The sequence below is a fragment of the Streptomyces sp. NPDC007901 genome, assembly GCF_042959465.1.
GTDB lineage: Bacteria > Actinomycetota > Actinomycetes > Streptomycetales > Streptomycetaceae > Streptomyces.
Map to the genome: position 1 here is coordinate 1,025,023 of NZ_JBIBKW010000001.1, position 46,055 is coordinate 1,071,077.

The 46,055-nt window shown below is 71.6% G+C and carries 44 protein-coding genes and 1 pseudogene (1 of these 45 running past the window's edge); 21 read left to right on the plus strand and 24 right to left on the minus strand.

Annotated elements, in window-relative coordinates:
- Together ACFZDK_RS04875 and ACFZDK_RS04880 are read right to left on the minus strand one after the other, a co-directional pair.
- Positions 1-203, minus strand: partial view of a pyridoxal-phosphate dependent enzyme gene (locus tag ACFZDK_RS04875; protein ID WP_390969753.1) — the 5' end (the start) only. Its footprint begins 706 nt before the window's first position; 203 of the gene's 909 nt are visible here — the first part of the coding sequence; the start codon lies at positions 201-203; its stop codon lies beyond the left edge, outside the window.
- 23 nt (positions 204-226) lie between these two features.
- Positions 227-817 (minus strand): N-acetylmuramoyl-L-alanine amidase, encoded by a 591-nt coding sequence (locus ACFZDK_RS04880; RefSeq protein ID WP_390969755.1) that lies wholly within the window; start codon positions 815-817, stop codon positions 227-229.
- Positions 818-1,094: 277 nt separating this feature from the next.
- On the opposite strand from ACFZDK_RS04880, the gene ACFZDK_RS04885 reads away from it, so the two are divergent.
- The 4 genes from ACFZDK_RS04885 (at position 1,095) to ACFZDK_RS04900 (ending at position 4,554) form a co-directional block, all read left to right on the plus strand.
- Positions 1,095-2,501: a family 2B encapsulin nanocompartment shell protein gene (locus ACFZDK_RS04885; RefSeq protein ID WP_390969757.1), complete on the plus strand. Its 1,407-nt coding sequence runs from the start codon at positions 1,095-1,097 to the stop codon at positions 2,499-2,501.
- Between the two features lie 113 nt (positions 2,502-2,614).
- A complete protein-coding gene (locus ACFZDK_RS04890) occupies positions 2,615-3,742 on the plus strand; it encodes a family 2 encapsulin nanocompartment cargo protein polyprenyl transferase (RefSeq protein WP_390969759.1) in 1,128 nt (375 codons plus the stop codon).
- A 176-nt stretch (positions 3,743-3,918) separates the two neighbouring features.
- Positions 3,919-4,146 carry a hypothetical protein gene (locus tag ACFZDK_RS04895; RefSeq protein WP_390969761.1) on the plus strand — a complete coding sequence of 76 codons (228 nt, stop codon included), beginning with the start codon at positions 3,919-3,921 and terminating at the stop codon, positions 4,144-4,146.
- Between the two features lie 75 nt (positions 4,147-4,221).
- Positions 4,222-4,554: a DUF952 domain-containing protein gene (locus ACFZDK_RS04900; RefSeq protein ID WP_390969763.1), complete on the plus strand. Its 333-nt coding sequence runs from the start codon at positions 4,222-4,224 to the stop codon at positions 4,552-4,554.
- Here ACFZDK_RS04900 and ACFZDK_RS04905 read toward each other — a convergent pair.
- From ACFZDK_RS04905 to ACFZDK_RS04930, 6 genes are all read right to left on the minus strand, one after another.
- On the minus strand, positions 4,520-5,287 hold the full coding sequence (locus ACFZDK_RS04905; protein ID WP_390969765.1) for a VOC family protein: 768 nt from the start codon (positions 5,285-5,287) through the stop codon (positions 4,520-4,522). The two genes, ACFZDK_RS04900 and ACFZDK_RS04905, sit on opposite strands and share 35 nt — an antisense overlap.
- Before the next feature lie 48 nt (positions 5,288-5,335).
- On the minus strand, positions 5,336-5,746 hold the full coding sequence (locus tag ACFZDK_RS04910; protein WP_355718569.1) for a VOC family protein: 411 nt from the start codon (positions 5,744-5,746) through the stop codon (positions 5,336-5,338).
- A 37-nt stretch (positions 5,747-5,783) separates the two neighbouring features.
- Complete coding sequence (locus tag ACFZDK_RS04915; protein ID WP_390969767.1) at positions 5,784-6,320, minus strand: Clp protease N-terminal domain-containing protein; 537 nt, start codon at positions 6,318-6,320, stop codon at positions 5,784-5,786.
- Positions 6,301-7,623, minus strand: a complete 1,323-nt coding sequence (locus tag ACFZDK_RS04920; protein WP_390969769.1) for a tetratricopeptide repeat protein — start codon at positions 7,621-7,623, stop codon at positions 6,301-6,303. Before ACFZDK_RS04920 ends, ACFZDK_RS04915 begins: the two co-directional genes overlap by 20 nt.
- A 1-nt stretch (position 7,624) precedes the next feature.
- The gene (locus tag ACFZDK_RS04925) at positions 7,625-7,990 is read right to left on the minus strand and encodes a hypothetical protein (RefSeq protein ID WP_390969771.1); all 366 of its coding nucleotides are present in this window, start codon (positions 7,988-7,990) and stop codon (positions 7,625-7,627) included.
- A gap of 125 nt (positions 7,991-8,115) precedes the next feature.
- Positions 8,116-8,514, minus strand: coding sequence for a helix-turn-helix transcriptional regulator (locus ACFZDK_RS04930; protein WP_355718558.1), 399 nt, complete (start codon positions 8,512-8,514; stop codon positions 8,116-8,118).
- A 106-nt stretch (positions 8,515-8,620) separates the two neighbouring features.
- Here ACFZDK_RS04930 and ACFZDK_RS04935 point away from each other — a divergent pair, with 106 nt between their 5' ends.
- The 4 genes from ACFZDK_RS04935 to ACFZDK_RS04950 all read left to right on the plus strand — a co-directional run bounded on the left by ACFZDK_RS04935 (position 8,621) and on the right by ACFZDK_RS04950 (position 11,604).
- Entirely contained in the window at positions 8,621-9,775 is a 1,155-nt protein-coding gene (locus ACFZDK_RS04935; protein ID WP_359220860.1) for an inorganic phosphate transporter, read from the plus strand.
- 14 nt (positions 9,776-9,789) lie between these two features.
- Positions 9,790-10,020 (plus strand): hypothetical protein, encoded by a 231-nt coding sequence (locus ACFZDK_RS04940; protein WP_390969774.1) that lies wholly within the window; start codon positions 9,790-9,792, stop codon positions 10,018-10,020.
- 27 nt (positions 10,021-10,047) lie between these two features.
- Positions 10,048-10,953, plus strand: coding sequence for a polyphosphate kinase 2 (gene ppk2 / locus ACFZDK_RS04945; RefSeq protein ID WP_390969776.1), 906 nt, complete (start codon positions 10,048-10,050; stop codon positions 10,951-10,953).
- A 96-nt stretch (positions 10,954-11,049) separates the two neighbouring features.
- Complete coding sequence (locus tag ACFZDK_RS04950) at positions 11,050-11,604, plus strand: GNAT family N-acetyltransferase (RefSeq protein WP_390969778.1); 555 nt, start codon at positions 11,050-11,052, stop codon at positions 11,602-11,604.
- A gap of 27 nt (positions 11,605-11,631) precedes the next feature.
- On the opposite strand, the gene sodN is transcribed toward ACFZDK_RS04950, so the two are convergent.
- A complete protein-coding gene (gene sodN, locus ACFZDK_RS04955) occupies positions 11,632-12,027 on the minus strand; it encodes a superoxide dismutase, Ni (RefSeq protein WP_355718546.1) in 396 nt (131 codons plus the stop codon).
- Between the two features lie 145 nt (positions 12,028-12,172).
- Between sodN and sodX the strand changes: the two genes are divergently transcribed.
- Positions 12,173-12,607 (plus strand): nickel-type superoxide dismutase maturation protease, encoded by a 435-nt coding sequence (gene sodX / locus ACFZDK_RS04960; RefSeq protein ID WP_390970112.1) that lies wholly within the window; start codon positions 12,173-12,175, stop codon positions 12,605-12,607.
- On the opposite strand, the gene ACFZDK_RS04965 is transcribed toward sodX, so the two are convergent.
- The gene (locus ACFZDK_RS04965) at positions 12,511-13,140 is read right to left on the minus strand and encodes a CGNR zinc finger domain-containing protein (RefSeq protein WP_390969780.1); all 630 of its coding nucleotides are present in this window, start codon (positions 13,138-13,140) and stop codon (positions 12,511-12,513) included. The genes sodX and ACFZDK_RS04965 overlap by 97 nt on opposite strands.
- 99 nt (positions 13,141-13,239) lie before the next feature.
- Between ACFZDK_RS04965 and ACFZDK_RS04970 the strand changes: the two genes are divergently transcribed.
- Entirely contained in the window at positions 13,240-14,010 is a 771-nt protein-coding gene (locus ACFZDK_RS04970; RefSeq protein ID WP_390969782.1) for a methyltransferase domain-containing protein, read from the plus strand.
- Positions 14,011-14,075: 65 nt separating this feature from the next.
- Here ACFZDK_RS04970 and ACFZDK_RS04975 read toward each other — a convergent pair whose 3' ends face one another.
- Genes ACFZDK_RS04975 through ACFZDK_RS04985 form a run of 3 tightly spaced genes read right to left on the minus strand, consistent with a single transcriptional unit; the run spans position 14,076 to position 16,797 of the window.
- Entirely contained in the window at positions 14,076-14,876 is an 801-nt protein-coding gene (locus ACFZDK_RS04975; protein ID WP_390969784.1) for an ATP-binding cassette domain-containing protein, read from the minus strand.
- Entirely contained in the window at positions 14,873-15,802 is a 930-nt protein-coding gene (locus tag ACFZDK_RS04980; RefSeq protein ID WP_390969786.1) for an ABC transporter permease subunit, read from the minus strand. Before ACFZDK_RS04980 ends, ACFZDK_RS04975 begins: the two co-directional genes overlap by 4 nt.
- Positions 15,803-15,834: 32 nt before the next feature.
- Positions 15,835-16,797 carry a transporter substrate-binding domain-containing protein gene (locus ACFZDK_RS04985; protein WP_390969788.1) on the minus strand — a complete coding sequence of 321 codons (963 nt, stop codon included), beginning with the start codon at positions 16,795-16,797 and terminating at the stop codon, positions 15,835-15,837.
- Between the two features lie 583 nt (positions 16,798-17,380).
- On the opposite strand from ACFZDK_RS04985, the gene ACFZDK_RS04990 reads away from it, so the two are divergent.
- Together ACFZDK_RS04990 and ACFZDK_RS04995 are read left to right on the plus strand one after the other, a co-directional pair.
- Complete coding sequence (locus ACFZDK_RS04990; RefSeq protein ID WP_390969789.1) at positions 17,381-18,613, plus strand: malic enzyme-like NAD(P)-binding protein; 1,233 nt, start codon at positions 17,381-17,383, stop codon at positions 18,611-18,613.
- Between the two features lie 252 nt (positions 18,614-18,865).
- A complete protein-coding gene (locus ACFZDK_RS04995) occupies positions 18,866-19,831 on the plus strand; it encodes a zinc-binding dehydrogenase (RefSeq protein ID WP_390969791.1) in 966 nt (321 codons plus the stop codon).
- An 86-nt stretch (positions 19,832-19,917) separates the two neighbouring features.
- Here the strand turns inward: ACFZDK_RS04995 and ACFZDK_RS05000 are convergent, their stop codons facing one another.
- Both ACFZDK_RS05000 and ACFZDK_RS05005 read right to left on the minus strand, forming a co-directional pair.
- The gene (locus ACFZDK_RS05000; protein WP_390969793.1) at positions 19,918-21,003 is read right to left on the minus strand and encodes a helix-turn-helix transcriptional regulator; all 1,086 of its coding nucleotides are present in this window, start codon (positions 21,001-21,003) and stop codon (positions 19,918-19,920) included.
- Between the two features lies 1 nt (position 21,004).
- Positions 21,005-22,126, minus strand: coding sequence for a DUF4097 domain-containing protein (locus tag ACFZDK_RS05005; RefSeq protein ID WP_390969795.1), 1,122 nt, complete (start codon positions 22,124-22,126; stop codon positions 21,005-21,007).
- A 214-nt stretch (positions 22,127-22,340) separates the two neighbouring features.
- On the opposite strand from ACFZDK_RS05005, the gene ACFZDK_RS05010 reads away from it, so the two are divergent.
- A complete protein-coding gene (locus tag ACFZDK_RS05010) occupies positions 22,341-23,102 on the plus strand; it encodes a hypothetical protein (protein WP_390969797.1) in 762 nt (253 codons plus the stop codon).
- Positions 23,103-23,243: 141 nt separating this feature from the next.
- Here ACFZDK_RS05010 and ACFZDK_RS05015 read toward each other — a convergent pair whose 3' ends face one another.
- Entirely contained in the window at positions 23,244-23,426 is a 183-nt protein-coding gene (locus tag ACFZDK_RS05015) for a DUF6104 family protein (RefSeq protein WP_005312030.1), read from the minus strand.
- A 271-nt stretch (positions 23,427-23,697) separates the two neighbouring features.
- Here ACFZDK_RS05015 and fxsA point away from each other — a divergent pair, with 271 nt between their 5' ends.
- The 4 genes and pseudogenes from fxsA to ACFZDK_RS05035 all read left to right on the plus strand — a co-directional run.
- A complete protein-coding gene (gene fxsA / locus ACFZDK_RS05020; protein ID WP_390969799.1) occupies positions 23,698-23,928 on the plus strand; it encodes an FxSxx-COOH cyclophane-containing RiPP peptide in 231 nt (76 codons plus the stop codon).
- A gap of 157 nt (positions 23,929-24,085) precedes the next feature.
- On the plus strand, positions 24,086-25,240 hold the full coding sequence (locus ACFZDK_RS05025; RefSeq protein WP_390969801.1) for an FxsB family cyclophane-forming radical SAM/SPASM peptide maturase: 1,155 nt from the start codon (positions 24,086-24,088) through the stop codon (positions 25,238-25,240).
- Positions 25,240-26,622 (plus strand): aKG-HExxH-type peptide beta-hydroxylase, encoded by a 1,383-nt coding sequence (locus ACFZDK_RS05030; protein WP_390970114.1) that lies wholly within the window; start codon positions 25,240-25,242, stop codon positions 26,620-26,622. The genes ACFZDK_RS05025 and ACFZDK_RS05030 overlap by 1 nt, the downstream gene beginning before the upstream one ends.
- A 363-nt stretch (positions 26,623-26,985) precedes the next feature.
- A pseudogene (locus ACFZDK_RS05035) lies at positions 26,986-27,234 on the plus strand (hypothetical protein); the annotation flags it as partial.
- A 66-nt stretch (positions 27,235-27,300) separates the two neighbouring features.
- Here the strand turns inward: ACFZDK_RS05035 and ACFZDK_RS05040 are convergent.
- The 4 genes from ACFZDK_RS05040 to ACFZDK_RS05055 all read right to left on the minus strand — a co-directional run bounded on the left by ACFZDK_RS05040 (position 27,301) and on the right by ACFZDK_RS05055 (position 34,116).
- Positions 27,301-31,107: a multifunctional oxoglutarate decarboxylase/oxoglutarate dehydrogenase thiamine pyrophosphate-binding subunit/dihydrolipoyllysine-residue succinyltransferase subunit gene (locus ACFZDK_RS05040; RefSeq protein ID WP_390969803.1), complete on the minus strand. Its 3,807-nt coding sequence runs from the start codon at positions 31,105-31,107 to the stop codon at positions 27,301-27,303.
- 326 nt (positions 31,108-31,433) lie between these two features.
- The gene (locus ACFZDK_RS05045; RefSeq protein ID WP_390969805.1) at positions 31,434-32,567 is read right to left on the minus strand and encodes an ATP-binding protein; all 1,134 of its coding nucleotides are present in this window, start codon (positions 32,565-32,567) and stop codon (positions 31,434-31,436) included.
- Positions 32,564-33,304, minus strand: a complete 741-nt coding sequence (locus tag ACFZDK_RS05050; protein WP_355718510.1) for a response regulator transcription factor — start codon at positions 33,302-33,304, stop codon at positions 32,564-32,566. Before ACFZDK_RS05050 ends, ACFZDK_RS05045 begins: the two co-directional genes overlap by 4 nt.
- 110 nt (positions 33,305-33,414) lie before the next feature.
- On the minus strand, positions 33,415-34,116 hold the full coding sequence (locus ACFZDK_RS05055) for a spermidine synthase (RefSeq protein WP_390969807.1): 702 nt from the start codon (positions 34,114-34,116) through the stop codon (positions 33,415-33,417).
- Between the two features lie 254 nt (positions 34,117-34,370).
- Between ACFZDK_RS05055 and ACFZDK_RS05060 the strand changes: the two genes are divergently transcribed.
- Entirely contained in the window at positions 34,371-35,219 is an 849-nt protein-coding gene (locus tag ACFZDK_RS05060; RefSeq protein ID WP_390969809.1) for a rhomboid-like protein, read from the plus strand.
- A gap of 9 nt (positions 35,220-35,228) precedes the next feature.
- Here the strand turns inward: ACFZDK_RS05060 and ACFZDK_RS05065 are convergent, their stop codons facing one another.
- Both ACFZDK_RS05065 and ACFZDK_RS05070 read right to left on the minus strand, forming a co-directional pair.
- The gene (locus ACFZDK_RS05065; protein WP_390969811.1) at positions 35,229-36,719 is read right to left on the minus strand and encodes a sulfatase-like hydrolase/transferase; all 1,491 of its coding nucleotides are present in this window, start codon (positions 36,717-36,719) and stop codon (positions 35,229-35,231) included.
- A gap of 269 nt (positions 36,720-36,988) precedes the next feature.
- Positions 36,989-37,792 (minus strand): GNAT family N-acetyltransferase, encoded by an 804-nt coding sequence (locus ACFZDK_RS05070; RefSeq protein WP_390969813.1) that lies wholly within the window; start codon positions 37,790-37,792, stop codon positions 36,989-36,991.
- A gap of 172 nt (positions 37,793-37,964) precedes the next feature.
- Here ACFZDK_RS05070 and lon point away from each other — a divergent pair, with 172 nt between their 5' ends.
- Positions 37,965-40,394, plus strand: coding sequence for an endopeptidase La (gene lon / locus ACFZDK_RS05075; protein WP_390969814.1), 2,430 nt, complete (start codon positions 37,965-37,967; stop codon positions 40,392-40,394).
- Positions 40,395-40,463: 69 nt separating this feature from the next.
- On the opposite strand, the gene ACFZDK_RS05080 is transcribed toward lon, so the two are convergent.
- Positions 40,464-41,270, minus strand: coding sequence for a GH25 family lysozyme (locus tag ACFZDK_RS05080; RefSeq protein ID WP_390969816.1), 807 nt, complete (start codon positions 41,268-41,270; stop codon positions 40,464-40,466).
- 287 nt (positions 41,271-41,557) lie between these two features.
- Here ACFZDK_RS05080 and ACFZDK_RS05085 point away from each other — a divergent pair, with 287 nt between their 5' ends.
- Positions 41,558-42,049, plus strand: a complete 492-nt coding sequence (locus ACFZDK_RS05085) for a MarR family transcriptional regulator (protein WP_390969818.1) — start codon at positions 41,558-41,560, stop codon at positions 42,047-42,049.
- A 19-nt stretch (positions 42,050-42,068) separates the two neighbouring features.
- Here the strand turns inward: ACFZDK_RS05085 and ACFZDK_RS05090 are convergent, their stop codons facing one another.
- Positions 42,069-42,857: a protein phosphatase 2C domain-containing protein gene (locus tag ACFZDK_RS05090; protein WP_390969820.1), complete on the minus strand. Its 789-nt coding sequence runs from the start codon at positions 42,855-42,857 to the stop codon at positions 42,069-42,071.
- 407 nt (positions 42,858-43,264) lie between these two features.
- Between ACFZDK_RS05090 and ACFZDK_RS05095 the strand changes: the two genes are divergently transcribed.
- The coding region (locus tag ACFZDK_RS05095; protein WP_390970115.1) for a nitrate- and nitrite sensing domain-containing protein at positions 43,265-46,055 on the plus strand (2,791 nt) is incomplete at its 3' end.

Sequence of the window (46,055 nt, forward strand, 5' to 3'; positions counted from 1 at the left end):
CCGGCCGCCGCCTCGATGTTCGGGACCAGTTTGCGCCACTTGTTGCCGACCAGATCCGGGTGGATCAGGTCGTCCCGCTTGAGCAGCAGCCGGACGCCGTGCCGGGCGAAACGGTCGTCGGCCACCTCCTGGAGCGGGGAGGGGAGCCGGGGCTTGAGTATGTCGGCGCTGGTCACGCCGTCATTGTCGCCCGGAGCGGGCATCGCGGGTCACTTCGGGCGGCCGGTCACTTCAGGCGGTCCCGGACGCGCTCGCGCAGCCAGGCCATCGTGAAGCCGCGCGGGTCGACCTTCCCCGGCTGCCACTCCGAGTGGCCGATCACCGACCGCTCGGACCAGCCGTGCCGCCGGCACACCGCCGCGGCCACCTTCTCGATCGCCTCCAGCTGGGCCTCGGGCCAGGGGTCCTCGCCGTCGCCCAGGTTCTCGCACTCGAAGCCGTAGAAGTGCCGGTTGCCGTCGGTGTTCGCCTCGTTGTCCGGGGGGAGGGCCTTCTCGGCGATCACGGCGCGCAGGACGTCGTCGTCGCCCGCGCCCGCGTGGTTGGCGCGGCCGTAGCCGACGAGGTGGACCGTGCCGTCCTTGGTGATGACGCCGTGGCAGAGCGGGCCGGGGAGTCCGGCGTAGCCGTCGTGGCAGAGCCGGACCGTGTGGTCGGCGCCGCTGGTCACCGTGTGGTGGATCATCACGCCGTGGACCGGGCCCCAGGGGCCCTTGTGGTTCCGGTTGTGCTCCCGCCAGTCGCCGACCTCGACGACCCTGACGCCCTCGTTCCGCAGTGCGTCGAGGAAAGCGCTCGCGGACATGGGTGGGGCCATGACCGCCTCCTTCACTTTCGTGGTGGCTTGTGCCGGAACTTCTACAGAAGCCCGGATCCGCTGACCACCCCGTTCGAATCGCGTGCGAGTCGATCCGGACAAGTCGGCATATCGCAGGGCGGTGGATCGTGTGATCGATCGGCGTGCCCAGTAGTCCGATGATCTATTCCCGCTCTTTCGGGTAATGGCACCGGCACGCTCCGTGATGACAGGGTGGCCCGTGAGACCGATGCGCGGACAGTTCGGCGTCCACGCAGGTATGGGAGGGCATTTCCTTATGTCGGTAGGCGAAGAGGTCCGCACGGATCAGGGCAAGCCGCAGCAGTCTCTGGACACGGCGGCAGCGCGGAACCTGGCCACCACGACCAAGTCCGCGCCACAGATGCAGGAGATCAGTTCCCGCTGGCTGCTGCGGACACTGCCCTGGACCGACGTCCAGGGTGGTACGTACCGGGTGAACCGACGGCTCACCTACACGGTCGGCGACGGCCGCATCACCTTCCTGAAGACCGGCGACCGCGTCGAGGTCATCCCCGCGGAGCTGGGCGAACTGCCGGTCCTGCGGTCCTACGAGGATCAGGAGGTGCTGGGCGAACTGGCCTCGCGCTGCCGGCAGCGGGACTTCGCCCCCGGCGAGATCATCGCCTCCTTCGGCAACCAGGCGGACGAGGTCTATCTGCTCGCCCACGGCCGCGTGGAGAAGATCGGCACCGGCCCGTACGGCGACGACGCGGTCCTCGGCGTCCTCGCCGACGGCGCGCACTTCGGCGAAACGGGCTTGATCGACCCGGACGCCATCTGGGAGTACACCGCCCGCGCGGACACCGCCTGCACCGTGCTCACCCTGTCCCGGCAGGACTTCGAGCAGGTGGCCGAGCGCGCCGACTCGCTGCGCGAGCACCTCCAGCAGCTGCGCGCGATCCCCGAGCAGCGCACCAACAAGTACGGCGAGAAGGAGGTCGACCTCGCGGCCGGTCACAGCGGCGAGCCCGACATCCCGCACACCTTCGTCGACTACGAGGCCCGGCCGCGCGAGTACGAGCTGAGCATCGCCCAGACCGTGCTGCGCATCCACACCCGCGTCGCCGACCTCTACAACCAGCCCATGAACCAGACCGAGCAGCAGCTGCGGCTCACCGTCGAGGCGTTGAAGGAGCGCCAGGAGCACGAACTCGTCAACAACCCGGAGTTCGGCCTGCTCAGCAACTGCCAGTACGACCAGCGGCTGCAGCCGCACGACGGCGCGCCCAGCCCGGACGACATGGACGAGCTGCTCAGCCGCCGGCGTGGCACCAAGCTCTTCCTCGCCCACCCGCGCGCGATCGCCGCCTTCGGCCGCGAGCTCAACAAGCGCGGACTGGTCCCGGAGAGCGTCGAGATCGGCGGCAACCGCATCCCGACCTGGCGCGGGGTCCCGATCTACCCGTGCAACAAGATCCCGGTCACCGAGGCCCGGACCACCTCGATCATCGCCATGCGTACCGGCGAGGCCGACCAGGGCGTCATCGGGCTGCGGCAGTCCGGGATCCCCGACGAGATCGAGCCGAGCCTCTCGGTCCGCTTCATGGGCATCAACGAGCAGGCGATCATCAGTTACCTGGTTACGGCCTACTACTCGGCGGCCGTTCTGGTCCCGGACGCGCTCGGCGTGCTGGAGAACGTCGAGATCGGCCGCTGGAGGTGACGTTTCCGCACTTGGCGGCCGTGTTCCCGCCCTCCGGGGCGGGTACACCCTCGGGGTACGTGCCGAGCCGGGGCGGGGACGCCGCGGTACGCGCACTCCGCGAGGGGGAGGCCATGGCCGAGTTCGTGACGCAGCGGCAGCACAGTCCGACGGAGGCGACGCCGCGGGACTCGGCGTTGACCGGGACACCCGGGTGGGCCGAACCGCTCGACGGAGCCGAGGCGACGGGCCTGCTGGACCGCGCCCGGGCCTTCGTCGACCCCGAACTGCGCACGGCCGTCGAGTCGTTGCCCGACTCGATGCGGCGGATCGCCCGCTACCACCTCGGCTGGGAGGACGCGGACGGCACCCCGGCCACGGGCAACGCGGGCAAGGCCATCCGCCCGGCGCTGGTCCTCGCCGCCGCCGACGCGCTCGGCGGAGCGGGGGCCCGCGCGGCCGCCGTACGGGCCGCGGCCGCCGTGGAACTGGTGCACAACTTCACCCTGCTGCACGACGACGTCATGGACCGGGACACCTCCCGCAGGCACCGGCCCACCGCCTGGACCGTGTTCGGCGACGCCGACGCGATCCTCGCCGGGGACGCCCTCCAGGCGCTGGCCCTCAGGCTGCTCGCCGAGGACCCGCACCCGGCGTCCGGAGCGGCCGCCGCCCGGCTCGCCGACTGCGTCCTCGAACTCTGCGCCGGGCAGCACGCGGACACCGCCATGGAACACCGGGCGCCCGAGGAGGTCACCCTCGACGAGGCGCTCGCCATGGCCGAGGCCAAGACCGGCGCGCTGCTCGGCTGCGCCTGCGCCCTGGGCGCGCTGTACGCCGGGGCGGGAGCGGCGGGCGTGGCCGCGCTCGACGGCTTCGGCCGGCAGGCCGGGCTCGCCTTCCAGCTGATCGACGACGTCATCGGGATATGGGGCGATCCACGGCGCACCGGCAAGCCGGCCGGCGCGGACCTGGCCGCCCGCAAGAAGTCCCTGCCGGTCGTCGCCGCCCTCACCTCCGGCACCCCGGCCGGCGGCGAACTCGCCGCGCTGTACGGCGAGCCGCACGTCCGGGCCGACGCCGACGAGATCGCGCGTACGGCACGGGCCGTGGAGCGGGCGGGCGGCCGGGACTGGGCACAGTCCGAGGCGGCCGACCGGATGGCCCGGGCGGTGCAGGAACTCGCCCGTGCCGTGCCCGACCCCGAATCGGCGGGCGGCCTGCTCGCGCTCGCCGAGTTCGTGACCCGGCGCAGCCGGTGAAGACCCCGGAGTCCCCGGGACCGCGCGGCTCCTGACCCCGCGCGGACCCCCGGGGGCTCCGGCCCGACGGGTCCCGCACATCCCCACGGTGTGCGGGGCCCGCCGACTCACGCCGGATCCCCGCGCATCCCGGCCGACGCCGGGCGCCGCACCCGGCTCCGGCCTACCCTGGGGACATGACCAGCCAGGACCAGGCCTGTCCGGTCTGCGGACAGCCCGTCGAGAGCGTGGTGCACCGGCACAAGACGCTGGGCGCCTGGGTTCCGGTGTGGGGGCCCGGCCCCTGCCGCAACCCCGCCTGCGCCGAGTACTCCGGACCACCGATCCCCCAGGAGCAGCCCCCGCAGCCCGCTCCGCCGCCGGGGGAGTCCCCTCCTCCGGAATCCGCCGCGAAGAGCTCCTGAGCCGGTGTCGGGAATCCCGGGGCGGCAGCGGCGTCCCCGGTGAGAGCCGCCCGGCCGACGCCGTAGCGTGAGCGCATGACCGGACTTCCGAACATCCTGCACATCACCGAGCGCTCCCTGTGGGAGGAGGCCCGCGCGCGAGGCGCCTTCGAGTGGTCCACCCGGGGCCGCACCCTCGCGGAGGAGGGCTTCATCCACTGCTCCACCCCCGACCAACTCCCGCGCGTGGCGGCCTTCCTGTACGGCTCCTACGACGGACCGGACGAGCTGGTGGTCCTGGTCGTGGACCCGGCCCGGGTCGGGGTGCCGGTGAAGTGGGAGGCGGTGAAGCCGGGCGGCGAGGAGTTCCCGCACGTGTACGGGCCGATCCCGGTCACGGCCGTGGTGGAGGTGCGTCCGTGGCCGTGACGGCCGGCAGGCCGCCCGTCTCCGGGTCCCGGCCGGTCAGGCAGTAGACGCCGCCCGCCGGGTCGCGCATCACCGCCCAGCGCCGGCCGTCGGCCACGTGCACGGCGCCGAGTTCCTCGTGCCGGGCCCGGGTCGCCGCGATGTCCGCGCAGGCCAGGTCGAGGTGGGCGGCGGCGGGCTGCTCGTCGTCCAGCCGCTGGAGCAGGATCCGCACCGGCAGCCCGGCCGGCGGCCTGAGCACCCGGAACTCCGGCAGCGCGCCGGCCAGCAGCTCCCAGCCGGTCAGTTCGGCCCAGAACGCGGTCTCCGGTTCGTAGGCGGACGGCGGGATGTCGAGGCTGAGCTGGTCGAGCCGGCTGCCCGCCACCACCGGCGGCCGGACCGACTCCCCGTGCCAGGGCACCGCGCAGAACGACTGCCCGGCGGGCGACCGCAGCACGGCCTCCCCGTCGTGCTCGGCGACCGCCTCGGCGCCCAGCTCCCGGGCCCGCTTCACCAGCCCCGGCACATCCTCGACGCAGAGATCCAGGTGGGCTCCGCCGGGGCCCGCGTCGACCCCCTGGACCTTGACGCAGGCGTCCACGCCGCTGGCCGGGAGCAGCGTCACGAACTCGTCGTTCTCACCGCGGGGCGCGGAGAGGAAGGTGCCGGTGACGGCCGTCCAGAAGGCCTGGGCGGTGGCCAGGTGCGCGAGGGGGCGGTCGGCGAAGGCGTACGTCCAGCGGATGCTCATGGACGGGATCGTAAAGGGGGCACCCGGCGGCCACCCGGCTCCGGGCGGCTACCGGCGCTCCATGAAACGCAGCAGGTTCCCCGCCGGGTCCCGGAACGCGCAGTCCCGGACGCCCCAGTGCTGGTCCGTCGGCTCCTGGAGCACCTCGCCGCCGTACTCCCGCACCCGCTCGTACAACGCGTCGCAGTCGGTGGTGGAGAAGATGACCCCGCGCAGCATGCCCTTGGCCAGCAGCTCCGCCATGGCCTGCCGGTCGGCGGGGGAGGCGTCCGGATTGGCGCCGGGCGGCTCCAGCACGATCTCCACGCCCGGCTGCAGCGGCGACCCGACGGTCACCCACCGCATCCCCTCGAACTCCACGTCGTTGTGGACCTCCAGGCCGAGGACATCACGGTAGAAGGCCAGCGCCTTGTCGTGGTCGTCGACGGCGATGAAGCACTGCGCGAGTTTTACGTCCATGGGGTCAGGCTAGGGCGATCCCGGCCGCGGTGCTTGGTCAGCTCATGGCCCAGACGTAGGGGTCGTGGTCCGGGGGCGGGGCGGCCCGGGCGACGGGGGTTTCGGCGACGGGGGGTGGGCCGGCGGCCGGGGCCCCGGTGAGGGAGTCCAGGAGCGTGCGGGTGAGCGGGCCGACGAGGGACCGGCGGGGCGGCGAGGGGTCGGTCCGGTTCGCGGTGAGGACGTCCGCGACCACCGGGTTCGCGGACGCCAGCAGGGCGAGCAGGATGTGGAACGGCTGCACGAGCCGATGGCCGAGCCGCTCGGCCTCCACACCGGCCGCCTCGAACACGGCGCTCGTCTCGCCGGTCAGCGGCAGGAAGTCGCCCGGTTCGGCCGTGCCCTTGCCGAGGGCGGTGACCAGTTCCGCACGCACCGCCCCGAACGGCGCGTCCGGCAGCCCTTCGAGGTGGTCCTCGCGGAGGAGGGCCAGCAGGACGTGCCCGGGCTCGACGTACCAGTGCCGGAGCGCACGCGCTTCCTCGTGGGCCCGCTCCACCACGAGGTGCGAGCGCTCACCGAACCTCTCGTACACCGCTCACCCCCGCCAGGTCCTCCCGTGCCCTGCGGGTGTGCGGATGGTCCGCCCCCAGCACCCGCTCCCGTACCGCCACCACCTCCCGCAGCAGCGCCCGTGCCTCCGCCCGGCCGCCGGTGAACGCCAGGTTCCGGGCGAGCAGATGCCGGGTCCGCAGGGTGTGCGGATGGTCCGTGCCCAGCACCCGCCCCCGGTCCGCCAGCAGCACCCGGAACATCGCCACCGCCTCCTCCCGGTGTCCCGCCTCGCCGAGGTTGACGGCGAGGAACTGGCGGGTGCGCAGGGTGTCCTCGTGGTCCGGGCCGAGCAGCCGCAGCTGGTCGGCGAGGAGCGGGCGCAGCAGGCCGGCCGCCGCCACGGGGCTGCCCGCGCCGCCCAGGCTGTGCGCGTGGGCCTGGCGGCCGCGCAGGGTGTCCGCGTGCTCGGCGCCCAGGATCCGGGTCTGCTCGTCGACGATCGTCCGGAGCCGCTCGGCCGCCCCCGCCCAGTCCCCGGCCTTGCCCTGCTCGACGGCGGCGGCCTGGCGGTCGCGCAGTTCGGGGCCCGCGGTGCCGGCGAACGCGCGGTTGATCCCGAGGGCGATCGAACCGGCCGTACCGACGCCTCGGTTGAGCGGGGCGGGCAGGCCCTCGGCGCCCATGATCGCCCGCAGCCTGCGGTAGAGGTCGTCGACCGTCAGCAACTCGGGGCCGCCGACCACCCCTTCGCGCAGCAGCCGGATCAACCGGCCGGAGAACGCGGTGTGTTCCTCCCCGGGGAGGGCGAGGGCGACCTGGTCGCGCTGGGCGGAGGTCAGGACGTAGGTGCCGGCCACCTCCAGCTGGTCGATCCGCCCGGCACCCGTACCCGCACCGAGCGAGTCGCCGACCGCGCGGCCGGAGAAGCAGCAGTCGAGGACCACCACCTTGGTCTCGGCGGGGGAGTCGAGGACGGCGTCGCGGAGCTTGTCGTACTCCAGGGAGTTGAACTCGGGCGCCTCCCAACGGCTGTCGGGCAGTGCGAGATACAGGCCGTGGCGGCGGCCGGCGACCAGGCCGTGACCGGCGTAGAAGACCAGCAGGAGGTCCTCGGCCCCGGCGACGGCGGAGCGCAGCCGGTCGCCGACCGTGCGCAGGTCGCCGTCGTCGAGCAGGACCGTGCAGTGGCCGTCCGGGACGAGCCCGTGGGACGGCTCGGTGAGCAGCCCGGCGAGGTCGGTGACGGTCTTCTCGACGGCCGGCAGGTCCGGCAGTTCCGGGTCGGCGTAGCGGCTCGCGCCGATCAGGACGACGCGGGAGCGGCGGGGGTCGGGAAGGCGCACGTCACTCCCGTACGTCCTGCTGGTCCAGGGCCTGCCGCAGCAGTTGCTCCACGTCCTCGCGGCTGACCCGGCGGGCGTCGATCTCGACGGTGGGGCCGTTCTCCCGTCCGACGGTCAGCTTCACGTCGCTGCGGCGCGGCTGGGTGATCCAGGCGCGCAGGCAGGAGGCGAGGACCGTGAGCGGGCCGCCCGCGCCCAGCAGCACGGACACGGTGTCGAGCGGGACGCCCAGCCGGCCCTCGACCGGGGCGCCCCCGGCCGGCCGGACCCTGCCGGCGAGCGCCGGCTCGCCTCTGAGCCAGTCGGTCAGGGACTCGGCGTCCGCCACCGGGGCGGCGCTCAGGACGGAGATGAATGCGGTGGTCACGGCTCCCCCGAATGCGTCCGACGACCCTGTGCACAAGCCTTGTCGGGCAACGATGTTGACGGTGACGGCCAGTGTACGGCCGGGAAGCGGTGAGTGACCTGCCCAGGGAGGGGCGGAGCGCGCGATCAGTACGGGCGACGGCGCGGGCGGGTGAAGGTCCGGGCCACGCAGGACGGGATCACCGTGCTCTCCTCGTGGTCCCGGGCGCGGTACGCGCTCGGCGTCTCCCCGACCAGCTCGGTGAACCGCGAGCTGAAGGAGCCCAGGGAGGTACAGCCGACGGCCATGCACACCTCGGTCACCGTGAGGTCGCCGCGCCGCAGCAGCGCCTTGGCCCGTTCGACCCGCCGGGTCATGAGATAGCTGTACGGCGTCTCCCCGAAGGCTTTGCGGAAGCTGCGCTGGAAGTGGCCGGGGGACATGAGCGCGGTACGCGCCAGTTCGGTCATGTCGAGCGCCTCGGCGTACTCCCGGTCCATGCGGTCGCGCGCCCGGCGCAACCGCCTCAAATCCTCCAGGGTCATAACCCCAGCATGACATGCACATCTCGTGCCTGGACCGGGCTTGTTCTTGAACCTTCGTTCGCCTCCGGTTCTCGCGCAATTGGCTCACCCTTGTTTGCATAGAAGAATGGATCACATCACGTTCCTCGTGGCGGTCGTGATCGTCACGGCACTTGCGTTCGACTTCACCAACGGGTTTCACGACACGGCGAACGCGATGGCCACGTCCATCGCGACAGGCGCGCTCAAACCGAAGACGGCCGTTCTGATCAGTGGCGTACTGAACCTGGTCGGAGCCTTCCTCTCCACGGAGGTCGCCAAGACGATCTCCGGCGGCATTGTGAACGACGCCAAGGTGACTCCGGCGATGATCTTCGCGGGGCTCGTGGGGGCCATCCTCTGGAATCTGGTGACGTGGTTGGTCGGGTTGCCCTCCAGCTCCTCGCACGCCCTGTTCGGCGGGCTGATCGGCGCGGTATGGGTCGGCGCGGGCTCCGGTGCGATCAACTTCGACAAGGTTGTGGAGAAGATCATCATTCCGGCGTTCGCCTCTCCGGTGGTGGCGGGCGTCGCCGCGCTGATCGCGACGTACTGCGCCTACAAGCTCACCCACCGAGGCCGCGCGGAGTCCGTGACCAAGGGCTTCCGGCTCGGGCAGATCGGCTCGGCCTCGCTGGTCTCGCTCGCGCACGGCACCAACGACGCCCAGAAGACCATGGGCATCATCACCCTGACCCTGATCTCCGTCGGCGCGCTCCCGGGCGACGCCGGCCCGCCGCTCTGGGTGATCTTCAGCGCCGGTCTCGCCATCGCCCTCGGCACCTACATCGGCGGCTGGCGGATCATCCGCACCATGGGCAAGGGCCTGACCGAGATCCAGTCCCCGCAGGGCTTCGCGGCGGAGACCGCCTCCACGGCCGTCATCCTGACCTCCGCCCACATGGGCTTCGCGCTGTCCACCACGCAGGTCGCCTCCGGTTCCATCCTCGGCGCGGGCGTCGGCCGGCGGCTCGCGGAGGTCCGCTGGGGCGTCGCCGGCCGCATGGTGGCCGCCTGGGTGATCACCCTGCCCTGTGCCGCCCTGGTCGGAGGCATCTCGGCGGCCGCGGTCAAACACGGCGGAAACTTCGGCACGGTCGTGGTCGCACTGGTCGGCGCCGCGCTCGCGGCGGGCATCGTCCTGCTCTCGCGCCGCAACCCGATCGACGCGAAGAACGTCAACGACGGGCACGAGGTCGCCATCCGCACCACGCCCCCGTCCAACGTCGGCACCGCCGCCTGAGTCAGGGAGTCCCCATGAGCATCGACTGGACCTCACTCGGCGAGGTCACCGCGGTGAGCATCGGAGTTACATTCGCAGTGGTGGTCGTCTTCGCCTTCGGCGTCCTCGGGTACGCCCGTCACGAGGACGCCAAGGAGCACGGCGGCACCGGCGCGGTCGGCATCGCCCAGGCAGGGCTGTGCTTCCTCGCCTGCGCGGCCGTGGTGGCGTACGGCATCTACCTGATCGTGCCGCAGTTCCACTGACCCCACTTATGCGCTGAGGAGGACTGGATGACGACGCCGGACCTGCTGTCCGAGCTGGCCGACCTGAAGGTCGACTACAGCGACCCGGACGACCCCGTACTCATCCGCCCGGACGGGTCCCCGATCGACACCTGGCGGGAGAACTACCCGTACGCGTCCCGTATGGAGCGCAAGGAGTACGAGTGGCACAAGCGGCTGCAGCAGATCGAGCTGCTGAAGCTGCAGACCTGGATCAAGGAGACGGGACGCCGGATCGTCATCGTCTTCGAGGGCCGGGACGCGGCCGGCAAGGGCGGCACGATCAAGCGCTTCACGGAGCACCTGAACCCCCGTGGCGCGCGCGTGGTGGCCCTGGAGAAGCCGACCGAGCGCGAGAGCGGTCAGTGGTACTTCCAGCGCTACGTCGAGTACCTGCCGACCGCCGGCGAGATCGTGATGTTCGACCGGTCCTGGTACAACCGGGCCGGCGTCGAGCGGGTCATGGGCTTCTGCTCGGACGACCAGTACCGGCGCTTCATGCGCCAGGCCCCGCTGTTCGAGCGGATGCTCGTCGACGACGGCGTCGACCTGGTGAAGTTCTGGTTCTCGGTCTCGCAGAGCGAGCAGCGGACCCGCTTCACGATCCGGCAGGTCGACCCGGTACGGCAGTGGAAGCTCAGCCCGATGGACCTGGCCTCGCTGGACCGCTGGGACGACTACACGGCCGCGAAGGTCGCCATGTTCCGTGAGACGGACACGGAGTACGCGCCCTGGACGGTGGTCAAGAGCAACGACAAGAAGCGGGCCCGCGTCGAGGCCATGCGCAGTGTGCTGGCCCGCTTCGACTACGCCAACAAGGACGAGGAGGTCGTCGGCAGCCCGGACCCGCGGATCGTGGGCGCGGCGGCGGGCCTCCTGGAGGCCGGCGAGGACGACCACGACGGCGGGCACTAGCACCGCCACCGAAGCTGCCGGCCGGATCCCCGGCCGGCCGCTTTGCATGCGGAACCGGATGGACACGGCTCAGCCCGGTGTCTCAGGATCTTCCGTATGATCCGCGACGCCACCGAGAACGACATTCCCGAGATCCGCGCGATGATCCGCGAACTCGCCGCGTACGAACGGTCCGTGGAGCAGGCCCGGGCCACCGGGGAGCAGCTCCGCGAGGCGCTGTTCGGCGCCCGCCCCGCCGCCTACGCCCTCATCGCCGAGGACGACACCACGGGCGAGGTCGTGGGCTACGCCCTGTGGTTCCCGCGCTTCTCGACCTGGACCGGCACCCGGGGCATGCACCTGGAGGACCTCTACGTACGGCCCCACGCCCGCGGCGGCGGCCACGGCAGGTCCCTGCTCGCCTCCCTCGCCGCGCTCTGCCTGCGCAGCGGCTACGAGCGCTTCGAGTGGTGGGTCCTGTCCTGGAACGAGCCGGCGGTCGACTTCTACCGGTCCCTCGGGGCGGACTTCCTGGACGAGTGGCGAATCTGCCGGCTGACCGACGAGCCGCTCAGGAAACTCGCCACGCACGCCCCGGACGCCACCCGGACACGGCAGGAAAAAACCGCACCCGGACCACGGGAAGACCGGGGTCCGGGTGCGGTTGGGTAAGGCTTTCGCAACTCAAACAGTCGCAGATCAGGCCTTCTTGGTCTCCCAGAAGATCTTGTCGATCTCGGCGATGAGCTCCAGGGCCTTCTCACCGGTCTTCGGGTCCGTGGACGCCTTGGCGGCGGACAGGGCCTTCAGGGTGTCGTTCACCAGGACGTGCAGCTGGGGGTACTTCTCGAAGTGCGGGGGCTTGAAGTAGTCGCTCCACAGCACCGAGACGTGGTGCTTGGCGAGCTCGGCGCGCTGCTCCTTGATGACAACGGCGCGAGCCTGGAAGTGCGGGTCGTCGTTGGCGGCCATCTTCTCCTGCACGGCCTTCACCGACTCCGCCTCGATGCGGGCCTGGGCCGGGTCGTACACGCCGCAGGGCAGGTCGCAGTGCGCGCTGACCTTGACCTTGGGGGCAAACAGGCGGGAAAGCATGGAGCATTCCTTCCTCGTGATCGTCTTCTCAGGTGGGACATTACTCCCTGGGAAGCGTGATTTCGCGAGTGCCCCCATGGGCTTAGGACAAAAGTCCAGGGTCAGACTGAGACTGGTGGAGGAACGGACCGGGGAGGTGCCGGGGATGCCGGAGCTGTCGCAGGAGACCGAGCGGGGGAGGGGCGCCGCGCCCTTCGGACTGGCCGAGGTGACCGGCCCGTCCATGGTGCCCACGCTGTACCAGGGGGATCAGCTCCTGGTGCGGTACGGCGCCCGGGTGAGGGCCGGTGACGTCGTCGTCCTGCGCCATCCGTTCCAGCAGGACCTGCTGGTCGTCAAACGCGCCGTGGAGCCGCGCGAGGGCGGCTGGTGGGTGCTGGGGGACAACGCGTACGCGGGCGGGGACAGCACGGACTACGGGACCGTGCCCGAGGAGCTGATCCTCGGCCGGGCCCTGGTGCGGTGGCGGCCGCTGGGGGCCGGTCAGCGCTCGCCGTTGGCGCTGGTGCGCTGGGCGGTCTCCGCGCTGCGGCCGGTGCTCTCCGGGCGTTCCGCCTCCAGGCGTTTGCGGGCCCGGTAGGCGGCCACGTTGGCGCGGGTCGCGCAGCGGTCCGAGCAGTAGCGCCGGGAGCGGTTGGTGGAGGTGTCGAGGTAGGCGTTGCGGCACGGCGGCGCCTCGCACAGGCCGAGCCGGTCGACGCCGTACTCGGTGAGGTGGAAGGCGAGGCCCATCGCCGCGATCGCCGTGTAGCCGGCCGTGGCGTTGGAGGGGTGGTCGGCCAGGTGCATGTGCCACAGCGGGCGGCCGTCGTCGTCCCGGAAGTCGTGGCCGGAGATCTGCGGGCTGACCGGGAACTCCAGCAGGAGTGAGTTCAGCAGGTCGACCGCGAGGGTCTCCTCGCCCTTGTCGGCGGCCTCGAAGACCGCGCGCAGCCGGGCCCGCACCGAGCGGAAGCGGGTGAGGTCGGCGTCGGTGGCGCGCCGGGCGGCCTGCTGGTTGCCGCCGAAGAGGTCGCGGACGGCCTCGACCGAGGTCAGGGAGTCCTTGCCCCGGGCCGGCTCCTCGCTGTTGACGAGACGGACGGCGTAATCCGAGTAATAGGCCAGTTCCACTTGTAGTCCTTACGAGGGCGCTCTATGGTCGGTCGTGTGGTCGGGTAACAGCCGGTCGTGCTTCCAGGGTATTACGGGACATGCGGGTGGAGAGGTGTCATGACGGACGCTACGACGACCACTGCCGGTGCCGACTGGGGTGCCTGGCAGGAGAGCTGGGACCGGCAGCAGGAGTGGTACATGCCGGACCGCGAGGAACGGTTCCGGATCATGCTCGACATGGTGGAGGCGCTCGCCGGTACCGCCCCGCGCGTCCTCGACCTGGCCTGCGGCACCGGCAGCATCACCGCCCGGCTGCTCGACCGCCTCCCGGACGCGGTGAGCGTCGGCGTCGACCTCGACCCGGCCCTGCTCGCCATCGCCGAGGGCACCTTCGCGGGCGACGACCGGGCCACGTTCGTCACCGCCGACCTCAAGGACCCGCAGTGGACCACGAGGCTGCCGTACGACTCGTACGACGCCGTCCTGACCGCCACGGCCCTGCACTGGCTGCACAGCGAACCCCTCGCGGCCCTCTACGGTCAGGTCGCGGGACTCGTCCGCGACGGCGGTGTCTTCATGAACGCGGACCACATGATCGACGAGAGCACGCCCCGGATCAACGCGGCGGAGCGGGCGCAGCGGCATCTCCGCATGGATCAGGCCAAGGCCTCGGGCGCGCTGGACTGGGCCGAGTGGTGGCAACTGGCGGCCCAGGACCCGGTGCTGGCCGGTCCGACCGCCCGCCGCTTCGAGATCTACGGCGAGCACGCGGACAGTGACATGCCGTCGGCGGCCTGGCACGCGCGCGTGCTGCGGGAGAAGGGGTTCGGGGAGGCCCGGCCCGTGTGGTGCTCGCCCTCGGACACCCTGCTGCTCGCCGTCAAGTAGTCGCCGTCACGCAGACCGAAGGGGCGGTACGAGCATGCTCGTACCGCCCCTTGTGGGTCGTACCGCTACAGCACCTTCGACAGGAACGACTTCGTCCGGTCGTGCTGGGGGTTGCCCAGGACGTCGCGCGGGTGGCCGGACTCGACCACCACGCCGTCGTCCATGAAGACCAGGCTGTCGCCGACCTCGCGGGCGAAGCCCATCTCGTGCGTGACGACGATCATCGTCATGCCGTCCTCGGCCAGGTCCCGCATCACGTCCAGGACCTCGCCGACCAGCTCCGGGTCGAGCGCGGAGGTCGGCTCGTCGAAGAGCATCAGCTTGGGCTGCATGGCGAGCGCGCGGGCGATCGCGACGCGCTGCTGCTGGCCGCCGGAGAGCTGCGCCGGGTAGTGGCCCTTGCGGTCGCCGAGACCCACCCGGTCCAGGAGCCGCTCCGCCCGCTCCCGGGCGACGGCCTTGGACTCGCGCTTGACCTGGACCGGCGCCTCCATGACGTTCTCCAGAGCCGTCATGTGCGGGAAGAGGTTGAAGCGCTGGAACACCATGCCGATGTCCCGCCGCTGCGCCGCGACCTCCTTCTCCTTCAGCTCGTAGAGCTTGTCGCCGTGCTGGCGGTAGCCGACCAGGCTGCCGTCCACGTACAGGCGGCCGGCGCTGATCTTCTCGAGGTGGTTGATGCACCGCAGGAAGGTGGACTTGCCGGAACCGGACGGGCCGATCAGGCAGAACACCTCGCGGGGCAGCACCTCCAGGTCGATGCCCTTGAGGATGTGCGACAGCCCGAACGACTTGTGCACGCCCTCGGACTTGACCATCGGGGCGCCGCTGCTCGGCGGGGTGATGTCCTTGGCGAGAGAGGTCATCGGGCCACCTCCGGGCGACGGAACGAACCCCACTGGGACAGATTCTTCCGCAGCCGCTGCAGCGGGGTGGGCGGGAGGTTGCGCGAGGAACCGCGGGCGTAACGGCGTTCGATGTAGTACTGCACGATGCTGAAGATCGTGGTCAGGAACAGGTACCAGATGCAGGCGACGAAGTACATCTCGACGACCGCCAGCGAGGTGCTGGAGATGTCCGTGGCCTTCTTGATCAGCTCGGGGAGCTGGACCGCGTAGGCCAGCGACGAGGTCTTCAGCATGTTGATGAACTCGTTGCCGGTCGGCGGGATGATCACCCGCATCGCCTGCGGCAGGATCACCCGGCGCAGCGTCTGGCCCTGGGTCATGCCCAGCGCGTGCGAGGCCTCCGTCTGCCCCTCGTCGACCGACTGGATGCCGGCGCGGACGATCTCCGACATGTACGCGGCCTCGTTGAGGCCGAGGCCCAGCAGGGCGGTGAGGACCGGGGTCATCACCTGGTTCATCTCGTCCTTGTAGAACCCCAGGTTCAGGATGGGGAAGACCAGCGCGATGTTGTACCAGAGCAGCAGCTGGACCAGGACCGGGGTGCCGCGGAAGAACCAGATGTAGAACCAGGACACCGTGCTGGTGACCGGGTTCGACGACAGTCGCATCACCGCGAGGATCACGCCGAGCGCGACGCCGAGCACCATGGCGAGGACCGAGATGTAGAGCGTGGTCCAGGCGCCGGAGACGATGCCCTTGTCGAAGAGGTAGTCGGGGATGACGTTGTAGTTGATCTTCGCGTTGGAGAAGGCGATCCCGATCATCACCACGAGGGCGAGGACCACGACGCCGGACACCCAGCGGCCGTAGTGGCGGACCGGGATGGCCTTGATCTGCTCCGGCGGCACCGACGCCGCCGGAACCTTGTCGACCGGTTCAGTCACAGTGACAGTCCTTCAGTCGTGCCCGAGGCCGTTCAGGAGCCGCCGTTGATCTTCGCCTCGGTGACCGCGCCCTGCGTCACGTTCCACTTCTCCAGGATCTTCTGGTAGTCGCCGTTCTTGATGATGGCGGCCATCGCGGCCTGGAGCGCGTCGCGCAGCTGGGTGTTCTCCTTGGCGACCGCGATGCCGTACGGGCCGGCCTCGATCTGGTCGCCGACGACCTCGAAGTCCTTGCCGCTGCCGGAGGTCTTCGCGTTGTAGGCGGCCACCGGGAAGTCGTTCAGGTCGGCGACCGAGGCACCCTGCTTCAGCCGGAGCAGCGCCTCCGGGTCGGTGTCGAAGGTCTGCAGGTCGATGGCCTTGTTGCCGTCCTTCGTACACTTCTCGCTCTGCGCCTTGGCGATGCCCTCGGACGTGGTGCCCTTCTGCAGGGCCACGACCTTGCCGCACAGGTCGTCCAGGGACTTGATGCCCTTCGGGTTGCCCTTCTGGACCAGGATCGAGGTGCCGGCGGTGAAGTAGTCGACGAAGTCGACGCCGTTTCCGGCCTTCTTGCCGGTGTCGGAGTCGATGCCGTTCTGGCGGTCCTTGGTGTCGTTCATCGCCGACATGATCACGTTGAAGCGGTTGGCCTGCAGACCCACGATGAGCTGGTCGAACTTGCCGTTCTGGAAGTCGAACCGCACGCCCAGCTGCTTGCCCAGCGCGTCCGCGATGTCCGGGTCGACACCGACGGCCTTGCCGTTCTCCATGTACTCGACCGGCGGGTAGGCGATGTCCGAGCCCACCTTGATCACGCCGGCCTTGCGGATGTCGGCCGGCAGCTTGCCCGCCAGCGGGGCCGAGGACGTCGAGGAGGAGGAGCCGCCGTCGCTGCCCTTGTCCGTCTGGTCACCGCAGCCGGTGAGGACAAGGGCGCCTGCGACCGCGATCGCACCGAACGCGGCAATCTGGGAGCGCGAGGTGGTGGTACGACGGGTGGAGCTTGCGGTCATGGTGGGTTCCTCCGGCAGTGGGTAGGACAAGCCGATATACCGATGTGTCTGATATGTCGATGTGCCGATGGGTCGACGGAAACACACACCTTCGGGTGTCGCGACCTCGTGGGTTTACGGCATCCTGCCATTGGGATTGCTCCATTCAGGCCTGTCACCATGTCAAAATCGGATAACGGGTGCCCCCCGGGACGCGCCAGGTCGACCCCTCCCCGGCCCGTCGCCCCGCACATCTGCGGGAATCCCACCTTCCGGCCGGAAGATCTTCGGTTCTTCTCCGGTTCATTCCACGGCGCGGCAGGACGGCATACGACGGCCACTTCCCCGCTCATCTGTCGGCTGTCTACGACATCCGTGATGTGACCTTGCACCTATTCGACTCGTCGTGGGCGCCGTCCGTCCGGTAAGAAGGTTCTTTACACCCCTCATCCGGGGCTCAGGGCGCGTGTGCGGCGCGCCCGTCGCGCAGGTGCTCGTACGTGCCACTCGTACGTATCAGTGATCGGGCCCTGCGCGGTGCCCGCCCACCCCCTCACCGGGAGTGGCCGACCCTCAAACCATGCATACCTAAGGGGTAAGACAAGTGGCAGCGGAGATCGTCAATCCTCGCAGCGACAGCACGTCGGGCAATACGGACCAGGACGGCGGGGCCGAGCCCCTCGATTCCTTCGATCCGGCCTTCGCGCTGCACCGCGGCGGCAAGATGGCCGTGCAGGCCACCGTGCCGCTGCGCGACAAGGACGACCTTTCCCTCGCGTACACGCCCGGCGTCGCGCGCGTGTGCACCGCGATCGCGGAACAGCCCGAGCTGGTCAACGACTACACCTGGAAGTCGTCCGTCGTCGCCGTCGTCACCGACGGCACGGCCGTGCTCGGACTCGGGGACATCGGCCCCGAGGCCTCCCTCCCCGTGATGGAGGGCAAGGCGATCCTCTTCAAGCAGTTCGGCGGCGTGGACGCGGTTCCGATCGCGCTCGCCTGCACCGGTGTCGACGAGATCGTGGAGACCGTCGTCCGGCTCGCCCCCTCCTTCGGGGGAATCAACCTGGAGGACATCTCGGCACCGCGGTGCTTCGAGATCGAGCGCAAGCTCCAGGAGCGCGTCGACATCCCGGTCTTCCACGACGACCAGCACGGTACGGCCGTGGTGACGCTGGCGGCGCTGCGGAACGCGGCACGGCTCAGCCGGCGGGAGATCGGGCAGCTCCGGGCGGTCATCTCGGGCGCCGGCGCGGCCGGGGTCGCCATCGCCAAGATGCTGGTCGAGGCCGGCATCGGGGACGTCGCCCTGACCGACCGCAAGGGCATCATCTCGGCCGACCGCGACGACCTCACCGAGGTCAAGCGCCAGGTCGCCGGCTTCACCAACAAGGCCGGGCTCAAGGGCACCCTCGAGGACGCGCTGGCCGGCGCGGACGTCTTCATCGGCGTCTCCGGCGGTACGGTCCCGGAGGAGGCGGTCGCCTCCATGGCGGACGGCGCCTTCGTCTTCGCGATGGCCAACCCGAACCCCGAGGTGCACCCCGACGTCGCCCACAAGTACGCGGCGGTCGTGGCGACCGGGCGGTCGGACTTCCCGAACCAGATCAACAACGTGCTGGCGTTCCCGGGCATCTTCGCGGGCGCGCTCCAGGTGCGGGCCTCCCGGATCACCGAGGGGATGAAGATCGCGGCGGCGGAGGCGCTGGCGGCGGTCGTCGGCGACGATCTTGCCGCCGACTATGTCATTCCGTCTCCGTTCGATGAGCGGGTTGCTCCTGCGGTGACCGCGGCGGTGGCGGCGGCGGCGCGGGCCGAAGGGGTTGCGCGGCGGTAACTCGAATGGCCCCGCTCCTTTTGGGCGGGGCCATTTCTTTGCCCACCCGCCCGCCCGATCGGGTGTTTACGAGGTGAACGTCGTGCTGGGGGCTGCCGCCCCCAGGCCCCCGCGTGGGGTTGAGCGCGCAGTTCCCCGCGCCCCTTGCGGGCGCTTCTGCGGGGCGTCTGTGCAGGGTGTTGTGCGCAAGAGGGGATGTGTCACAGCGGGGTCCGGTTTCGCGTGGGGCGCCGGGAACCTATCGTCGGGCCTATGTTCGCCGTCTACGCCGCCCGAATCGACCGCGACCAGCCGCTCTCCGGCCTTGAGTTGGGGGAGCGTCCCGCCCCCGAGGCCCGGCCAGGCTGGAGTACCGTCGACGTCCGGGCCGCCTCCCTCAACCATCACGACCTCTGGTCCCTGCGCGGTGTCGGTCTCCCGGAGGGCCGGCTTCCGATGATCCTCGGCTGTGACGCCGCCGGCGTCGACGAGGACGGCAACGAGGTCGTCCTGCACTCCGTGATCGGGCAGAGCGGTCACGGGGTCGGCCCCCACGAGCCCCGGTCCATCCTCACCGAGCGCTACCAGGGCACCTTCGCCGAACAGGTCTCCGTGCCCACCTGGAACATCCTGCCCAAGCCCAAGGAGCTCTCCTTCGCGGAGGCCGCCTGTCTGCCCACCGCCTGGCTGACGGCGTACCGGATGCTCTTCACCAACGCGGGCGTACGGCCCGGTGACTCGGTCCTCGTACAGGGCGCGGGCGGCGGTGTCGCCACGGCCGCCATCGTGCTCGGCAAGGCGGCGGGGCTGCGGGTCTTCGCCACCAGCCGCGACGAGGCGAAGCGGAAGCGGGCCGTGGAGCTGGGCGCCGTCGAGGCGGTGGAGTCGGGGGCCCGGCTGCCGCAGCGCGTGGACGCGGTCATCGAGACCGTCGGCGCCGCCACCTGGTCCCACTCGGTGAAGTCGCTGCGGCCCGGCGGCACCCTCGTCATCTCCGGCGCCACCAGCGGTGACCGGCCCTCGCACGCCGAGCTGACCCGGATCTTCTTCCTCGAACTGAAGGTCGTCGGCTCGACCATGGGGACCAAGGACGAGCTGGAGGACCTGCTCTCCTTCTGCGCCGCCACCGGCGTACGCCCCGTCATCGACGAACTCCTCCCTCTCGACCGCGCCCGCGAGGGCTTCGAACGGCTGGAGTCCGGCGACCAGTTCGGGAAGATCGTGCTGACCCACTCCTGAGCGAGGGGCCGGGGGCGGGTCCGCCGTGTGTGTCCGGGCCCGCCTTCGCCCGTCTCGCTCGTCTCGTCCGCCTTGCTCGTCGGCTCTCAGTGCTTCGCTTCGCGCAGCAGTGCTCCGATGTGGGCCGCCGCCGTGGACAGGTGGCGGCGGGCGTCGCGGAGCTGGTCCGCGGTGACTCCGTGGTCGCGGGCCGCGTCACGGATGTCGTCGCGGAAGCGGTCCAGCAGCCGGTCGAGGTCACGGACCGGGTCGCCGGTGCCGGTCTCGTCGCCGTGCGCCCACGACGGGACGTACTGCGCGGGGAAGTCCTCCGGGGTCTCCCCGTACTCCGGTGCGGGTGCCGGTGCGGCGGTCGCCGTGGTCTTCGACGGTGGCTTGCGGAGGTCCGGGCCGGTACCGGGCTCCGGCTCGGACCGGCCGCCGAAGCCGAAGTCCCTGCCGTAGTCCTTCCCGAAGTCGCCGAACTCCTTGGCGAGTTCGGTGAGGCCCTCGCGGACCCCCGTGGGCCAGTCGCCGCGCGCGAAGTGGTCCTGGACGTGGTCCTGCACCCGGCGCGCGATGCGCTGCATTTCCTCCTGGGCCTGGGCCCGCGCCCGGGCCTGGGCCTCCTGGGCCTGCCGACGGGCCCGCTGGGCCTCGTCCCGGGCCCGGCGGCTCTCGTCCTTGGCGCGGCGGGCCTGCTCCTTCCACTCCTGCTTGACGCGCCGCATCTCCTCCTTGGCGGCCCGCCACGACTCCTTGTCACCCGGGTCGCCGAACTCCCCGGCCCCCGTCCCGGCGCCGCGCCGGGCCTCGGAGGCGGCCGCCCGCACCTCGCGGCGCAGATCGCCGGCCGCACCGCGCACATCGGCCCTTATCTCGGCGGCGAGTTCGGCGACCGACTCCCGGATCTCCAGCTCCAGGTCGGCCAGCTCGCCGCTGCGGTCGGCCAGTTCGGCCCGACCGGCGTCCGTGATGGCGTAGACCTTGCGGCCGCCCTCGGTGGTGTGGGTGACCAGGCCCTCGGCCTCCAGCTTGGCGAGGCGGGGGTAGACGGTGCCCGCCGACGGGGCGTACAGGCCCTGGAAGCGTTCTTCGAGCAGCCGGATCACCTCGTAGCCGTGGCGCGGCGCCTCGTCCAGCAGCTTGAGCAGGTAGAGGCGGAGGCGGCCGTGGGCGAAGACGGGAGGCATGTCAGAGCACCTTCTTGTCGGTCGTGCCGTCGGCCGGGGCTGCGGGCTGGGACTCGGGTCCGGACTCGGACTCGGGACCAGACCCGGTGGCGTCGGAGCCGGCGTCGGCATTGTCTCCTGGCTTGCTGTGCGGCCCTGCGCCGGTGGGGGCGGAAGGGCCCACCGGTCCCACCGGTCCGACGGGCTCCACCGGTCCGGCTGGGCCCACCGGTCCGGCGGGTCCCACCGGCCCGCCCGGCTCGCTCGGTCCCGTCGATCCCGTCGGGCCCGCGGGTGGCGCGGTCTCCCAGGCCGTCCGCTCGTCGTCGTCCTCCTTGGGCGGGCGGCGCAGCAGGGCGATGGAGCCGGAGACCGTGGTGGCCCGGAGCTTGCCGTTGCCCGCGCCGAGGCGGCCGGTGATCTTGTGGGCGCCCCACTGGCCGTGCACCCGCAGTCCGTCGAAGGCGTTGGAGATCGAGCCGCTCGCGGTATTGGCCTCGACCTCGGCGTCGGCCGGGTGGGGCAGCCGGATGGCGATCTCGCCGGAGACGCTGGTCAGCCGGACGTCGGTCGGGCCGTCCGGGTCCAGGTCGATGATCATGGAGCCGCTGACCGAGTCGGCGCGCACGGCGGAGCCCGAGCCCTCGACCACGGTGAGGTCGCCGGAGACGGAGTTGAACCGCAGGTCGCCCGTGACGGCCTGGGCCTCCAGGTTCCCGGAGACGGTGTCCGCGCGGACCTCGCCGGAGAGGCCGACCAGCGTGGTGTCGCCAGTGACGCCCTTCACCACCGAGGCGCCGCTGATCCCGGAGACGACCGCGGCGGCGCCGACCACGCCCACCTCCACGCGGGTGTCCGCCGGGACGGCGAGCGAGACCACCGCGCTGCGCCGCCAGCCCTTGCGGTCGAGCCACTTGAGGAAGCCCTTCCAGGGCAGGTCCTCGTAGGCCACGGTGAGGGTGCCGCCCTCGTGCGTGACGATCAGGGGCGGGCCCTCGATCTCGGAGACTTCCAGGCGGGCGGAACCCTCGTCCGTGCCCACGACGTTGACTGTTCCGTTGACGATGCGGACATGCAGATCGCTCACGGGGGTGTCGAAATCGAGCTTGTCGGGCTTGGCGACGGACCACTCGGACTTGGACATGGTGCGGACCTCCCTCGGCCGGGTACGGCGGCTGTACCGGTACGCGCATGCACGGCTCGCGCCATATCGCGTCTTCCGTGAAACACGATATATCGTGGCTGCGGGAAGTCAAGACACCCTTTCGTGTGGGGGAGTGGGACGGCGCTTGACCTTGAGGGGGTTCGGTGGGGTGCTAAATCGGGCGGCAAGCGGATGAATTGCTTAGCGTGTGTCCATGCCGACGGACGCATCCCCAGCCCCCGGTGCCCTGCTCCTCTGCCGGGCCGCCCCCGACGCCGTCGCCCCGCTCGCCCCCCTGCTGCGGGAGCGGATGCTGCTCACCGGGGCCGGTGAGTGGAGCGTGCTCGTCCCCGAGGGCTCACCGTGGCTGCGCGCGGGCGAACCCGTGGACCGCGTCCTGACCGGCTGGGCCGCCGCACTCGCCGTGGGTTCCCCGTGGCCGGTGCTGGGGCTGTGGTGGGACGCCGACCGCGCGGGCTACACCCTCGCCTCCGGCTTCCGCCGCCCGGTCGGCTATGTGTGGCTCGCCGACGGCACGCCGGCCGGGGAGGGCGAGGCGATGCACACGTTCGCGGCGCGGCTGGGGCTCGATCCGGTGCTGGACGCGCAGCTCCTCGACGGGCTGACATCGCCGGATCCGGCCGCCGACGCCCGCGCGCGGCTGCACGGGCTGCTCGCGGTCCTCGCGCGCGCGGGGGTGGAACTGCCGGAGGGACTCGACGCCGGCGAACCGGCGCACCGCCTGCTGTGCGCGGTGGCCGACGCGAGGCATGTCGAGGGCGCCGGCCCCGACGGGGCCCGGGGAGCGGGGATGCCGAGGGCCCACTGGCTGGCGTTGGCCGAGCTGGCCGTCGGGGTGCCGGTCGCCGCGTGGGCGGTGCGGCGGCGCAGTGTGGGGTGGGCGGCGGTGGGGACGGTGCTGATGGTGCACGGGGGGCTGGAGCTGTCGTACGAGACGGTGTTCCCGCGTGATTGATCGACTGTGGCGTTCGGTGTCGTACGTCGGCTGCGGGCCCGTGGGGGTTGCTCGCGCCCACGCGGCGGAGCCGCAGAGTGTCCCGGCCCCGCGCCCCTTTCGGGGCGCTCGGTGAGGCGCCCTACTGCGCCCTACTCCTCGTCACTCCTCGTCGTCCTCGTCGTCCAGTCGTGCCAGCCACGTCGCCAGGCGCTCCACCGGGACCTCGAAGTCGGGGTTGAGGTCGACGAACGTGCGGAGTTGTTCCGCGAGCCACTCGAAGGTGACCTCTTCCTCGCCGCGCCGCTTCTCCAGTTCCTCGATGCCTCGGTCGGTGAAGTACATGGGGTGCTCTCCTGCTGCGTACCTGTGTGGGTGCCCGGTGGTGGGCTCCTACCAGCCTAGGCGGACGGCGCCGGGCGGATGACAAAGGTGTGCCGTGGGTGAAGGGTAGGGGTCGGCTTCCGGGGGAAGGACTCTTTCCCTGTGGGATGGGACCGGCGATGTCCTCCCGTGCGGGAAGGGCGGGAAACCACGAACGGTACGGCGTAGGGAGCACGCTCGGCTCGGGCGAGCCGACGGCGCACGACACGGCGGAACGGCTGGCCGCGCTGGGATGAGCGGGCAGGCGGAGGACGCGGGAGACGCGGGATTCGAGGGAGAGGACGGGGAGATGATGGACGAGGAGCACGAGGAGCCGCTGCCGGAGCTTCCGGAGCTGCTGGGCCTGGACCTGGAGGAGCTGAGGACCGTTCGGCACCCGGTGCTGAACGAGGTGCTGGAGGGGCTGCGCGAACGGGCGGAACGGCCCAGCGAGATGCTCTGGGGCTTCAACAACTCCATGTGAACGACACGGTTCGCCCGGCGGCGCCGGCGGTGACGGTCACGTTCGGTCGAACGGCCTCAGGAATGGGCGACTTCGATCGCAGCGGGTTTGCGTCCGGCCTCCGACCGGGAATGCGGCCTGATACGGGTGGAGAGGTGTACGGCATGGGGGTGCTGGAGTGTCTTCGACCGGTCACCCTTTCCGCCAGTTCATCGTGAAGGTGCACGGCCGCTGCAACCTGGCCTGCACCTACTGCTACCTCTACGAGGGCCCGGACCGCACCTGGCGCACCCGTCCCGCCACCGCCCCGCCCGCCGTCCTGGACCGCACCGCCGACCGCATCGCCGAGCACGCCCGCACCCACGCCCTGACCACGGTCTCCCTGGTCCTGCACGGCGGGGAACCCCTGCTGGCCGGCGCCGACACCCTCGTCGGCCTCACCGAGGCCGTCCGCTCCCGCGCCCCCGCCGACTGCACGGTCCGGGCGACCGTCCAGACGAACGCCACCCTCCTCACCGAGGACCGCCTGGCCGTCCTGTCCCGGCACGGCATCCAGGTCGGCATCAGCCTCGACGGCGGCCGCGCCGAGCACAACGCGCGTCGCGTCGACCACGCCGGCCGCCCCTCCTGGCCCGCCGCGGTGCGCGGGGCGCGCCTGCTCGCCGACCGCTTCCCGGCGTCGTACGCGGGCCTCCTGACCGTCGTGGACCCCACGCTGGACCCGGTCGACACCTACGAGTCGCTCCTCGAACTCCGCCCGCCCGCCCTGGACCTGCTCCTCCCGCACGGCAACTGGACGGCCACTCCGCCGCACTGGGAGGGCACCCGCTACGGCGACTGGCTCTGCGCCGTCTTCGACCGCTGGTGGTCGGCCGGGCGGCGGGAGACCCGGGTACGGCTCTTCGAGGAGTGCCTGGCGCTGCTGCTGGGGCTGCCCGCGGCCACCGAGTCCCTGGGGCTGGCTCCCTTCGACGCGCTCGTGGTGGAGACGGACGGCTCGATCGAACAGGTCGACTCACTGAAATCGGCCTACGACGGCGCCGCGCGGACGGGCCTGGACGTCTTCCGGCACAGCTTCGACGAGGCGTTACGGCACCCGGGCGTCGCCGCCCGGCAGGCGGGCCCGGCGGCCCTCGCCGACGCGTGCCGGGCCTGCCCGCTGCTGACCGTGTGCGGCGGCGGCCACTACGCCCACCGGTACCGGGCCGGGCACGGCTTCCGCAACCGCTCGGTGTACTGCGCCGACCTGGAGCGTTTCATCCGGCACGCGGCCGGTCGGGTCGCCGCGGACGCGGCCCCGGTGCCGGCCTCACAGGAAGGCGGCACCCCGTGATATTTCCGGCGGTCCCGGAGGCGGCCCTCGCCGAACTCGGGCGCACCGAGGGCGGCGCCGACACGCTCGCCCTGCTGGTCCGGGACCAGGACACCCGGCGGCTGCTCCTGCTGCGCGCGGTGCTGGACGCGGCGGAGGCGGCTGACCCGGCGCTCTGCCCGCCGGCGGCGAAGGCGAGGCTGCGCGAGGACTGGGCGCTGGTGACGGCGGCGGACCGGTCCGGTGCCGCCGGCTCCCCGGCGCGCGCCGGACTCGGCCATCCGCTGCTCGGCCCCTGGGCCCGCCGCTGCCTGACCGGCCTCGACCCGCGCAGCGCCCCCACGGACGCCCAGCGCCACGAACTCGCCCTCGACCTCGCCTACTTCAGCGCCGTGGCCGCGGTGGCGGCGGCCCGCGCCGGCATCCCCTTCAGCACCGAACTGACGGCCCGGGACGGCATTCTCGTCCTCCCGTCCCTGGGAGCCCTGCGCACGTCCGAGCCCCGAGTCCGCGTCACCTACGACCGGGCCCGCCTGACCCTCGGCCGGACGACCGTCCACCTGGAGAACGACAGCGGCGCCTGGTCCGCCTCCCGCGCATGGACCCCGGCCTGCACACTCCCGGGCCTGGTCCCCGACGCCGCCCCCCTGCCCCTCGACGATCTCGACCCCTACCGTGTCCCGCCCCGCGAACCCGGCCGGTACGCCCTGAGCGGCCCGGCCGCCCCGGACGACGCCGAACGCAAACGCTGGCTGCAGAGCTGGTCCGGCACGGCCGCCGCCCTGCGCACGGGCGGCGAGGGGAGGCTCACGGAGACGGTGGCGCTGTTGCGGTGCCTGATCCCGGTGGAGCTGCCGCCCGGCGCGGGGCGCCGGGCCGAATGCAGCGGAACCCGGCGCGACGCGTTCGGGGCCCTGCTCAGCAACGTCCCGGCCACCCCGGTCGCCTTCGCCTCGACCCTCGTCCACGAGCTGCAGCACACCAAGATGGTGGCGCTCGGCGACCTGGTGGAGCTGCACCGGGCGGACTCGGCGGCCCGCTACTTCGCGCCCTGGCGCCCGGACCCGAGGCCGTACGACGGTCTGCTCCAGGGTGCCTACTCCCATCTGGCGCTCGCGGACTTCTTCCAGCGCCGGGCGCTCACCACGGAGCCGGCGCGGAGCGAGGGCGCGTGGGCGCAGTACGCGCGCTACCACGCCCAGGTCGGGGCCGCGCTGCCCGCCCTGGTCGCCTCCCCGGACCTCACGGCGGTGGGCCGGCGGTTCGTGGACGAGATGGCCGCCACGTACGAACGGCTCGCCGCGCATCCCGCGCCCCGGGGGCACACGGCACGGGCGCAGGCCCACGTGAAGGCCGTGCGCACGCTGTGGACACAGCGCCGGCCCCGCAGTGAATCGCACTGAAACGACGACTTCTCAGGCCCCGCTGCGCAAAGATCGACGAGCCGAGGTGTCACTCGCGGCCCCCGCTTCCCCGCCGCGATGCCCGAGGTGTGGGGTGGCGTACCGCGCCGCAACACCCGCTTCACGGGCCGTGAGCTGGTGCTGAACGACGCCTACCGGTGGGTCGACGCGGAGAGCCGGGTCACCTGTCGCCGCGTGCCGGCCGAACTCGCCCCGAAACTCGACCTGTCCACGGGCGACGAGTACGGTGAGCGGCTCCGCGCGGTCCGCGACCCACTCCGCTGGGGCACCCCCTTCTCATCACCTCCCGCAACCCCGAGTGGAGGGAGCACAACGGCAAGCTGCTCGAGGTACGCGTCTACGGCCGAGCTGAGCCGGGTCACCGTCGTCCGGGCCACCGAGACCCTCGGCCGGACCCATCCGCTCACCCTGTCCGCCCGGGTCGCCTACGCGGCCGATCTGCGCGGGCTGCGCGCCCGGCAGCAGGCGGAGAAGGCCGAGCAGGAGGCGCTGTCCGACCTGGAGGCGGCCCTGGGCAAGCAGCACGTCCACACCCTCTCGGCCCGCGCCCGCAACCGCCCCTACCGGGACTTCGAGCCGCAGGCGAGCTGACGGCCCGTACGCCGAAGGGCCCGGCCCCCGTGACGGGGACCGGGCCCTTCGCGGTGCTCCTGAGGACTACGCCTCGAACACCTCACGCACCAGCTGCTCCTGCTCCGCCTGGTGGCGCTTCGCCGAGCCCACGGCCGGGGACGACGAGTGCGGGCGGGAGATGCGGCGGAGGCGTTCGCCGGCCGGGACGTCGGCGCCGACGGCCAGGTCCAGGTGGTCGATCAGGTTGAGGGCGATGAACGGCCAGGCACCCTGGTTCGCCGGCTCCTCCTGGGTCCACAGGTACTTCTCGGCGTTCGGGTACTTGTTGACCTCGGCCTGGAGCTCCGCACCCGGCAGCGGGTACAGGCGCTCGAGGCGGATGATCGCCGTGTCCGTGACGCCGCGCTTCTGCCGCTCGGCCTCCAGGTCGTAGTAGACCTTGCCGGTGCAGAAGACGACCTTGCGGACCGCGTTCGGGTCGACCGAGGAGTCGCCGATGACCGGGCGGAACTCGCCGCTCGTGAACTCCTCCGCCTTGGACGCCGCCGCCTTGAGACGCAGCATCGACTTCGGGGTGAAGACGACCAGCGGCTTGTGGTGCGGGTTGTGCACCTGCCAGCGGAGCAGGTGGAAGTAGTTCGACGGGAGCGTCGGCATGGCCACCGTCATGTTGTTCTGGGCGCAGAGCTGCAGGAAGCGCTCGATACGGGCCGAGGAGTGGTCCGGGCCCTGGCCCTCGTAGCCGTGCGGGAGGAGCAGCGTGACGCCGGAGGTCTGGCCCCACTTCTGCTCGGCCGCAGAGATGTACTCGTCGATGACCGACTGGGCGCCGTTGGTGAAGTCACCGAACTGCGCCTCCCACATCACCAGCGCGTCCGGACGGGCGAGCGAGTAGCCGTACTCGAAGCCCATCACCGCGTACTCGGAGAGCAGCGAGTTGTAGACGTTGTAGCGGGCCTGGTCCTCGGACAGGTAGAGGAGCGGCGTGTAGTCGGCGCCCGTCTCGCGGTCGATGAGGACCGCGTGGCGCTGGCCGAAGGTGCCGCGCTGGGAGTCCTGGCCGGAGAGGCGCACCGGGGTGCCCTCCATCAGCAGCGAGCCGATGGCCAGGGTCTCGCCCATGCCCCAGTCGATCGTGCCGTCCTCGATCATCGCCGCCCGGCGCTGCAGCTGCGGCAGCAGACGCGGGTGGACGGTGAAGTAGTCCGGGATGTTGACCTGGGACTCGGCGATGCGCTTCACGACCTCCGCGGAGATCGCGGTCGGCACGGCGACCGGGAAGCCGTCCTGCGGCTCGTGCGCGGGCGCGGCGGCCGGCTGCGCGGTGGCCTCGCGGACCTCCGTGAAGACCTTCTCCAGCTGGCCCTGGTAGTCCTGCAGGGCCTGCTCGGCCTCTTCCAGGGTGATGTCGCCGCGACCGATCAGGGACTCGGTGTAGAGCTTGCGCACCGAGCGCTTCTTGTCGATCAGGTCGTACATCAGCGGCTGGGTGAAGGCCGGGTTGTCCGACTCGTTGTGACCGCGGCGGCGGTAGCAGATGAGGTCGATCACCACGTCCTTGTTGAACGCCTGGCGGAACTCGAAGGCGAGGCGCGCGACGCGCACCACGGCCTCCGGGTCGTCGCCGTTCACGTGGAAGATCGGGGCCTCGATCATGCGGGCCACGTCGGTGGCGTACATGGAGGAGCGCGAGGACTCGGGCGCCGCCGTGAAGCCGACCTGGTTGTTGATGACGATGTGGACCGTGCCGCCGGTGCGGTAGCCGCGCAGCTGCGACATGTTCAGGGTCTCGGCCACCACGCCCTGGCCCGCGAAGGCCGCGTCGCCGTGCAGCGCGACCGGCAGGACCGTGAAGTCCGTGCCGCCCTTGTTGATGATGTCCTGCTTGGCGCGGGCGATGCCCTCGATGACCGGGTCGACCGTCTCCAGGTGGGACGGGTTCGCGGCCAGCGAGACCGTGATCTGCTCGCCGTCCAGGCCGGTGAAGGTGCCCTGGGCGCCCAGGTGGTACTTCACGTCGCCGGAGCCGTGCATCGACTTCGGGTCGAGGTTGCCCTCGAACTCGCGGAAGATCTGCGCGTACGACTTGCCGACGATGTTGGCGAGGACGTTCAGGCGGCCGCGGTGGGCCATGCCGATGACGACCTCGTCCAGGCGGGACTCGGCCGCGCTGTCGATCACCGCGTCGAGCAGCGGGATGACCGACTCGCCGCCCTCCAGGGAGAAGCGCTTCTGGCCGACGTACTTCGTCTGCAGGAAGGTCTCGAAGGCCTCCGCCGCGTTCAGGCGGCGCAGGATCCGCAGCTGCTCCTCGCGCTCCATCTTGGAGTGCGGCCGCTCCACGCGGTCCTGGATCCACTTGCGCTGCTTCGGGTCCTGGATGTGCATGAACTCGATGCCGGTGGTGCGGCAGTACGAGTCGCGCAGCACACCGAGGATGTCGCGCAGCTTCATCATCGACTTGCCGGCGAAACCGCCGACCGCGAAGTCGCGCTCCAGGTCCCACAGGGTGAGGCCGTGCTCGGTGATGTCCAGGTCGGGGTGCTTGCGCTGCTTGTACTCCAGCGGGTCGGTGTCGGCCATGACGTGGCCGCGGACCCGGTAGGAGTGGATCAGCTCGAAGACGCGGGCGGCCTTGGTGACGTCGTCGTCGTGGGAGGCGTCGATGTCCTTGAGCCAGCGGACCGGCTCGTAGGGGATGCGCAGCGCCTCGAAGATCTCGTCGTAGAAGCCGCTCTCGCCCAGGAGGAGGTTCGCGACCTGGCGGAGGAACTCGCCGGAGGCGGCGCCCTGGATGACCCGGTGGTCGTAGGTCGACGTGAGCGTCATGACCTTCGAGATGCCGAGCTTGTTCAGGGTGTCCTGGCTGGTGCCCTGGAACTCCGCGGGGTAGTCCATGGAGCCGACGCCCATGATGACCGACTGGCCGGGCATCAGGCGCGGGACCGAGTGGACGGTGCCGAGGCCGCCGGGGTTGGTCAGGGAGACCGTGACGCCGGTGAAGTCGTCCATCGTCAGCTTGTTGTCGCGGGCGCGACGGACGATGTCCTCGTAGGCCTGCCAGAACTCGAAGAAGTTCAGGGTCTCGGCCTTCTTGATGCCGGCCACGACGAGCTGGCGGTCGCCGTTGGGCTTCACCAGGTCGATGGCCAGGCCGAAGTTCACGTGCGGCGGCTTGACCAGGGTCGGCTTGCCGTCCTTCTCCGCGAACGAGTAGTTCATCGACGGCATGGCCTTGAGGGCCTGCACCATCGCGAAGCCGATCAGGTGCGTGAAGGAGATCTTCCCGCCCCGGGCGCGCTTGAGGTGGTTGTTGATGACGATGCGGTTGTCGAACAGCAGCTTCACCGGGACCGCGCGGACCGAGGTGGCCGTCGGCACGTCCAGCGAGGCGCTCATGTTCTTCGCGACCGCGGCGGCGGGACCACGCAGGGTGACCAGATCGGGACCGTCGGGCGCCGCGGCGGCGGGCGCGGCCTTCGCGGCGGCGGCCGGGGCCGGTGCGGCGGCGGGCTTCGCGGGCGCCGGAGCGGGCGCAGCGGCCTTCGGAGCCACCAGGGCGGCCGGAGCAGGCGCGGCGGGCGCCGGAGCGGCCTGCGCGGGCGCCGGGGCGGCCGGAGCCGCGGCCTGCGGCGTCTGCGCGGGTGTCGTGGTGGTGCCCGCGGCCCCCGCGGCCGCGGTACCCGCCGGAGCCGAGGCGGCGGGCGCTCCCGGCTTGTAGTCGGCGAAGAAGTCCCACCAGGCTCGGTCTACCGAATTCGGGTCCTGGAGGTACTGCTGATAGATCTCGTCGACGAGCCATTCGTTCGGTCCGAACGCGGCTGCGGGGTTCTTGCCCGCTTGGTCTGCGTCGGTCGAGATGCTCGAGTTACTGGGGGACTGTGGCGACACGGCGGCAACCGCCCTCTTCCGCTTCACAAGGTGATGGACAGCGGGAATAAAGGCTACGCCTCCAAGACCGCGAAGGTCAGGTCGGGCCGGTTCATCGTCGCGTAAGTCACATCGAAAACTGTGTTTCGGGGCTTGATATGGCGGGAAACAAGCGTGGTTGCGTTGCGAAAGGACTGAACCGGGCATGGCTCCGCCGCGCCGGAGATCACCTCGCTCCGGTCTCCGGCGCGACGTGCGCGGAGTCCGCACCTGATCACACGTGTCCGGCTGTGCCGACGACCGTGCGGACCACAGGTGGATCTTGAGGCTCCGGATCGAACTTTACGTCAACTTGGCACGGATGAAAGCCCCGGCAGAGTGACGATAATCCTGCAGCCGCGGTCGGATTCGGCCACACCGATCCGGCCGCCGTGCAGATCCACCGCCCACCGGGCGATCGCCAGCCCCAGCCCGGTGCCGCCGTCGCTGCCGGGTCCGTGCGGCCTTCGTACGGCACCCCGGTTGAAGCGCTCGAAGACCCGGTGCCACTCCGAGCGCGGAATGCCGGGGCCCTCGTCCAGGACCTCCAGCTCCAGCGACTCCGGCTGCGGCCCGCGCCGCGCCTTCACGGTCACCCGGCCGTGCGCCGGGCTGTGCTTGACCGCGTTGTCGATGAGGTTCGACACGACCTGGTGGATGCGCTCCGGGTCGGCGTGCGCGGTCAGCTCCGGCGGGGAGACGTCGAGGTGCAGATGGACGTCCGTACGGGTGTGGCTGCCCGAGTTGGAGGCGAGGCCGCGGGCTCCGACGACCATGTTGGCCTCCTTGAGCACGCCCGAGAGGTACGGCCACACCTCGAAGCGGCGCTGGCGCAGCGGGACGACCCCGTTGTCGAGCCGGGAGAGGTCCAGCAGGGTCTCGACGAGGCGTCCGAGGCGCTCGGTCTGCTTGAGGGCCGTACGCATCGTCTCGGTGTCCGGATCGGCGATGCCGTCGACGACGTTCTCCAGGACGGCCCGCAGGCCCGCGATGGGCGTGCGCAGCTCGTGCGAGACGTTGGCGACCAGCTCCTTGCGCTGGCGGTCCTGGGCCTCCAGCTCGTCGGCCATGACGTTGATCGTCTCGGCCAGGTCGCCCAGCTCGTCCCGGCGGTTCTCGCGCACCCGGCGCGTGTAGTCGCCCTGGGAGATCGACCGGGCCACCGTGTTCATGTCGTCCAGCGGCGCGGTGAGCGAATGGGCCACGAACTGCGTGATCAGCAGTGTGGCGATCATCGAGAAGACCGTGATGAAGCGGAGCTCCGTCTTGGTGTGCACGGCGATCATCGACAGACCGGTCGTGATCAGCACCGAGACGACGACGAGCGCGCCCAGTTTGGTCTTGATCGAGAACGGGCGCACTGCGCCCCAGGGCTCTTCCCCGGGTCCTCCGGGTCCTCCCGGCCCCCCGGGTCCTCTTGGTCCGGTCGGCCCGGCGCTCATGGCGTCGGTGTCTCCAGCGCGTAGCCCACACCGTGCACGGTGCGGATCCGCTCGGCGCCGATCTTCCGGCGCAGCGCCTTGATGTGGCTGTCGACCGTGCGGGTGCCCGAGGCGTCCGCCCAGTCCCACACCTCGGCGAGCAGCTGCTCACGGGAGAGCACCGCGCGCGGGGTGTTGGCGAGGCAGACCAGCAGGTCGAACTCGGTCGGCGTCAGGTGCACGTCCTCGCTGCGCACCCGGACCCGGCGCTGGGCGTGGTCGATCTCCAGCTCGCCCAGGCGCAGGATGCCGGAGCGGGGCGTGGAGGCCGCAATGGCCGCCCGCTCCACCCGCCGCAGCAGCACGTGCACGCGTGCCGCCAGCTCCCGCATGGAGAACGGCTTGGTCATGTAGTCGTCGGCGCCGACCCCGAGCCCGACCAGCATGTCGGTCTCGTCGTCCCGCGCGGTGAGCATCAGCACCGGCACCGGCCGGGCGGCCTGCACGCGTCGGCAGACCTCCAGACCGTCGAAGCCGGGCAGCATGATGTCGAGGATCAGCAGGTCGGGCTGCCAGGCCTCGGCGGTGTCGACGGCGGCCGGGCCGTCACCCGCGGTTTGCACGAGAAATCCCTCGGCGCGCAGGCGGGCCGCGATGGCGTCGACGATCGTCGGATCGTCCTCGACGACCAGAACCCGGCGCTGGGCGCCCGGAGTTGCCGCCGCCGCGCTGTTGTGGGAGGTGTGTGTCTGCTCCATCGCCCGCCCCTGTGTGCTTTCCGGAACCAGTGGGGTGATCCCATGACTGCGATTGACGCTTGAATGATCCGCGTCAGGGATGCACATTACGGGGACAGGAGGCGCACTCGCTATCCAGGGCGGACGGCAAGGTGAACGACGTCCGGAACGCCCCGGGCAACCGGGATCTCTTCGGTACGCACCCGTTGGAACCCGGCATTCCACAAGGTTCCCTCGAATTCCGCAGAGGGCTGCGCCGACCATACGGCCAGTACCCCGCCCGGTCTCAACACCCTTGCGCAGCTTGCGAGTCCGGCCGGTGAGTAGAGCCCCTCGTTGTCCTCGTCGACGGTCCAGCCGGGGCCGTTGTCGATGTCCAGGCACAGCGCGTCGAACGTGTCGTAAGTCTCATTGACGTAAGCCACGAGATCGCCCTCGACGATCTTCGTGCGCGGATCGGCGAACGCGCGTGCGGAGAGCGCGGACAGCGGCCCGCCGGCGCGGTGCCAGTCGACGACCGCGGCCTCCCGTTCCACGACCGTGATCCGCCCCCAGCGGGGATCCCGCGCGGCGTGCGCGAGCGAGAACCCGACGCCGAGGCCGCCGATCAGCACCGCCGGATCCGTGCGCCCGTCCAGGGCCGCCCGCGCGGCGTCCACCAGCAGCCGCTCCGAGCGCCCGTCGGAGGTGTCCATCAGGAAGCAGCCGTTGGCGATGATCTGCAGCAGGTCGCCATGCCGTCGCAGGACCACCTCGCCGTACGGCCCCGTGCGGCGGTCCAGCACCACGGGAGGGCTGTCGGACAGGTCGGACAGGGGGGCCGCGGGAGTCATGCCCGTCATCCTGCCCCAACAGAGCTTTGCGGCCACGCGAATTACGGGTGTCGGGCCGTCGCACGGGCATCACCCGTTCGAGGGGCCGCCCGGCGCTGCGGGCCCGCCGGCGGCCGGATGCGGCTCATATGGTTCCTCCTGGCCCCTCTTGATTCTTCAGAAAATCCTGTGAATCGCTCGCCGCGTGGCCCCGGTCACAGACAGCGGCTGGTGGCACGGCGAAGGGTGGGGTGAAACGGAAGGAGCGCCTCACCGTGCAACGGACCGCGAGGGCCGCATCGACGCCCGCGCCCGAGCCCGAGCCCCTTCCGGTTCCGGCCGCCGCGCACGATCCCTTCCCGGTCGGTTCGCCCGAGCCGCCGCCGGTCGCGGAGGTCGCCGTCCTGCTGGACGGCGTGCCCCGCCAGCGCGGCCCGGTCGCGCTCTCGATCCCGCTCCCGCGGACGGCGCGCCCCGCCCTCCGGCTGCGCCCCTGGCGCCTGCTGCCGAGCCCCACCGGCACCCCGGCCACCTTCGCCTACACCGTGCTCCTGGCCCTCACCTCGCTCTTCGCGAGCTGCGCCAGCCCCGCGCTGCTCCACTCGGTCTACCAGGACTCCAGCACCGATGTGGCGCACCTCCTGCGCACCCCGGTCTTCGTCCTGCTGGCCAGCGCCCTGTGGATCGCGGGCGGGCTGCTGTCCCCGTACGCCCTCGCCTTCGTCCTCGTGCTGACCGCGCTGGAACGGCGGATAGGCGGTGCGCGCGCGATCCTCGTCTTCCTGGCCGGTCATGTGCTGGCCACCCTCGCCACCGAGGTCCCGGTGGGTCTGGCGGTCCTGGTCGGCCATCTGCCCGACACCTCGCTGCACCGCCTCGACTACGGCATCAGCTTCGGGGTCGCCGCCAGCATCGGCGCCCTCTCCGGCCTCCTCGCCCCCTGGCTGCGCTGGTCCCTGCTCGCCCTGGTCGGCTACAGCCTGCTCACGGACCTGGTCGCCTTCGAGGACCCGATGACCAACTGGGGCCATCTGATCTCGCTGGGCATCGGGATAGGGCTCTGGCCGGCCGTGCGCCGCTGGTACCGGGAGCGGGGTCCGGCGGCCGGCGCCGTCACGCCCTGAGCGCCGCGCTCAGGCGCGGCGCGCCGCTGCGAGTGCCTTCGCCGACTCCGGTACTCCGAGGGCCCGTTCCTGCTCCGCCGTCGCACCGTGCAGACGGTTGGTGAGCTGGTACGGGTCGGCGGCCAGGTCGTAGAACTCCCGGAAGAGGACCTCGCCGTCGCCCTGGGCGGGGCGGCCCTGCCGGTCGAGGCGGGTGCGGTAGTACTCCGTGTACTGCGTGGACCTGCCGATATGGGTGGCCCAGGTGTGGATCGGCTCCTGGTCCTGGCGGTTCCACCACCACTCGGCGAGCAGGCGGTCGCGGTCGTTGCGGGTGTCGAGCAGCGAGTGGCCGTCGTGCGGGGTGTCCGGGGTGAGGCCGGCCGCGTCCAGGAACGTCGGGGCGATGTCGACATGGCCGGTGAGCCGGTCGTCGACGGTTCCCTTGCCCAGGCCCCGCGCCGGCCAGGACAGCCAGAACGGCACCTCCAGGCTGGGCCGGTACGGCACCGACTTGCGCAGCCAGCCGTGGTCCGCCCAGCACAGCCCGTGGTCGCTGGTGTACACCACGAGCGTGTTCTCCAGCTGGCCCAGCTCGCGCAGCTTGTCCCGGAGGTCGCGCATCGCGTCGTCCACCGACAGCAGGGTGCGCAACTGGCGGGTGCGCAGCGCCTTTCCCTGCTCGTAGGTGTGGTTCGCCTGCTGCAGGAACGGCGGCTTGTCGCTCTTGTCGCCCTCGTGGACGGACGGCCGCCCCGGCCACTCCGGCACGCGCGTGTGCGCGTACTTCCGCTCCGGGATGTTGAGTTCGTGCGCGCTGCGGGTGGCGACGTACGCGAACCAGGGCCGGGTGTCGGTGCGTGAGGCGTCGATGAAGGCGAGGGCGCGGTCCCTGATGACGGTGGTGTTGTAGCCGGGGATGTTCCGGACCGTGCCGTTGTCGTTGTAGTGGCCGTTGTAGTAGGCCACCGGTTCCTGGAGGAGCCACTCGTCGAAGTACGGCGGGTTGTCACCGGTGTGCCAGAAGTTGAGGTACTTGCCGAACAGGCCGGTGCGGTAGCCGGCTGCCTGCAACCGGCGCTGGACGGTGGTGTGCTGGTCCAGGTGGGAGGGGTGGCGGGTGTCGAGGACGCCGTGGTTGTGCGCGTACCGGCCCGACATGATCGAGGCCCGGGAGGGCGCGCAGAGCGGGGTGTTGGCGTGCGCCCGCGCGAAGGTCACGCCCTGCCCGCCCAGCCAGTCGGCGGTACGGCGGATCGCCCAGTCCGTCTCCTTCGGCTGGTCGTCGGTGAGCACGAAGAGGATGTTCGGGCGCGGGTCGGTGCGGGGGAGGGGCGAGGCCGGGGGCCGGCTCGCCACGGGGGCGGCGGAGGCGGTGCGGGCGGGGGTGGTTGTGCCGCCCCCGCCTCCGTCGTCGTCCACGGCCTGTACGACCACCGGAACCGCGGCACCGGCCGCGACCACGGCGGCACCGGTGAGCACGGCCCGTCGGCTCGGCCCGGTTGTCGGCTTCTCGTCCATGTGTCCCCCCGGGCCCCCGTTGCGCGGTGCTGTTCAGCTGCTCGCTGTGAATCAGCTGGCAGTTTCGGGGATTTTCCTGTGGATTGCGTTGCGGTGGTGTGGCGATGGCCTTGCGAAGTCATGGCAGTGGCGGCGGGGTCATTCGCCGTGGCGGGTTTCGGGCGGCTGCCGGGTGCGGGCTCGTCGTGGCTGGTCGCGCCCACGCGGCGGAGCCGCATATCGAATACAGCCCCGCGCCCCTGTCGGGGCGCTGATGCGGGCGGCGTTGGTCAGTCGGCCGGTGCCCAGACGTACGGCGTGGTCGTCGTCACCGCTGTGAAGCCGAGGCGTTTCAGGATCGGGGCGCTGTCGTCGGAGGCCTCCACGAGGAGGTAGGTCGCGCTCCGGGCCGCCGCGCGGGTCGCTCGCAGGGCCACCAGGGCGCGGTAGACGCCCTTGCCGCGCCAGGCCGCCAGCGTTGAGCCGCCCAGCAGCATGGCGAAGTCGGTGCCCGGCCGGAAGGCCACCCAGGCCGCCGAGACGAGCTCCCCGGCCGCCTCGGCGACGTAGATCTCGGTGCCGTCCGGGTCCACCGCCAGCCGGCCCCGCAGGTACTCCGCGATCCAGGCCATGTCCTCGCCCCAGACGGCGGTCTCCAGCGCGGCGATACGGTCCAGGTCCGCGTCGTCGGTGACCCGGCGCAGGGTCACCTCAGGGGGCAGCGCCGGGGTCGGTACGGCCAGGTCCGCGACCGGGGCGATCACGACCGCCTCCTGCGGCTCGGGCACGAAACCCGCCGCGCGGAGCCGGTCGGTGAGGTCCGCCGGGACGTCGTAGCCCCGTACCTTCCACTCCACCGCCTCGCCGCGCGCCGCGAAGAAGTCCCGCTGCCGGGCGATCGCCGCGTCCAGTTCGGCGCCGCGCAGCCCGCCCCAGTCGTGCGGCCCGGTCACGAAGCCGCGGTGCTGGCCGACGACCCGCAGCAGGGCTCCGTCGTGCTCGTAGGCGACCCCGGGCGCGGGGGCGGGCTGGGCGGCGCGCATCTGGGCGTCGTAGGCGGCGAGCAGCGTCGCCGTGGGGTCGGTGTCGGTCACCGGGTGACCGTACGGGGAATGCGCCCGCGCGGATCAACTGTTTTTCCGGGTGCGGGACCGTGTTCGGCCAGGTCACCACTCGATCGCTCAGAGCGAACATATGCATGGGAACATTTCTGGGCTCCCGAACATTGAGTCGGCATAACTCAAGTTGACTGCCGAAGGGGAGATCATGGCTTCGACGTCCGCATCACTCACCCTCCCTGTGCTGCCTCTCGACGGCGAGGTCGTGCTGCCCGGGATGGTGGTCCCGCTGGACCTGAAGGACCCTGATGTACGCGCCGCCGTGGAGGCCGCGCAGGCCGCCGCCCGTACCGAGCCCGGCAAGCCCAAGGTGCTGCTGGTGCCGCGGGTCGACGGGACCTACCCGGGTACCGGTGTGCTCGGCACCGTGGAACAGGTCGGCCGCCTCGCCGACGGCGACCCGGGCGCGCTGATCCGCGGCCGCTACCGGGTGCGCATCGGCGCCGGTACGACCGGCCCGGGTGCCGCCCTGTGGGTGGAGGGCACCCGCGTCGACGAGAGCGTCCCGGACCCGGTGCCCGGTCATGTCACCGAACTGGTCACGGAGTACAAGGCCCTCGCCACCGCCTGGCTGCGCAAGCGCGGCGCCTGGCAGGTGGTGGACCGGGTGCAGGCCATCGACGATGTGTCCCAGCTGGCCGACAACTCCGGTTACTCGCCGTTCCTGACCACCGAGCAGAAGATCGAACTCCTGGAGACCGTCGACGCGGTCGCCCGCCTCAAGCTGGCCACCCAGCAGCTCCGCGACCACCTCGCCGAGCAGGACGTGGCCGAGACCATCGCCAAGGACGTCCAGGAGGGCGTGGACAAGCAGCAGCGCGAGTTCCTGCTCCGCCGCCAGCTGGAGGCGGTCCGCAAGGAGCTGCGCGAGCTGAACGGCGACTCGGCCAAGGACGGCGAGGAGTCCGACGACTACCGCGCCCGCGTGGAGGCCGCCGACCTGCCCGAGAAGGTCCGCGAGGCCGCCCTCAAGGAGGTCGACAAGCTGGAGCGGTCCAGCGACCAGTCGCCCGAGGGCTCGTGGATCCGCACCTGGCTGGACACCGTCCTCGAACTGCCGTGGAACGAGCGGACCGAGGACCGGTACGACATCCAGGGCGCCAAGGCGGTCCTGGACGCCGAGCACGCCGGCCTGGAGGACGTGAAGGAGCGCATCACCGAGTACCTGGCGGTGCGCAAGCGCCGCAGCGACCGGGGGCTGGGGGTCATCGGCGGCCGCCGTGGCGGTGCCGTGCTGGCCCTCGTCGGGCCGCCCGGTGTCGGCAAGACCAGCCTGGGTGAGTCCGTCGCCCACGCGATGGGCCGCAAGTTCGTCCGCGTCGCCCTCGGCGGTGTGCGGGACGAGGCCGAGATCCGCGGTCACCGCCGTACGTACGTCGGCGCGCTGCCCGGCCGGATCGTGCGGGCGATCAAGGAGGCCGGTTCGATGAACCCGGTCGTCCTGCTCGACGAGATCGACAAGGTGGGCTCCGACTACCGCGGCGACCCCGCGGCGGCCCTCCTGGAGGTCCTGGACCCGGCGCAGAACCACACCTTCCGTGACCACTACCTGGAGGTCGAGCTCGACCTGAGCGATGTGGTCTTCCTCGCCACGGCCAACGTGCTCGAAGCCATCCCGGAGGCCCTGCTCGACCGTATGGAGCTGGTCCGCCTCGACGGCTACACGGAGGACGAGAAGGTCGTCATCGCCCGTGACCACCTGCTCCCGCGCCAGCTGGAGCGGGCGGGCATCGACGAGGGCGAGGTCGTCCTGGACGAGAGCGCGCTGCGCAAGCTCGCCGGCGAGTACACGCGTGAGGCGGGCGTCCGCACCCTGGAGCGGTCGATCGCCAGGCTGCTCCGCAAGGTCGCGGCCCAGCACGAGCTCGGCCGGCGGGAGCTGCCGTTCACGATCAGGGACGAGGACCTGCGCGCCCTGATCGGCCGGCCGCACCACGTGCCCGAGTCCGCCCAGGACCCGGCCGAGCGCCGTACCGCGGTGCCCGGCGTGGCCACCGGCCTCGCGGTCACCGGAGCGGGTGGTGACGTCCTCTTCGTCGAGGCGTCCCTGGCCGACCCGGAGACGGGTGCGGCGGGCCTGACCCTCACCGGTCAGCTGGGTGACGTGATGAAGGAGTCGGCGCAGATCGCCCTGTCCTTCCTGCGCTCCCGCGGCGCCGAACTGGAGCTGCCGGTCGGCGACCTGAAGGACCGTGGGGTCCACATCCACTTCCCGGCGGGTGCGGTCCCGAAGGACGGCCCGAGCGCCGGTATCACGATGACCACGGCGCTGGCGTCGCTGCTCTCCGGCCGGCTGGTCCGCACGGACGTGGCGATGACCGGCGAGGTCTCGCTGACCGGCCGGGTGCTGCCCATCGGCGGTGTGAAGCAGAAGCTGCTCGCCGCCCAGCGCGCGGGGGTGAAGACCGTCATCATCCCGAAGCGCAACGAGGCCGACCTGGACGACGTCCCGGCCGAGGTGCTGGACAAGCTCGACGTCCACGCCGTGACCGACGTCCGCCAGGTCCTGGAGCTGGCGCTCGCACCCGCCACGAACGGCGCGGCGGACACGGCGCCGGAGGTTCCGGCAGCGGCGTGACGGACGCTGCCGGATGACAGGAGGCCCGGGCCCCGCGAGGGACCCGGGCCTTCGCCCTGTGCGGGCCGGTCAGCCGTTGGCGAGTGCGATCACCCGGTCAAGGGCGCCGTTGAACCGGTCGTGGTCCCCGACCGTCGGACCGGTCGAGGTGTACTGCCACATCGTGTAGACCGACCAACCGGCCGGCAGGGTGCCCACGTCCGAGGCGTACCGGGCGACCCACAGCGGGTTGACGGAGCCGAAGCCGCTGTAGTTGCCGGTGCAGTCCGACCACCAGCTGGTGGCCGTGTAGATGACGGCGTTGCGGCCCGTGCGGGCCTTGTAGGTGGTGAGGAAGTCGTTGATCCAGCTGACCATCGCGGCGTCGGACTTGCCGTAGCAGGCGGCGCCGTACGGGTTCCACTCGATGTCCAGGACACCGGGCAGGGTGCGGCCGTCCTGGGACCAGCCGCCGCCGTGGTCGACGAAGTAGTCGGCCTGGGTGGCGCCGCTCGTGGTGTCCGGGGTCGCGAAGTGGTAGGCGCCGCGGATCATGCCGGCGTCGTAGGCGCCGTTGTACTGCTGGCTGAAGGAGGGGTTCGTGTAGTACGTGCCTTCCGACGCCTTCGAGTACGCCCATTTGACCCCGCTGCCCAGCAGGGTCGGCCAGGCGACGTTGCCCTGGTAGCTGGCCACGTCGACGCCTTCGGTCTGGGTGGCGTCACCGGTCCTGGGCCTGCCGTTCTGGCCGTCGTGGGCCAGGACGCCCATGCCCATGTACGCCGAGCCGCGGGCGGGGGTGGCGGTGTCGGCGTGGGCGGGGGCGAGCGAGAGGGCCGCCAGCAGCAGGGCCAGCAGCGCGGTGAGAAGGGTGGGGGCGGGTCTGTGCACGGGCATGACGTGCCTCCGTGGGGTGAGGTGGGGGTCCCAGATATGCCAGAGGCGGCCGACATGACACGGTGCGACACGACGCGAGGTCACACGACACGGAGTCACACGGCGCAATCACTGGCGTGGGCATGCCATCGATGGCCCGGCGGAGACGCTACGCAGGAGGCGGACCCGGCGGGAAGAGGGTCCGGAGGCTGCCGTTGGTCTACGCCTGCGAAATACTTGGCGAGCTGCGGCGACGACGGTGTTTGACGGAAACTTTCAGGACTGCGAAACCGATCAGGGGTGCTGACGTGCACGAGGACGAAAAGGGCGACGGACAGCCCACCGCCACCGGGTTGCCGCCGAACGGTGCGGACCAGGAGTTCCTGGCGCTGGAACGCGAGTTGACGGTACTGCTGCGCCGCGCCCGGGCCAGTCAGGGCGAGATGGCCCGGGAGGTCCACCCCGACCTGGAGTCCGCCGCGTACGGACTGCTCGTCCGGCTCGACGAGTACGGCGGCCAGCGCGCCACCGACCTCGCCGCCTACATCGGCGTCGGCAAGGCCACCATGTCCCGCCAGCTGCGCGCCCTGGAGGAGCTCGGCCTGATCGCCCGCGAGCCCGACCCGGCCGACGGACGGGCCTGGCTGGTCGCCCTCACCGACGAGGGCCGGCGCCGGGTCGGCACGGTCCGCGAGGCCCGCCGCGGCCGTTACGTCCGCCAGCTCGCCCACTGGCCCCGCCTGGAGGTCGCGGAACTGGCCCGGCTGCTCCACCAGCTGAACGGCGTCATGGAGAAGTAGCCGGCCGGCCCGGCGGGCCTCAGAGCTCGACGTACACCGCCGTCGCGTCGTCGTGCGTCTTGCTCCGGCGCAGGAACGTCCGCGCCTCCCGGTCGGCCGCCTCCAGCTCCCGCACCCGGTCCACCAGCGCCCGGGCGCCCTCCTTGCGGACGACGTCGAAGAGGGCCGTCCAGTCACCCTCGCGGAACTTCTCCGTCCAGCGGGTCGTCCCGTCGGTGAGGGCCGCGAGGGCGCGCACCTCGTGCCGGGGCACGGTCCCGGTGACCGCGCGGGCGGCGACCGAGGGGTCGGCGGCGGCCGTGAAGAAGCCGCCCTCCTTGTTGCGGACGGTGGCGTCGGCGATCGCGTCCGAGGCGAGAGAGGCCCGCGGGACCCTGTCGAGCCGGTCGTCCAGGACCGGGGTCACCGTGCCGTCGGGGGACTGCAGGAGCAGCGCGGAGTCGGACAGGACGAGGTACTCCAGGGCGGCCTCGGACCAGCGGGTCAGGACGACCGTCGCCTGCGGGGTACGCGGGTGAGAAAGGTCACAGGTGTCACCGTGTGCTTCGGCTGTGCGGCGGATCGCCTCTCCGAGGATCTCCCGCAGCGTCAGATCTCGCCCTGAAACGGTCAGTTCGGTCAGCGCCCCGCCCAGGCGCGCGGTGAACCAGGGGACGGAATGCAGACACCCGGTGCCGTCCTCCGGCGGAGTGACCCCGTCCAGGACGATCACACAGCCCCCCTGTCCCGAGGCGGGAAGGCCGACACCGGCGAAGTCCTCGTTGGGGCGATCGGGGGTGCCGGGCTCCGAAACGACTTCAGTACGCATTCGGCCAGTCTGCACGACCCCTTCACGATCTTCGCCAAAGGCTGGCAACCACCCGGGAATTCACGCGGTCTCGCAGGTCAGCCGCCTGTTTTGGGGTGGAATGGCGCACTCCGGGAAGGCGTGGCGGCGAATCCTGTCAAAGCCTGCCGTCCGCGTCCAACCGGCCCGCCGGAAAAGGACCGTGCACAGGCCGCCGGAACTTGCCCGCCAACTCCCCTCCGATGTTCACTCCTTCGGGTGGCGGGTCAGATGATGCGAGACCACCGCCCACCGGCGCTGGGAGGGTCGGGGACCGACGTATCAGTGCACGTATCGGGTGCACGCACCACTTGGCACCGAATTGCCGGGGATCATGACGGGGTGCCACCCGGCCCCTTGGGTACACGAGTTCAGGAATGCGAGCACCGGTGCAGAAGACGCGGCCTCGGCGCACAGGCAAGAAGACGGCCTCCGAAACGGGCGCCGTCGCTCCCGTCGGCACCGGCCGCCCCAAGCACGTCCGGACCCGGCTGATCGTGGCCGTGGCCGTGGTGGCCGCCGCGATCGCGGGAGCCGGGGCGCCCGCCCTGCTGACCGCCTCCGGGCAGCTCAGCGACTCCCAGGACCTGGTGACGCTCGCGAGCCGCACCCAGGACGCGCTGGCGCTGGCCAACTCGCTCGCCGACGAGCGCGACGAGGTCACCTCCTACATCGCGGCGGGCCGCCCCAAGGCCAAGGCGCCCTCCGAGGACCGCAGCGCCCGCGTCGACCGCCAGGTCGAGGACCTGCGCGCGGACACCGACGCCCCGGGCTGGCTGCGCGGCGACCTGGACGGCATCGCGGCCGTCCGCCGCTCCGCGCTGACCGGCCAGAGCACCGCCCTCCAGGCGCACGACGCGTACTCGCAGACCATCACCGAACTGCACCGGCTCGCCGAACAGCTGGCCGAGCAGATGCCCCCCAGGGCCGGCTCCGGCGCCTACGCGTTCGCCGAGCTGGACTCCGCCGTCCAGCAGTCCGCGGCGGCCCGCGGCCTGCTCCTCGCGGCCCTGAACATCCCCAGCACCACCCAGACCACGATCGACCCGCTCACCGGTCTGCCCACCACCAGCACGAGCACCTCCGCGGCGGACCGGAAGCAGCGCGACGCGCTCACCGCCGCCGCCCAGCAGGCCAGGCTGCGCGCCGACGCGGCCGTCGCCGACTTCCGGGACACCGCGCCCAAGACGGCGGTCGAGTCCTACGACTCCACGGTCACCGGCAACGACGTCAACGACGCCGAGAAGCTCCTGGCCGCCCTCACCGACCAGCCGACCCTCTCCGACGACGACCTCTCCACCAGCACCAAGAAGCTGGACGCGGCGTTGTCCGGCCGGGTCGAGCTGATGCGGGGCGTCGAGTCCGCGCTCTACGAGCACCGCACCCAGGACCTGGAGCAGCTCCGCGACGACGACGTCACCGCGCTGGAGATCCGGGTCGCGGTGGTCGGCGCGCTGATGCTGGTCGCGGTCGGCATCGCCACCGCCATGGCCCGCACCCTCACCCGCCCCCTGTCGGTGCTCCGCCGGGGCTCGGCCCGCCTCGCCGAGGCCGAGGACCCGCGCACCGCCGAACCGGTCACCTTCACCGGCCGCAACGACGAGTTCGCCCAGGTCGTCCGCTCGGTCAACGCCCTGCACGCGCACGCCGTCGAGCTCTACGACCGCATCGCCACCCTGGAGACCGACCGCAAGCACCTGGTCGGCCAGCGCCAGAAGATGGCCGACGCCCGCGAGGAACTGCGCGCCGAGCTCACCGACTCCGCCGCCCAGCTGGAGCGGCTGCGCACCAGCATCGGCGGCACCTTCGTCAACCTGGCGCTGCGCACGCTGGGCCTGGTCGAACGCCAGCTCGGCGTCATCGAGGGCCTGGAGGAGCGCGAGCAGGACCCCGACCGCCTCGCGACCCTCTTCAAGCTCGACCACTTCGCCACGGTCATGCGCCGCCACAGCGAGAACCTCCTGGTCCTCGCCGGCACCGAGCACGTCCAGACGCACGCGGGCCCGATCCCGCTGGTGGACGTGGTCCGGGCGGCGGTCAGCGAGATCGAGCGCTACGAGCGGGTCCGCATCGCGGCCCTGCCCCCGCACGCGCACGTGGCGGGCTTCGCCGCGGACGACCTCAGCCACCTTCTCGCCGAACTCATGGAGAACGCCACCGCGTCCTCCCCGCCGGACATGCCGGTCGAGGTCTCCGGCTGGCTCCTGGAGAGCGGCGAGGTCATGCTCTCCGTCCAGGACGAGGGCATCGGCATGGCCGCCGACCGCCTGGTCCGCCTCAACGGCCGGCTCGCCGAGTTCGACCCCGAGTCGCCGTACGACCACGAGGGCGAGGACGGTCTCGGCCTCGGCCTCTACGTGGTGGCCCGCCTCGCCCACCGGCACGGCGTCCGGGTGCAGCTGCGCGAGCAGAAGCAGGGCGGGGTGGCGGCGGTCGTCGTCCTCCCGCAGTCCCTGCTGGCCGCGGCCCCCACGACGACGGCCCCCGCCGCCTCGGCCACCGGCGGCCACGGCTTCTCCCTCCCCGGCGCGGACGCGGAGGCCAACTCCAACGTCCTCCACGGCCGCTCGGCCTCCGGCGACCCCCTGGTGTCCCTCGCGGAGAAGGCCGTGCGCGAGGCCGACGAACAGCCCGCCCACGAGCAGGCACCCGCGCCCAAGACCCAGGACCCCGAGCCGACGGCACGCCCGAAGGCACCGGCGGAGACGTTCGCCGAGACCACGATGGAACTGCTGGTCCCGCTCACGGACCCGGAGGCGGAGGCGGAGCCCTCCGAGGCGGCCGAGGACCAGGCGCGAGCCGTTCCCACCGAGGAACGGACGCACCCGGGTGCCGCTGACGACCGGACACACCCCGCCGACGCCGACATCCGGCCCCGGCGGCAGCGGGCCGTGGAGGACGACTGGCCCGGGTCGCAGGGCGCACCGATGGCCGCGGAGGACGAGGACCGGCCCCGGCGGCAGCGGGCCGAGGACGATGACTGGCCCGGGTCGCAGGGCGCACCGCAGGCCGCGGAGGACGAGGACCGGTCTCGGCGCCGGCGGGCCGTGGAGGACGACTGGCCCGGGTCGCAGGGCGCACCGCAGGCCGCGGAGGACGAGGACCGGCCCCGGCGGCAGCGGGCCGAGGACGATGACTGGCCCGGGTCGCAGGGCGCACCGCAGGCCGCGGAGGACGAGG

Excerpts from the sequence above, each read along its gene's own strand:
- ACFZDK_RS04880 (WP_390969755.1), bottom strand. The coding sequence starts at position 817 with ATGGCCCCACCCATGTCCGCGAGCGCTTTCCTCGACGCACTGCGGAAC.
- ACFZDK_RS04885 (WP_390969757.1), top strand. The coding sequence starts at position 1,095 with ATGTCGGTAGGCGAAGAGGTCCGCACGGATCAGGGCAAGCCGCAGCAG.
- ACFZDK_RS04890 (WP_390969759.1), top strand. The coding sequence starts at position 2,615 with ATGGCCGAGTTCGTGACGCAGCGGCAGCACAGTCCGACGGAGGCGACG.
- ACFZDK_RS04895 (WP_390969761.1), top strand. The coding sequence starts at position 3,919 with ATGACCAGCCAGGACCAGGCCTGTCCGGTCTGCGGACAGCCCGTCGAG.
- ACFZDK_RS04900 (WP_390969763.1), top strand. The coding sequence starts at position 4,222 with ATGACCGGACTTCCGAACATCCTGCACATCACCGAGCGCTCCCTGTGG.
- ACFZDK_RS04905 (WP_390969765.1), bottom strand. The coding sequence starts at position 5,287 with ATGAGCATCCGCTGGACGTACGCCTTCGCCGACCGCCCCCTCGCGCAC.
- ACFZDK_RS04910 (WP_355718569.1), bottom strand. The coding sequence starts at position 5,746 with ATGGACGTAAAACTCGCGCAGTGCTTCATCGCCGTCGACGACCACGAC.
- ACFZDK_RS04930 (WP_355718558.1), bottom strand. The coding sequence starts at position 8,514 with ATGACCCTGGAGGATTTGAGGCGGTTGCGCCGGGCGCGCGACCGCATG.
- ACFZDK_RS04935 (WP_359220860.1), top strand. The coding sequence starts at position 8,621 with ATGGATCACATCACGTTCCTCGTGGCGGTCGTGATCGTCACGGCACTT.
- ACFZDK_RS04940 (WP_390969774.1), top strand. The coding sequence starts at position 9,790 with ATGAGCATCGACTGGACCTCACTCGGCGAGGTCACCGCGGTGAGCATC.
- ppk2 (WP_390969776.1), top strand. The coding sequence starts at position 10,048 with ATGACGACGCCGGACCTGCTGTCCGAGCTGGCCGACCTGAAGGTCGAC.
- ACFZDK_RS04950 (WP_390969778.1), top strand. The coding sequence starts at position 11,050 with ATGATCCGCGACGCCACCGAGAACGACATTCCCGAGATCCGCGCGATG.
- sodN (WP_355718546.1), bottom strand. The coding sequence starts at position 12,027 with ATGCTTTCCCGCCTGTTTGCCCCCAAGGTCAAGGTCAGCGCGCACTGC.
- sodX (WP_390970112.1), top strand. The coding sequence starts at position 12,173 with ATGCCGGAGCTGTCGCAGGAGACCGAGCGGGGGAGGGGCGCCGCGCCC.
- ACFZDK_RS04970 (WP_390969782.1), top strand. The coding sequence starts at position 13,240 with ATGACGGACGCTACGACGACCACTGCCGGTGCCGACTGGGGTGCCTGG.
- ACFZDK_RS04975 (WP_390969784.1), bottom strand. The coding sequence starts at position 14,876 with ATGACCTCTCTCGCCAAGGACATCACCCCGCCGAGCAGCGGCGCCCCG.
- ACFZDK_RS04985 (WP_390969788.1), bottom strand. The coding sequence starts at position 16,797 with ATGACCGCAAGCTCCACCCGTCGTACCACCACCTCGCGCTCCCAGATT.
- ACFZDK_RS04995 (WP_390969791.1), top strand. The coding sequence starts at position 18,866 with ATGTTCGCCGTCTACGCCGCCCGAATCGACCGCGACCAGCCGCTCTCC.
- ACFZDK_RS05000 (WP_390969793.1), bottom strand. The coding sequence starts at position 21,003 with ATGCCTCCCGTCTTCGCCCACGGCCGCCTCCGCCTCTACCTGCTCAAG.
- ACFZDK_RS05005 (WP_390969795.1), bottom strand. The coding sequence starts at position 22,126 with ATGTCCAAGTCCGAGTGGTCCGTCGCCAAGCCCGACAAGCTCGATTTC.
- ACFZDK_RS05010 (WP_390969797.1), top strand. The coding sequence starts at position 22,341 with ATGCCGACGGACGCATCCCCAGCCCCCGGTGCCCTGCTCCTCTGCCGG.
- ACFZDK_RS05015 (WP_005312030.1), bottom strand. The coding sequence starts at position 23,426 with ATGTACTTCACCGACCGAGGCATCGAGGAACTGGAGAAGCGGCGCGGC.
- fxsA (WP_390969799.1), top strand. The coding sequence starts at position 23,698 with ATGAGCGGGCAGGCGGAGGACGCGGGAGACGCGGGATTCGAGGGAGAG.
- ACFZDK_RS05045 (WP_390969805.1), bottom strand. The coding sequence starts at position 32,567 with ATGAGCGCCGGGCCGACCGGACCAAGAGGACCCGGGGGGCCGGGAGGA.
- ACFZDK_RS05050 (WP_355718510.1), bottom strand. The coding sequence starts at position 33,304 with ATGGAGCAGACACACACCTCCCACAACAGCGCGGCGGCGGCAACTCCG.
- ACFZDK_RS05055 (WP_390969807.1), bottom strand. The coding sequence starts at position 34,116 with ATGACTCCCGCGGCCCCCCTGTCCGACCTGTCCGACAGCCCTCCCGTG.
- ACFZDK_RS05065 (WP_390969811.1), bottom strand. The coding sequence starts at position 36,719 with ATGGACGAGAAGCCGACAACCGGGCCGAGCCGACGGGCCGTGCTCACC.
- lon (WP_390969814.1), top strand. The coding sequence starts at position 37,965 with ATGGCTTCGACGTCCGCATCACTCACCCTCCCTGTGCTGCCTCTCGAC.
- ACFZDK_RS05080 (WP_390969816.1), bottom strand. The coding sequence starts at position 41,270 with ATGCCCGTGCACAGACCCGCCCCCACCCTTCTCACCGCGCTGCTGGCC.
- ACFZDK_RS05090 (WP_390969820.1), bottom strand. The coding sequence starts at position 42,857 with ATGCGTACTGAAGTCGTTTCGGAGCCCGGCACCCCCGATCGCCCCAAC.